The sequence below is a fragment of the Rhodovulum sp. 12E13 genome, from assembly GCF_003340565.1.
Classification (GTDB): Bacteria; Pseudomonadota; Alphaproteobacteria; order Rhodobacterales; family Rhodobacteraceae; genus HLUCCA09.
In genome coordinates, this window is record NZ_QPLK01000003.1 from 112,149 (window position 1) to 167,478 (window position 55,330).

53 protein-coding genes (2 of these 53 only partly in view) are annotated in these 55,330 nt (G+C 71.2%); 19 read left to right on the forward strand and 34 right to left on the reverse strand.

Translation table 11 applies throughout. The features are described from left to right. Window positions 1–2,207, forward strand: partial view of a GcvT family protein gene (locus DLJ49_RS03780; RefSeq protein WP_115392187.1) — the 3' portion only. The gene continues 208 nt to the left of window position 1, outside the view; the window shows 2,207 of its 2,415 coding nt (coding positions 209–2,415); its start codon lies beyond the left edge, outside the window; its stop codon occupies window positions 2,205–2,207. Between the two features lie 365 nt (window positions 2,208–2,572). On the opposite strand, the gene DLJ49_RS03785 is transcribed toward DLJ49_RS03780, so the two are convergent. From DLJ49_RS03785 to DLJ49_RS03800, 3 genes are all read right to left on the reverse strand, one after another. After that, window positions 2,573–5,065: a Hint domain-containing protein gene (locus DLJ49_RS03785; protein ID WP_115392188.1), complete on the reverse strand. Its 2,493-nt coding sequence runs from the start codon at window positions 5,063–5,065 to the stop codon at window positions 2,573–2,575. A 768-nt stretch (window positions 5,066–5,833) separates the two neighbouring features. Then, window positions 5,834–6,571 carry a baeRF12 domain-containing protein gene (locus DLJ49_RS22820; protein ID WP_369932483.1) on the reverse strand — a complete coding sequence of 246 codons (738 nt, stop codon included), beginning with the start codon at window positions 6,569–6,571 and terminating at the stop codon, window positions 5,834–5,836. Between the two features lie 74 nt (window positions 6,572–6,645). Beyond that, window positions 6,646–7,275 carry a ParA family protein gene (locus tag DLJ49_RS03800; RefSeq protein WP_147277258.1) on the reverse strand — a complete coding sequence of 210 codons (630 nt, stop codon included), beginning with the start codon at window positions 7,273–7,275 and terminating at the stop codon, window positions 6,646–6,648. Between the two features lie 278 nt (window positions 7,276–7,553). Between DLJ49_RS03800 and DLJ49_RS03805 the strand changes: the two genes are divergently transcribed. After that, window positions 7,554–9,182, forward strand: coding sequence for a peptide chain release factor 3 (locus DLJ49_RS03805; RefSeq protein ID WP_115392190.1), 1,629 nt, complete (start codon window positions 7,554–7,556; stop codon window positions 9,180–9,182). Window positions 9,183–9,227: 45 nt separating this feature from the next. On the opposite strand, the gene DLJ49_RS03810 is transcribed toward DLJ49_RS03805, so the two are convergent. Beyond that, window positions 9,228–9,449 carry a hypothetical protein gene (locus DLJ49_RS03810; protein ID WP_115392191.1) on the reverse strand — a complete coding sequence of 74 codons (222 nt, stop codon included), beginning with the start codon at window positions 9,447–9,449 and terminating at the stop codon, window positions 9,228–9,230. A 228-nt stretch (window positions 9,450–9,677) separates the two neighbouring features. Between DLJ49_RS03810 and DLJ49_RS03815 the strand changes: the two genes are divergently transcribed. The 5 genes from DLJ49_RS03815 (at window position 9,678) to DLJ49_RS03835 (ending at window position 16,321) form a co-directional block, all read left to right on the forward strand. Beyond that, complete coding sequence (locus DLJ49_RS03815; RefSeq protein WP_115392192.1) at window positions 9,678–12,539, forward strand: molybdopterin oxidoreductase family protein; 2,862 nt, start codon at window positions 9,678–9,680, stop codon at window positions 12,537–12,539. Between the two features lie 49 nt (window positions 12,540–12,588). Next, the gene (locus DLJ49_RS03820) at window positions 12,589–13,335 is read left to right on the forward strand and encodes a 4Fe-4S dicluster domain-containing protein (RefSeq protein WP_115392193.1); all 747 of its coding nucleotides are present in this window, start codon (window positions 12,589–12,591) and stop codon (window positions 13,333–13,335) included. A gap of 4 nt (window positions 13,336–13,339) precedes the next feature. Further along, on the forward strand, window positions 13,340–14,221 hold the full coding sequence (locus DLJ49_RS03825; RefSeq protein WP_115392194.1) for a dimethyl sulfoxide reductase anchor subunit family protein: 882 nt from the start codon (window positions 13,340–13,342) through the stop codon (window positions 14,219–14,221). Between the two features lie 106 nt (window positions 14,222–14,327). Next, window positions 14,328–15,878 (forward strand): hypothetical protein, encoded by a 1,551-nt coding sequence (locus tag DLJ49_RS03830; protein WP_115392195.1) that lies wholly within the window; start codon window positions 14,328–14,330, stop codon window positions 15,876–15,878. Between the two features lie 113 nt (window positions 15,879–15,991). Then, complete coding sequence (locus tag DLJ49_RS03835; protein WP_115392341.1) at window positions 15,992–16,321, forward strand: hypothetical protein; 330 nt, start codon at window positions 15,992–15,994, stop codon at window positions 16,319–16,321. Window positions 16,322–16,375: 54 nt separating this feature from the next. Here DLJ49_RS03835 and DLJ49_RS03840 read toward each other — a convergent pair whose 3' ends face one another. Continuing rightward, entirely contained in the window at window positions 16,376–17,152 is a 777-nt protein-coding gene (locus tag DLJ49_RS03840) for a COG3904 family protein (protein ID WP_233488704.1), read from the reverse strand. A gap of 1 nt (window position 17,153) precedes the next feature. Then, window positions 17,154–18,542, reverse strand: a complete 1,389-nt coding sequence (locus DLJ49_RS03845) for a coiled-coil domain-containing protein (protein ID WP_233488706.1) — start codon at window positions 18,540–18,542, stop codon at window positions 17,154–17,156. Window positions 18,543–19,128: 586 nt separating this feature from the next. On the opposite strand from DLJ49_RS03845, the gene DLJ49_RS03850 reads away from it, so the two are divergent. After that, a complete protein-coding gene (locus DLJ49_RS03850; RefSeq protein WP_233488730.1) occupies window positions 19,129–19,554 on the forward strand; it encodes an MmcB family DNA repair protein in 426 nt (141 codons plus the stop codon). Between the two features lie 164 nt (window positions 19,555–19,718). Continuing rightward, window positions 19,719–20,306: a lipid-binding SYLF domain-containing protein gene (locus DLJ49_RS03855; RefSeq protein ID WP_115392197.1), complete on the forward strand. Its 588-nt coding sequence runs from the start codon at window positions 19,719–19,721 to the stop codon at window positions 20,304–20,306. A gap of 120 nt (window positions 20,307–20,426) precedes the next feature. Here DLJ49_RS03855 and DLJ49_RS03860 read toward each other — a convergent pair whose 3' ends face one another. The 4 genes from DLJ49_RS03860 to DLJ49_RS03875 form a co-directional block, all read right to left on the reverse strand. Then, on the reverse strand, window positions 20,427–21,392 hold the full coding sequence (locus DLJ49_RS03860; protein WP_115392198.1) for a DUF3179 domain-containing protein: 966 nt from the start codon (window positions 21,390–21,392) through the stop codon (window positions 20,427–20,429). A gap of 89 nt (window positions 21,393–21,481) precedes the next feature. Continuing rightward, complete coding sequence (locus tag DLJ49_RS03865) at window positions 21,482–22,213, reverse strand: DUF4336 domain-containing protein (RefSeq protein ID WP_115392199.1); 732 nt, start codon at window positions 22,211–22,213, stop codon at window positions 21,482–21,484. 4 nt (window positions 22,214–22,217) lie between these two features. Next, window positions 22,218–22,868, reverse strand: a complete 651-nt coding sequence (locus DLJ49_RS03870) for a peptidylprolyl isomerase (RefSeq protein WP_115392200.1) — start codon at window positions 22,866–22,868, stop codon at window positions 22,218–22,220. Next, on the reverse strand, window positions 22,861–23,361 hold the full coding sequence (locus DLJ49_RS03875) for a peptidylprolyl isomerase (protein WP_115392201.1): 501 nt from the start codon (window positions 23,359–23,361) through the stop codon (window positions 22,861–22,863). The genes DLJ49_RS03870 and DLJ49_RS03875 overlap by 8 nt, the downstream gene beginning before the upstream one ends. Before the next feature lie 68 nt (window positions 23,362–23,429). Between DLJ49_RS03875 and pgk the strand changes: the two genes are divergently transcribed. The 4 genes from pgk (at window position 23,430) to DLJ49_RS03895 (ending at window position 27,733) form a co-directional block, all read left to right on the forward strand. Next, a complete protein-coding gene (pgk, locus tag DLJ49_RS03880; RefSeq protein ID WP_115392202.1) occupies window positions 23,430–24,611 on the forward strand; it encodes a phosphoglycerate kinase in 1,182 nt (393 codons plus the stop codon). Window positions 24,612–24,727: 116 nt separating this feature from the next. Then, entirely contained in the window at window positions 24,728–26,329 is a 1,602-nt protein-coding gene (locus DLJ49_RS03885) for a hypothetical protein (protein ID WP_115392203.1), read from the forward strand. Between the two features lie 112 nt (window positions 26,330–26,441). Next, window positions 26,442–27,371 (forward strand): class I fructose-bisphosphate aldolase, encoded by a 930-nt coding sequence (locus tag DLJ49_RS03890; protein ID WP_115392204.1) that lies wholly within the window; start codon window positions 26,442–26,444, stop codon window positions 27,369–27,371. 164 nt (window positions 27,372–27,535) lie between these two features. Beyond that, window positions 27,536–27,733, forward strand: a complete 198-nt coding sequence (locus DLJ49_RS03895) for a hypothetical protein (RefSeq protein ID WP_115392205.1) — start codon at window positions 27,536–27,538, stop codon at window positions 27,731–27,733. A gap of 16 nt (window positions 27,734–27,749) precedes the next feature. On the opposite strand, the gene DLJ49_RS03900 is transcribed toward DLJ49_RS03895, so the two are convergent. Next, the gene (locus DLJ49_RS03900; RefSeq protein WP_115392206.1) at window positions 27,750–29,366 is read right to left on the reverse strand and encodes an acyl-CoA dehydrogenase family protein; all 1,617 of its coding nucleotides are present in this window, start codon (window positions 29,364–29,366) and stop codon (window positions 27,750–27,752) included. Window positions 29,367–29,515: 149 nt separating this feature from the next. On the opposite strand from DLJ49_RS03900, the gene DLJ49_RS03905 reads away from it, so the two are divergent. From DLJ49_RS03905 to DLJ49_RS03925, 5 genes are all read left to right on the forward strand, one after another. Next, a complete protein-coding gene (locus DLJ49_RS03905; RefSeq protein ID WP_115392207.1) occupies window positions 29,516–29,818 on the forward strand; it encodes an FtsB family cell division protein in 303 nt (100 codons plus the stop codon). A 259-nt stretch (window positions 29,819–30,077) separates the two neighbouring features. After that, window positions 30,078–31,109, forward strand: a complete 1,032-nt coding sequence (gene pdhA, locus DLJ49_RS03910) for a pyruvate dehydrogenase (acetyl-transferring) E1 component subunit alpha (protein WP_115392208.1) — start codon at window positions 30,078–30,080, stop codon at window positions 31,107–31,109. 48 nt (window positions 31,110–31,157) lie between these two features. Beyond that, complete coding sequence (locus tag DLJ49_RS03915; RefSeq protein WP_115392209.1) at window positions 31,158–32,543, forward strand: pyruvate dehydrogenase complex E1 component subunit beta; 1,386 nt, start codon at window positions 31,158–31,160, stop codon at window positions 32,541–32,543. 8 nt (window positions 32,544–32,551) lie between these two features. Further along, window positions 32,552–33,379, forward strand: a complete 828-nt coding sequence (locus DLJ49_RS03920; RefSeq protein ID WP_115392210.1) for a sulfotransferase family 2 domain-containing protein — start codon at window positions 32,552–32,554, stop codon at window positions 33,377–33,379. Further along, the gene (locus DLJ49_RS03925) at window positions 33,369–34,742 is read left to right on the forward strand and encodes a pyruvate dehydrogenase complex dihydrolipoamide acetyltransferase (RefSeq protein WP_115392211.1); all 1,374 of its coding nucleotides are present in this window, start codon (window positions 33,369–33,371) and stop codon (window positions 34,740–34,742) included. Before DLJ49_RS03920 ends, DLJ49_RS03925 begins: the two co-directional genes overlap by 11 nt. Window positions 34,743–34,841: 99 nt before the next feature. On the opposite strand, the gene cysE is transcribed toward DLJ49_RS03925, so the two are convergent. Next, a complete protein-coding gene (gene cysE, locus DLJ49_RS03930) occupies window positions 34,842–35,663 on the reverse strand; it encodes a serine O-acetyltransferase (RefSeq protein ID WP_115392212.1) in 822 nt (273 codons plus the stop codon). A 78-nt stretch (window positions 35,664–35,741) separates the two neighbouring features. Between cysE and DLJ49_RS03935 the strand changes: the two genes are divergently transcribed. Further along, the gene (locus DLJ49_RS03935; RefSeq protein WP_115392213.1) at window positions 35,742–36,080 is read left to right on the forward strand and encodes a TraR/DksA family transcriptional regulator; all 339 of its coding nucleotides are present in this window, start codon (window positions 35,742–35,744) and stop codon (window positions 36,078–36,080) included. Here DLJ49_RS03935 and DLJ49_RS03940 read toward each other — a convergent pair. The 22 genes from DLJ49_RS03940 to fabG all read right to left on the reverse strand — a co-directional run. Further along, on the reverse strand, window positions 36,077–36,373 hold the full coding sequence (locus DLJ49_RS03940) for a DUF7742 family protein (protein WP_115392214.1): 297 nt from the start codon (window positions 36,371–36,373) through the stop codon (window positions 36,077–36,079). The genes DLJ49_RS03935 and DLJ49_RS03940 overlap by 4 nt on opposite strands. Before the next feature lies 1 nt (window position 36,374). Beyond that, window positions 36,375–37,085, reverse strand: coding sequence for a DUF2793 domain-containing protein (locus DLJ49_RS03945; RefSeq protein WP_115392215.1), 711 nt, complete (start codon window positions 37,083–37,085; stop codon window positions 36,375–36,377). Further along, the gene (locus tag DLJ49_RS03950; RefSeq protein WP_115392216.1) at window positions 37,078–41,082 is read right to left on the reverse strand and encodes a baseplate multidomain protein megatron; all 4,005 of its coding nucleotides are present in this window, start codon (window positions 41,080–41,082) and stop codon (window positions 37,078–37,080) included. Before DLJ49_RS03950 ends, DLJ49_RS03945 begins: the two co-directional genes overlap by 8 nt. A 3-nt stretch (window positions 41,083–41,085) precedes the next feature. Beyond that, window positions 41,086–41,541: an NlpC/P60 family protein gene (locus DLJ49_RS03955; RefSeq protein WP_115392217.1), complete on the reverse strand. Its 456-nt coding sequence runs from the start codon at window positions 41,539–41,541 to the stop codon at window positions 41,086–41,088. Beyond that, window positions 41,538–42,446: a DUF2163 domain-containing protein gene (locus DLJ49_RS03960; protein WP_115392218.1), complete on the reverse strand. Its 909-nt coding sequence runs from the start codon at window positions 42,444–42,446 to the stop codon at window positions 41,538–41,540. The genes DLJ49_RS03955 and DLJ49_RS03960 overlap by 4 nt, the downstream gene beginning before the upstream one ends. After that, entirely contained in the window at window positions 42,443–43,075 is a 633-nt protein-coding gene (locus DLJ49_RS03965) for a DUF2460 domain-containing protein (RefSeq protein WP_115392219.1), read from the reverse strand. Before DLJ49_RS03965 ends, DLJ49_RS03960 begins: the two co-directional genes overlap by 4 nt. A 10-nt stretch (window positions 43,076–43,085) precedes the next feature. After that, complete coding sequence (locus DLJ49_RS03970; protein WP_115392220.1) at window positions 43,086–43,769, reverse strand: phage tail tape measure protein; 684 nt, start codon at window positions 43,767–43,769, stop codon at window positions 43,086–43,088. Continuing rightward, complete coding sequence (locus tag DLJ49_RS03975; RefSeq protein ID WP_115392221.1) at window positions 43,759–43,953, reverse strand: rcc01693 family protein; 195 nt, start codon at window positions 43,951–43,953, stop codon at window positions 43,759–43,761. The genes DLJ49_RS03970 and DLJ49_RS03975 overlap by 11 nt, the downstream gene beginning before the upstream one ends. Before the next feature lie 4 nt (window positions 43,954–43,957). Next, window positions 43,958–44,275 carry a gene transfer agent family protein gene (locus DLJ49_RS03980; RefSeq protein WP_115392222.1) on the reverse strand — a complete coding sequence of 106 codons (318 nt, stop codon included), beginning with the start codon at window positions 44,273–44,275 and terminating at the stop codon, window positions 43,958–43,960. 3 nt (window positions 44,276–44,278) lie between these two features. Then, window positions 44,279–44,692 (reverse strand): phage major tail protein, TP901-1 family, encoded by a 414-nt coding sequence (locus DLJ49_RS03985; RefSeq protein ID WP_115392223.1) that lies wholly within the window; start codon window positions 44,690–44,692, stop codon window positions 44,279–44,281. Window positions 44,693–44,739: 47 nt separating this feature from the next. Further along, window positions 44,740–45,150 carry a DUF3168 domain-containing protein gene (locus DLJ49_RS03990; RefSeq protein WP_115392224.1) on the reverse strand — a complete coding sequence of 137 codons (411 nt, stop codon included), beginning with the start codon at window positions 45,148–45,150 and terminating at the stop codon, window positions 44,740–44,742. Further along, a complete protein-coding gene (locus DLJ49_RS03995) occupies window positions 45,147–45,494 on the reverse strand; it encodes a head-tail adaptor protein (protein ID WP_115392225.1) in 348 nt (115 codons plus the stop codon). The genes DLJ49_RS03990 and DLJ49_RS03995 overlap by 4 nt, the downstream gene beginning before the upstream one ends. Beyond that, entirely contained in the window at window positions 45,491–46,090 is a 600-nt protein-coding gene (locus tag DLJ49_RS04000; protein WP_115392226.1) for a head-tail connector protein, read from the reverse strand. The genes DLJ49_RS03995 and DLJ49_RS04000 overlap by 4 nt, the downstream gene beginning before the upstream one ends. Window positions 46,091–46,154: 64 nt before the next feature. Then, window positions 46,155–47,357, reverse strand: coding sequence for a phage major capsid protein (locus tag DLJ49_RS04005; protein ID WP_115392227.1), 1,203 nt, complete (start codon window positions 47,355–47,357; stop codon window positions 46,155–46,157). A 64-nt stretch (window positions 47,358–47,421) separates the two neighbouring features. Then, the gene (locus DLJ49_RS04010; protein ID WP_115392228.1) at window positions 47,422–47,991 is read right to left on the reverse strand and encodes an HK97 family phage prohead protease; all 570 of its coding nucleotides are present in this window, start codon (window positions 47,989–47,991) and stop codon (window positions 47,422–47,424) included. Beyond that, a complete protein-coding gene (locus tag DLJ49_RS04015) occupies window positions 47,988–49,244 on the reverse strand; it encodes a phage portal protein (RefSeq protein WP_115392229.1) in 1,257 nt (418 codons plus the stop codon). The genes DLJ49_RS04010 and DLJ49_RS04015 overlap by 4 nt, the downstream gene beginning before the upstream one ends. 162 nt (window positions 49,245–49,406) lie before the next feature. Continuing rightward, complete coding sequence (locus DLJ49_RS04020) at window positions 49,407–50,627, reverse strand: DNA-packaging protein (protein WP_369932484.1); 1,221 nt, start codon at window positions 50,625–50,627, stop codon at window positions 49,407–49,409. A gap of 82 nt (window positions 50,628–50,709) precedes the next feature. Next, complete coding sequence (locus DLJ49_RS22310) at window positions 50,710–51,048, reverse strand: hypothetical protein (RefSeq protein ID WP_233488708.1); 339 nt, start codon at window positions 51,046–51,048, stop codon at window positions 50,710–50,712. A 290-nt stretch (window positions 51,049–51,338) separates the two neighbouring features. Then, window positions 51,339–52,502 carry an endolytic transglycosylase MltG gene (gene mltG, locus DLJ49_RS04025; protein WP_115392343.1) on the reverse strand — a complete coding sequence of 388 codons (1,164 nt, stop codon included), beginning with the start codon at window positions 52,500–52,502 and terminating at the stop codon, window positions 51,339–51,341. Then, window positions 52,502–53,764: a beta-ketoacyl-ACP synthase II gene (gene fabF / locus DLJ49_RS04030; protein WP_115392231.1), complete on the reverse strand. Its 1,263-nt coding sequence runs from the start codon at window positions 53,762–53,764 to the stop codon at window positions 52,502–52,504. The genes mltG and fabF overlap by 1 nt, the downstream gene beginning before the upstream one ends. Window positions 53,765–54,124: 360 nt before the next feature. Continuing rightward, window positions 54,125–54,358, reverse strand: a complete 234-nt coding sequence (locus DLJ49_RS04035) for an acyl carrier protein (RefSeq protein WP_115392232.1) — start codon at window positions 54,356–54,358, stop codon at window positions 54,125–54,127. A 238-nt stretch (window positions 54,359–54,596) separates the two neighbouring features. Continuing rightward, window positions 54,597–55,330: the 3' portion of a 3-oxoacyl-[acyl-carrier-protein] reductase gene (gene fabG / locus DLJ49_RS04040; protein WP_115392233.1), read on the reverse strand. Its footprint extends 4 nt past the window's final position; only the last 734 of its 738 coding nucleotides appear in the window; the start codon falls outside the window, past its right edge — the gene reads right to left on this strand; its stop codon occupies window positions 54,597–54,599.

A 55,330-nucleotide genomic window follows, 5' to 3' on the forward strand; every position in this document is an offset into this window, starting at 1 on the left:
TCTACAAGGAGCTGGAGGAGATCACCGGCCTGTCCTGCGGCCTGCACCACGTGGGCGGGCTGACGCTGGCCGACACGCCCGAGCGCTTCGACATGCTCAAGGCCGAGCGCGCCAAGCACCGCTACATGGGCCTCGAGACCGAGATCCTCGGCCCGGCCGAGATCAAGGCGCGGGCCGAGCTGGTCAACACCGACGGCCTGCTCGGCGCCCTCTACGACCCGCTCGACGGCCATCTCGACCCCTCGGGCACCACCCACGCCTACGCGAAGGCCGCGAAGATCGGCGGCGCCGCGATCGAGCTGCACTGCAAGGTCGAGCGGCTGACCCAGCGCCCCGACGGCACGTGGGACGTGGCGACCAGCAAGGGCGACATCCACGCCGAGCACATCGTCAACGCCGCCGGTCTCTGGGCGCGCGAGGTGGGCGCGATGGCGGGCGTCTATCACCCGCTGCTGCCGATGGCGCACCAGTATCTCGTCACCGACGACCTGCCCGAGATCATGGAGCGCGCCACCGAGTTCCCGCACGTGATCGACCCGGGCGGCGAGAGCTACCTGCGCCAGGAGGGGCGCGGCCTGTGCATCGGCTTCTACGAGCAGCCCTGCGAGCCCTGGGCCGTCGACGGCACGCCGTGGGAGTTCGGCCACGAGCTGCTGCCCGACCAGTTCGACAAGATCGAGGAATCGGTCGCCTTCGCCTATGCCCGCTTCCCCGTGCTCGAGCGCGCCGGGATCAAGTCGGTCATCCACGGCCCCTTCACCTTCGCCCCCGACGGCAACCCGCTCGTCGGCCCCGTGCCGGGCCTGCGCAACTACTGGGCCGCCTGCGCGGTCATGGCAGGCTTCAGCCAGGGCGGGGGCGTCGGCCTGACGCTGGCGCAGTGGATGGTCCACGGCCAGCCCGACCAGAATGCCTTCGCCCTCGACGTCGCGCGCTACGGCCACTGGACGACGCCGGGCTACACGGTGCCGAAGGTGATCGAGAACTACCGGACCCGCTTTTCGGTCAGCTACCCCAACGAGGAGCTGCCCGCCGCCCGCCCCTTCCGCACCACGCCGATGTACGACATCTGGGACGGAATGGGCGCGGTCTTCGGCCAGCAATACGGGCTGGAGGTGGTCAACTACTTCGCCCTGCCGGGCGAGCCGCGCTTCGAGACGCCGTCGTTCCGCCGCTCCAACGCGTGGGAGGCGACGGCCCGGGAGGTGCGGGCCGTGCGCGAGGGCGTGGGCATCAACGAGGTGCACAATTTCGGCAAGTTCCGCGTGGCCGGGCCGAACGCGCGGGCCTGGCTCGACCGGATCATGGCGGGCCGCATCCCGCAGCCGGGCCGGCTGTCTCTCACGCCGATGCTCGCGCCGACGGGGCGCCTCATCGGCGACTTCACCGTGTCGTGCCTGTCGGAAGGCGAGTTCCGCCTGACCGCCTCCTACGGGGCGCAGGCCTACCACCAGCGCTGGTTCGAGCGTCACCTCGACGAGGGCGTGACGGTCGAGAACCTCTCCGACCGGCTCACCGGCTTCCAGATCGCGGGGCCTGCGGCGCGCGAGCTGCTGTCGCGCGTGACGCGGGCCGATGTCGGGCCGGAGGCGGTCCGCTTTCTCGACGTGCGCCGGATGACGCTCGGCATGGCCGACTGCATCGTGCAGCGGGTCAGCTTCACCGGCGATCTCGGCTACGAGATCTTCTGCGATCCCATGGCGCAGCGCCATCTCTGGCACGTCCTGTGGGAGGCCGGCGCCGATCTCGGCCTGCGCCCGTTCGGGATGCGCGCGATGATGAGCCTGCGGCTCGACCGCTTCTTCGGGGCGTGGCTGCGCGAATACTCGCCCGACTACACCGCCGCCGAGACCGGGCTCGACCGTTTCATCTCGTGGAAGAAGAACACCGACTTCATCGGCCGCGCCGCCGCCGAATCCGAGCGCGCCGCGCCCCCCGCCCGGCTGCTGCGCCCCTTCCTCGTCGAGGCCGCGGATGCCGACGTGGTGGCCGACGAGCCGATCTGGCTCGACGGGCGGGTGCAGGGCTTCTGCACGTCGGGAGGCTACTCGCACTGGGCCGACCGATCGGTGGCGCTGGGCTTCGTGCCGCGCGAGCGCGCCGCGCCGGGCACCGAGGTCGAGATCGAGATCCTCGGCGAGCGCCGACCCGCCATCGTCGCCGCCGACGCCCTCTTCGACCCCGAAGGCGCCCGCCTGCGCGGCTGAAACCGGCCCCGCCCTGCGCCGCGCTGCCCCGTCCTGCGCCGCGCTGCCCCGCCCTGCCCTGTGCCGGCCCGCGTGCCGGCGCCGACTCGCCAGTGCGTATTTGAAACAGAAAGAAGCAGCGGCGCCCGCGGGACCGGGGCGCGCGATCCTGCCTTCTTCTTGCTGCAAATATCCCCGCCGGAGGCATCCGGCGGTGCCGCGCGCGCGGGCATCGGCCCCGGAGCGCGCCCGAAGACGCGAAAAAAGAAGGGGAGCGGCCTGCGCTCCCCTTCTCCCCCATGTTCGGCCCGGGGCATCGCCCTGAGCGGGGCCGCACGGGGCCTCACGGGGCCCCGCGGCGCCTCCGGGCCGCGCTGCAACCCGGATCAGCCGGTAAGCAGGACCGCCTCGTGCCGCTTGAGCGTGCGGCGGGCGGCCGCGTAGTCCTTCAGGCCCTCTTCGGTGGCGAGCTCGGGGAAGAGCTCGAGGATCTCGGCGCGCAGCCCTGCGTCGATGCCCTGAAGAGAGAAGTCGCCGGGCTGGAAGCTCTCGGTCCAGGCACCGTCCGACAGCACCACCTCGTGGCGTTCGCACATGAAGTGGATGTAGGTCGTCTGCGGCACCGGCTTCTGCACGATGGTCGTGCCGTTGACCAGGTGCTTGGCCGCGACCAGAACCTCGCGCTCGTCGAAGTAGTAGGCCGCCTTTTCCGAGCTGACGAGCACCCGGTGCTGCGGCGAGACCAGCATGTCGCGCTCGGGCAGGCCGCCCCCGAGGGCGCCGGCCCTGATCAGCACCGGCGCGAGATGCGGCCGCGCCTGGAAGTCGGCGGCGTTGAGGCCGGTCTGGCCATACCACGCGATCTCCTGCACGCCGTTGTCGCGCGTCAGCACCGTGTCGCCGGCGGTCAGGTGCTCGACAGGCACCTCGCCGCGCGGGGTGGCGATGCGCGTACCGGGCGTGAAGCAGATGATCTCGATGTTGGTGAACGACAGCCGGCCGGTTTCGCCGCCCTTGCCGTCGAGGAACACGAGGTCCCCGTCGATGCCGGCGAACTGGCCGGTATCGCCGTCGGGGGTGACGTTCTCCAGAGTCCAGTCGGTGCCGAACGTGCCGAGGGTGCTGACGTCGATCTCGTCGACGTCGAAGCCGCCCGCCCCTCCGGCAATCGTGTCGTTGCCGTCGTCGTCGGCGTTCACGATGAAGGTGTCGGCATCGTCGCCACCCGAGAGGACGTCGTCGCCCTGGCCGCCGATGATCGTGTCGTTGCCCGCCCCGCCCTCGATGCTGTCGTCGTCGATGCCGCCGTCGAGGCTGTCGTCACCCGCGCCGCCGAGGATCGTGTCGTCGTCGTCCTCGCCGATGATCACGTCGTCGCCGTCGCCACCGTCGAGGAAGTCGCGGCCGTTGTCGGGCACGAGATCGGGCGCCGGGGCCGGCTCGTCTGCCGAGTCGGGCACGTTGAGGATATCGGCCGGGTTGCCGATGCCGCCGAAGATCGTGTCGTCGCCCGCGCCGCCGGTGACGGTGTCGGAGCCTTCGCCGCCGATCAGGCTGTCGTCGCCGTCGCCGCCGTCGACGAGATCGTCGTCGAAGCCCGCATCGATCGTGTCGTCGCCCGCACCGCCCGAGACGACGTCGTTGTCGTCGCCGGTCGTGATGCTGTCGTCGCCGAGGCCGCCGTCCACCGTGTCGCGGTCGTTGAACGGATCGGCATCGTCAGCGACAGGCGGATAGCCGCGATCTGGGCGGAAGCTAACATTCTCGATCCCGGCGTTGATCGTGTCGTCGCCCTGGCCACCGGTGATGTCGTCGTTGCCCGAGCCGCCGGTGATCGAGTCGTCGTCGATGCCGCCGTCGAGCACGTCGTCGCCCGAGCCGCCCGAGATCACGTCGTCGTCGTCGCCGCCGAAGATCGTGTCGTCGCCGGCGCCGCCAGACAGCGTGTCCTTGTCGTTGTTCGGGTCGGGGTCGGGCGCGGGCGAGGGGAACGCCGCGTCGTCGATGATCTCGTCGGGCCCGGTCTTGGGCCCGCCGCCATGGATCAGGTCGTTGCCGTCGCCGCCGCCGATCGAGTCCGAGCCGTCGCCGCCCTCGATCGTGTCGTCCTGCTCGCCGCCGTCGATCGTGTCGTCGCCCTCCTTGCCGAAGATGCGGTCGTCGTTGGGCTTGTCGCCCGGGATCAGCGCATCGTCGTTGTCGACCTCGTCGCCGTCGACATCGACATAGGTGCCGGCGGTGATCAGGTCGTCGCCCGCGGTGCCGTGCACGATGCCGTCGCGGATCGGGCCGCCATCGACCTCGAAGTGCAGGTCGCTCAGGCCGACGGTGCCGGAGATATGCACGTCGTGACCATTGTCGTGCACGACCTTGAGCGACTTCACGGGGCCGGGGATCGAGACGGTCACGGTGTCGGGAAAGCCGGGCCCCTCCACCTTGGGCGTGTCGTTGCCCTCGCCCTCGACGGTCACGCCGGGCACGCCGTCGTTCTCGCCGGTCACCTCGTGGTTGGCGGTGAGATCAGACAGGTCGATCTGCGTCTCGTTGCCGTCGGCATCGAGGGCTATGATGGTGACCTTGTCGTCCCAGTTGTGGCCCGCGTCGACGTCGTAGAGCTCGAACTGGAGTTGCGTGACCTCGCGCTCGAACTCGACGTTGAGCTCGGTGGGTTTCTTGACGTCGGAGGAGCGGATCGTGTCAGGGTCGCCGATGATCGCGTCGTCGTCCCCGGGCGGAAAGCCGACCGTCCACTCGTCGGGATGCTTGGCGCCGTTGGGCGGCGTCGAGATGCTCACGCCGATCTCCTGCGTCCCGTCGGCGCTCTTCAGCGTGTTCTGCCCGTCGATGTCGACGGCTTCCCAGTCGAGGGTGTACTTCATCGCTCCACTCCTGCTTGCGGACGCCCAGGCAAACCCGGAGCCCCACTCGCTCCCATTCTCCCCACGGCGGCGGGCGCCACCGGGATCGTGTCACACTCGCCGGCGGTCGGGCCCGGTCGGTCACGGGGGGAACGTCGGACAAGGAACGCTGCCCGCCGCGTGCGGCGGGGTGCCCTCGCGATCGCTCCGACGTGACGCGCCTTCTGCGCGTCCCGTGGCCGCCGGCACGCCCGGTGCCCGGCGTTGAGGTCGCCCCCGACCTGTCGTCACCCCCCAGCAAGGTTGCTCGAAGTATAGCGGCCGCGATTCCGGCCAAGAAAGTGAAATTTGTCCGAAAAACGGCTGCTTCCGGGGCGCGCCCCGCCCGGAGCGCGCCGCGCTGCGGCCCTTGCCGAGGCCGGATCACGGCTCATTGGCGACGCTTGCGGAAACAATCGACCGGCCACCGCGGCGGGTCTGGCGCGACTGTCCGCGCTCGGGCGACAATCGCGCCGCGTCGCGGCATGGCGTGGGCGGTCACTTGGGCCGGTCAGTCCGTGATCGAAATCGGGCGGGGTCATTTCCCGGTCGCGGTCAATCCCCGCACTCTCGCGCGGATTGTTCGGCGCAGCAGGGGCACGGGCGCCCCCCGCCCGAATCAAGCGCCCCGCGCGACAGCCTGCGCGCGGGACACGCCGCGGGCGACGCGCGGAGCCGGTGCACCCGACCCGGGGCGCGAGCCGCAAGGGCGGCTTCCGGGCGGCACGGGGGCCGCCCGGGGGAAGCGCGTCAGCCTCGCGTCAGTGCGCCGGCGACGTGGCGCTCGATGGCGTCGACCGGCTCGTGGGTGAGGTTGCGGTCGACCTCGCCCACCACGCGCCCCTTCACCTCCTTGTGCAGCTGGTCGCGCAGCGCGCCCAGCACGCGGGGGGCGGCCACCAGGACGATCCGGTCGAAGGCGCCCTTGTGCGCCAGGTCGTAGAGCCGGTCGGCAAGGTCGTGGGCGAAGCGCTCCTTCGCCAGCCGGTGCCAGTCGGTATCCTCCATGCCCGAGCGCTGCTGCACGCCAGTATCCTGCATCCGCCCCGGCCGGTCGGTGCCCTGCTCGGAGGTGGCGGGGTTTTCCTGTTCCTCCTTCCCGACGACGACGAAGTTGGGGTTTTCCGCGTCGGTCTCGTTGCGCAGAAACAGCGCCTTCTCGCTGTCGGCCACGAGGATCCAGGTGCCGTGCGTCAGCACTGCCGCCTGCGGCACGTCGCTTTCCCAGGGGCCCTGCCGCCCGCGGCGGGGCGGGCGCGGGCCGGTGCCGTGCAGGCCGCCGAGATTGCCTTCGCCCTCTTCGTCTTCCTTCGTCACGCGGGTCGCACCGGGGCGCGAGGCGGTGGCGCGCTTGTGCTCGTCGCGGGTGCCGACCTGCCGCTCGAGATCGCCCTCGGCGCGCCCCTGGTGGCCCGGCGTGGCCGGCTCGCTTTCCAGATATTGCTGCGTCTCCTGCGCTCCATCCCGGGAGCGCTTGCGGTCTGCCATGATCCGTCCTCCTGTCTTCGAGGGAAGAACCCCCACCGTCGGGGGCTGTTCCTGCCGCCTCCCGCCTCGGGCCGTCAGACCACGGCGCGGATCAGCGGCTCCCACTGTGCCCGAAGCGGACGGTACAGGCGTTGCGGCTTGTCAAATACGGCGAGGCCCTGCTCGGCGAGGTCGGCATAGGCGACCCGTTCGGAGAGGCGCGCCACCGGCTCCTGCCCGATCCTGCGGAACACGCCCTCGAAACGCTCCACCACCCGGTCGCGCGGGCGCATCCGGTTGGCGACGAGATGCACATCGACCTTGCCCTTGCGCACCCGCTTGAGCTCGGCCAGGTCCTTCAGGAAGCGCCGCGTGGACTCGACGTCGAACATCGAGGGCAGCACCGGGCAGATCAGCGCCCTGGCATCGGCGACCAGCGCCCTGGCCTCGTCGGTCTCCAGCGCGCCGGGGCTGTCGACCACCAGCCAGTCGAGCGTGGCAGGCGCCTTGTCGAGCGCCTTGGGCGAGGCCCAGTCGACGCTCGCGATCTCCACCGCCCCCCTTGGCCGCCGCTTGAGCCAGCGGACGGTCGAGCGCTGCGGATCGGCATCGGCCAGCCCCACCTTCCAGCCCCCGTCGGCCAGCGCCGCGGCAAGCGTGACCGCCACGGTCGTCTTGCCCACCCCGCCCTTGCGGTTGGCGATCAGCACCGTCTTCACGCGCATGTCCTCCCTGCCCGGAGCGCCCAGCCTAGCCGCCGGGCGCAAGGGCACAAGCACCTGCCGGCCCCGACCGGAGCAACCCCTCCCCCTGATGCCGGGCGGCCGCCGTCAGAAAGTGCGTATTTGGAACAGAAAGAAGCAGCCATGGCGCGGCGGGGGTCCGCGGCGCGGCCCTGTTTCTTTCTGTTCCAAATACGCGAGTCCCGACGGCTACGCTCGGCGCCGCATTGCGCCGATGCGCGTGTTTGCGCCGGTCTCGCGGCGGCTCTATATGCCCGGCCATGCCAGATGCCTCCGCCGCGCCCACGAACCGCCCCGCCCTGCCGCCCGAGATCGCGCGCAGGCGCACCTTCGCCATCATCTCGCACCCCGACGCCGGCAAGACGACGCTGACCGAGAAGTTCCTGCTCTACGGCGGCGCGATCCAGATGGCGGGGCAGGTGCGCGCCAAGGGCGAGGCGCGGCGCACGCGCTCCGACTACATGCAGATGGAGAAGGACCGGGGCATCAGCGTCAGCGCCTCGGCGATGTCGTTCGACTATACCAGCGGCGACCGGGCGTTCCGCTTCAACCTCGTCGACACGCCCGGCCACTCGGATTTCTCCGAGGATACCTATCGCACGCTCACCGCCGTCGACGCGGCCATCATGGTGATCGACGGGGCGAAGGGCGTGGAGAGCCAGACGCGCAAGCTGTTCGAGGTCTGCCGTCTGCGCGACCTGCCGATCCTGACCTTCTGCAACAAGATGGACCGCGAGAGCCGCGACACCTTCGACATCGTCGACGAGATCCAGGAGATGCTGGCGATCGACGTGACGCCGGCCTCCTGGCCCATCGGCAAGGGCTCGGACTTCCTCGGCTGCTACGACATCCTGCGCGACCGGCTGGAGCTGATGGACCGTGCCGACCGCAACCGCGTGGCCGAGTCGATCCGGATCGACGGTCTGGACGACCCGAAGCTGGCCGAGCACGTCCCCGCTCACCTGCTCGACCAGCTCCGCGAAGAGGTCGAGATGGCGCGCGAACTGCTGCCGCCGCTCGATCTGCAAGCGGTCCACGAGGGCACGCTCACGCCGATCTGGTTCGGCTCGGCCATCAACTCGTTCGGCGTGAAGGAGCTGATGGACGGCGTGGCCGCCTACGCGCCCGAGCCGCAGCCGCAATCGGCCACCCCCCGCCAGATCGCCCCCGAAGAGGGCAAGGTGTCGGGCTTCGTCTTCAAGGTGCAGGCCAACATGGACCCCAGGCACCGCGACCGGGTCGCCTTCGTGCGCCTCGCCTCGGGACATTTCACGCGCGGCATGAAGCTGACCCACGTGCGCACGAAGAAGCCGATGACGGTGTCGGCGCCGGTGCTGTTTCTCGCCTCCGACCGGGAGCTTGCGGAAGAGGCCTGGGCCGGCGACATCATGGGCATCCCCAACCACGGGCAGTTGCGCATCGGCGACACCCTGACCGAGGGCGAGGCGCTGAAGGTGACCGGCATCCCCTCGTTCGCGCCCGAGCTGCTGCAGGCCTGCCGACCGGGCGACCCGCTCAAGGCCAAGCACCTCGACAAGGCGCTGACCCAGTTCGCAGAGGAAGGCGCGGCCAAGGTCTTCAAGCCGGTCGTGGGCTCGGGCTTCATCGTCGGCGTCGTCGGCCAGCTGCAGTTCGACGTGCTGGCAAGCCGGATCGAGCTGGAATACGGATTGCCCGTGCGCTTCGAGCCCTCGCAGTTCACCTCGGCGCGCTGGGTGACCGGGCCGAAGGCGGCGGTGGAGAGATTCGCCGCCGCCAACAAGGGCCACATGGCCGAGGACAACGACGGCGATCTCGTCTACCTGACCCGGCTGCAGTGGGACATCGACCGCGTGGAGCGGGATTACCCCGACCTGACGCTCAGCGCGACGAAGGAGATGATGGTCTGAGACCGGCGCACCGCCAAGCCGCCGTCCCTGCGCCCGGGCCGACCGTCAGGCCGCCCGCCGGGTGAAGGGGGTCAGGCCGCGGTGGCGGCCTGTCACGCCGAGGGCCTCTCGCAGGGCCTCGCGCTCGAACTCCGACCAGCGGTCGCGGCCCCACGAGCGGCGCTGGGCCTCCAGCAGCGTGGCCGCCGTCAGCGCCAGGACGGCGAGCACCACCGCCACCATTCCGCCCGTCATCAACAGAATCGTATAGGTCGTCTCGTCGAGCATCGCTCCGCCCTCGCTCTGCGCCTTCGTTCTGATCGGCCTGCCCAACGTGCCTGCCGCTCCGGGCGCCCCGGGGGCGCGCTCCGGGCAATCGCGGGGCATTTCCGCGCAAGAATGGGGCAACCCGGTGCCGGGGGTCCGGCGCGCTCGCGAGGCCAGGCCGGCTGGCGGCGCGCGACGCTCGCAGGGCGGCTCTGGACCCCGCCCCCCATCCCTGTCTAGATGCGCCGCATGGGAGTGGGGAAGCAGCACCCCGGCGCCGCGCGAGGCGGAGAGCCGGGACGGACGGGACAACCGGCGCTTGATCTGTCGCCGCGCGTCTCGGACGAGATCCGCAAGACGACCTGTTACATGTGCGCCTGTCGCTGCGGCATCGACGTGCACATGAAGACGGGGCCGGACGGCGAAAAGCGCGTCGCCTATATCGAGGGAAACCGCGACCACCCGGTCAATCGCGGCGTGCTCTGCGCCAAGGGCTCGGCCGGGATCATGCAGGTCAACGCGCCGTCGCGCCTGCGGGCGCCGCTGCGGCGGGTCGGCCCCCGCGGCTCCGGCGAGTTCGAGGAGATCAGCTGGGAGGAGGCGCTGCAGACGGCCGTGGAGTGGCTCAGGCCCCTGCGCGAGAGCGCGCCGGAAAAGCTCGCCTTCTTCACCGGGCGCGACCAGTCGCAGAGCTTCACGGGCTTGTGGGCACAGATGTTCGGCACTCCGAACTACGCCGCGCATGGCGGCTTCTGCTCGGTCAACATGGCGGCGGGGGGTATCTACACGCTCGGCGGCGCCTTCTGGGAGTTCGGCCAGCCCGACTGGGAGCGGACGGAGCTGTTCGTGCTGTTCGGCGTGGCCGAGGATCACGACTCCAATCCCATCAAGATGGGTCTGGGCGAGTTGAAGGCGCGCGGCGCGAGGGTGATCGGCATCAACCCGATCCGCACCGGCTACAACGCGGTGGCCGACGAATGGGTGGGCGTGACGCCCGGCACCGACGGCCTCTTGATCCTGTCGCTGATCCATACCCTTCTGCAGGCCGGCCGCGTCGACGCCGACTATCTCGCGCGATGGACGAACGCGCCCTGCCTCGTCGGCCCCGACGGGCTGCTGCTGAGGGACGAGGGCGGCAAGCTCCTGGTCGTCGACCGGGCGACCGGCGCCCCGGCCGCCTTCGACGCCCGCGGCGTGCGCCCCGACCTCGGCGGCACGCTGGAGCGCGACGGCGAGACCTGCCGCACCGTCTTTCACCACCTCGCCGCCCGTTATCTCGACCGGCACTATGCGCCCGAGGCCGTGGCCGATCGCGTCGGCGTCTCCGCCGATCGCATCCGCGCGCTGGCCGCGCAGATCGCCCATGCCGCCTTCGACAAGGCGGTCCACGTCGCCCAGCCCTGGACCGACTTTCGCGGCGAGAGCCACGACGGCTTCACCGCGCGCCCGGTCTCGATGCACGCCATGCGGGGCATCTCGGCGCACGCCAACGGCTTCCACACCGCCCGCGCGCTGCACCTGCTTCAGGCGCTGATCGGCTCTGTCGAGGCGCCCGGCGGCTTCCGCTTCAAGCCGCCCTACCCCAAGCCTGCGCACGCCCATCCGCGCCCGCACGCCGACCACAGCCCCGGCACGCCCCTCGCCGGCCCGCATCTGGGTTACCCCCTTGGCCCGGAGGACCTGGCGATCGACGAGGACGGCACGCCGCAGCGGATCGACAAGGCGTTCACCTGGGAGCACCCCCTCGCCGTCCACGGGATGCTGCACTCGGTGATCGCCAACGCCCATGCGGGCGACCCCTACCGGATCGACACGCTGTTTCTCTACATGGCGAACATGGCGTGGAACTCGGCGATGAATACGTCCGAGACGATGGCCAAGCTGACCGATACCGACGAGAACGGCGACTACGTCATCCCCCGGATCATCTACTCCGACGCCTACTCGTCGGAGATGGTGGCCTATGCCGATCTCGTCCTGCCCGACACGACCTATCTGGAGCGGCACGACTGCATCTCGCTGCTCGACCGGCCGATCTGCGAGGCCGACATGGCCGCCGACGCGATTCGCTGGCCGGTGGTGGCGCCCGATCGTGACGTGCGCCCCTTCCAGAGCGTGCTGATCGACCTCGCCGGCCGCCTGAAGCTGCCGAGCTTCGTCGACGAGGCGGGCGAACCGCTCTACGCCGACTACGCCGACTACATGGTCAACCACCAGCGCCGCCCCGGCGTGGGCCCCCTGATGGGCTGGCGCGGCAACGGCGACGAGACGGGCCGCGGCGCCCCGAACCCCGCCCAGATCGACCGCTACATCGAGGCGGGCGGCTTCTGCACCGCCGAGATCCCCGACGAGGCGCGCTTCATGAAGCCGTGGAACGCCGCCTACCAGGACTGGGCCGTGCAGCTTGGCCTCTACGATGCCCCCCAGCCCTACCTGCTGGAGCTTTGGTCCGAGCCGCTGCGCCGCTTCCAGCGCGCCGCCGAGGGCCAGGGGCCGCGCCAGCCGCCCGAGCACCTGCGCGAGCGCGTGCGCCGCGCGATGGATCCGCTGCCCCACTGGGAGGCGACCGCCGAGCCGCATGCCGAGGGCGACTTCCCCCTCCACGCCCTCACCCAGCGGCCGATGGCGATGTATCACTCCTGGGGCTCGCAGAACGCCTGGCTACGCCAGATCCACGGGATGAACCCGCTCTTCGTGCCCACCGAGATCTGGCAGCGCGAGGGCTTCGAGGAGGGCGACTGGGCGAAGCTCACCTCGCCCCATGCCGAGATCGTCGTGCCCGTCGCCCACATGGCCGCGCTCAACCCCCGTACCGTCTGGACATGGAACGCCATCGGCAAGCGCAAGGGCGCCTGGGCCCTGGAGAAGGATGCCGAAGAAACCGAAAAGGGATTTCTTCTCAATCACCTGATCGGCGATCTTCTGCCACCGCGCGAAGACGGCATGCGCTGGTCGAACTCCGACCCCGTCACCGGGCAGGCGGCGTGGTTCGACCTGCGCGTGCGGATCGAAAAGGTCGCGCCCCCCGCGCGCACCCTGCCCGAGACGGGCGTACAGCGCTCCCCCGTGGGCACCGGCCCGAGCGCCCTCGCCTGGAAGGTGGGGGCGTGAGCGCGCACCGGCCCGACGTGACGCAGACCGAGACGAGACGGATGCCCCGATGACCGACCTTCCTGCCGAAACCCAGCGCAAGATGGGCCTCGTGATCGACCTCGACACCTGTGTCGGCTGCCACGCCTGCGTGGTCGCCTGCAAGGGCTGGAACACCGAGGGTTACGGCGCGCCACTGTCCGATCAGAACCCCTACGGATCAGACCCCTCGGGGACGTTCCTCAACCGCGTGCACAGCTACGAGGTGCAACCCGAGCGCGGCCCGGCCCAGCTCGTGCATTTCCCCAAGAGCTGCCTGCACTGCGAGGATGCCCCCTGCGTCACCGTCTGCCCCACCGGCGCCAGCTACAAGCGCGAGGACGACGGGATCGTGCTGGTCAACGAATCCAGCTGCATCGGCTGCGGCCTGTGCGCCTGGGCCTGCCCCTACGGCGCCCGCGAGATGGACATCGCGGCCGGCGTGATGAAGAAGTGCACGCTCTGCGTCGACCGGATCTACAACGAGCACATCCCCGAGGAAGACCGCGTGCCCGCCTGCGTGCGCACCTGCCCCGCCGGAGCGCGCCATTTCGGCGACCTTGGCGACCCGGACTCGGAGGTGTCGCGGCTCGTCGCCGAGCGCGACGGGATCGACCTGATGCCCGAGATGGGCACGAGGCCCGTCAACAAGTATCTCCCGCCGCGTCCGCGCGACGAGGAGCCGGTGATGGACGTGCTCGGCCCCCTGCTCGAGCCGGTGGCCGATACGCCCGACGGCCTGCTCGGCTGGCTCGACCGACAGCTGTCGAAGCTCTGAGCCCATGCATCCCGCTCCCTCCGTCATCGTCTTCACGACGCTCTCGGGGCTCGGCTTCGGCCTGCTCACCTTCCTCGCGCTCGGCCTGCCGGCGCTCAGCGGCTGGGCGGCCTTCTGGGGCTACGGCGCCGGCTTTGCCCTGGCGATCGGCGGGCTGATCTCGTCGACCTTCCACCTCGGTCACCCCGAGCGGGCGCTTCTCGCCTTCACCCAGTGGCGCACATCGTGGCTCTCGCGCGAGGCGTGGGCCTCGGTCGCGGCGCTGACGGTCACCGGCCTGCACGCGATCGGCCCCGTCTTTCTGGGCACGCGATTCGCCCTGCTCGGCGGGCTCGGCGCGGGCCTCTGCGTGATCACCGTCTTTACCACCTCGATGATCTACGCCTCGATCCGGGCGGTGCCGCGCTGGCACCAGCCCGCCACGCCGCCGCTCTATCTGTTGCTGTCGCTCGCCGGGGGCGCCCTGCTGGCCGGGCAGGCGCCGGCCGCCGCGGTGCTGCTGGCGGCCGCGGGTGCAGTGCAGCTCTGGGCCTGGCGCGCGGGCGACGCGGCCTTTGCGCGGGCGGGCACGACGATCGGCACCGCCACCGGGCTGGGCGGCCGCGGCGCGGTGCGCGCCTTCGAGCCGCCGCATACGGGCGACAATTACCTCCTGCGCGAGATGGTTTTCGTCGTCGGCCGCCGCCATGCACGCAAACTGCGCGTCGTCGCCTTCACGGCGATGATCGGCCTGCCGCTCGTGCTCCTGGCCGTGTCGGGGGGCGCGCTCTGGGCCTCGTGGCTCGGCGCGGCGCTCCATGCCGGGGGCGTGGCCGTGCAGCGCTGGCTGTTCTTCGCCGAGGCCGAACACGTCGTGGGCCTGTATTACGGCCGCCGCGTCGCCTGAACCGCGTCAAGGTTAACCCGCCGATAAGGCCGCTGCCCGATGGTGCAGGGGCGCAGGAGGCGATTCTGTCCTTGCGGTTCGTGGCACGGGGGCACGGGAGACAGGCATGAGCGACGGCGACACGCGGGGCGGCGCTGGGGGCGGCTCTCGGGGCGGCATGGGCGACAGCGCGCGCCGGCCCGACGGTACCGATCACGAGGATCACCTCGCCGTCATGGCCCGCGCGGGGCTGATGAGCCATGTGGCCGAGCTCGCGCCCCCCGTGACGGCCGAGGCGATGGCGCGATTCCGCGCCGATGCCGCACGGCAGGCGAGCAACGTCATGGCGCTCGCCTCGGGCCGCTTCGCCCTTTGTCTGCCACCGGGGCGGCGCGAGGTGACGAGCGTGATCGCCCACCGCCTGCTGCCGATCGGCGCCGCGAAGGACGCAGCCGGCAGCGCCGAGGCCGCACCGGCCGCGCACGGCACGCCCCGCCGAATCCTGCCGCCCAGCCTGCGCGGGCAGACCGCCCCCGCGCCCGCCACCGGCGCGGGCGAAAGGCCGCCCCCTGGGCCCGCCGCGGCCGACCAGCGCGGCGACGCCGCCCACGCCGCGGCCCTCCCAGGGGCCGGCGCATCGCAGATGGGGCAACACGACGACAGGCCGGGCGCGCCGGCAGGCGGCGGCCCGGCTGCCGGCTTGCCGGCGGCAGCCGAACGGGGGGCGACACCGACCGGGGCCGCACCTCGGCCCGCACCGGAAGAGGCGGCGCCGGATCCGGCAACGCTCGCCCGCGGGCAGGCCGCGCTCGCCGAGGGCCTGAGCCGACTGGCGCAGGTCGTCGAGGCGGCGGAGCGCCGGGCAAGCGAGACGGCGGCGGCGCAGGAGCGCGCGCTGACCGAACTCGCCGAGCGCATCGAGGCTGCCACCGAACGCTCCGCAGAAGCGTCGCCGAGCGCCCATGCCACCCCGGCAACGGCCAATCCGGTCTCTGCCGGGCCGGCCACGGCAGAAGACGCCCCGCGCAGCGCACAGGCGCAAGGGCCCGCCGAGGGGCCAGCCCTCGCCGCGCCGCAAATCCCCGCATCCGTGGATCGCCCCAAGCCCGGAGCGGAAGTCGGGACGCAGGCCGGGGCGGTCGGCGGGGCGGTCGGCGGGGCGCTCGCCGGGGCCGAGGCACGCATCACGGGCGCGCTCGTCGAGGCGCTCGGCGGCGTCGAGGCCCGCCTTTCGGAAGGGATGGAGGCGAGCCATGGCGCACAGGTCGAAGCGATGGCCGAGATGCGCCGGGCCATCGAGGCGGTGAGCGCGGCCCAGGCCGACGATTCCGCCCGGCTGTCGGAGGCGCTCGCCACCCTGCGGCTGGGCCTGCGCGCGGTGAACGACCGTCTCGCCGCGCTCGAGGCCCCCGGCGGCATCGAAAACGCCCCGACGGCCGATCGGCCCTCCGCTGCAGGGGGGGCGGCCCTGCCCCGCAGCGGCGCGATGATGGAGGCTGGCGCGGCGCTCCGGCCGGCGCCGGGCGCCGGGTTCGGCCGGGGCGAGCTGCACGGCGCAGTGCAGGCGCTGCTCGGGCGTCTCGACTGGCTGGAGGCGGGCGCCGCCGCCGCCGCCGAGCGGCGCGACGCGCCGGTCTGGCGCCGGTCGGCCCACGCCCTGCGCGACGAGGCAGGCTAGCGCACGCCGCAATCGGCGCGCGACGCGCCCCGCCGACGGGGGTTTCCGTGGCGGCCATGGCGCCCTAGATCTGGAGAAGCGCACAACCGGAAGGAGCGACCATGAGCGAGCGACTGCCGCGCCTCGTCCGCCTCTACATCGTCCAGTCCGCGATCGGCTTTGCCATGGCGGCGGTGTTCGTCGGCCTCCTGCTGGGGCTGAACGTGGCCAATCTCTGGCACCTCGTGACCCATACCTCGGCCGGGCCGCTCGCGGTGTTCCTGCTGTGGCTCTTCAACGGGATCGTCTTTTCCGGCGTGCAGTTCGGCATCGCGGTGATGCGGATGGCCAGCCCCGAAGGGTCCGGCGGCGGCGGCCGGCTGCGCCCCGCCCCCCTGCGGGCGCCGGGCCGCGCGACATCGCCTGTCGCCGTGCCGGTCGAGGCCGACCGCCCCTCGCGCTGACGGTCGCACCGTCGCGCCGGCCGGCCGCATGCCGTATGGCGCGGGTCGCCCGTCTCAGGTGCCGTCTGGCGTGACGAGGCCGTGGCGCACGAGCTCTTCCGGCATCAGCACGTAGATCTCGGCGGGCGGGGTCGAGAGCGCCGGGATCATCACGCGCGGGTCCACGCCCATGTCGGACAGGTGCGCCATCACTTCGGCCTGCCCGCGCTGGATGTCCTCGACGGCGAGGAAGGCAGGCAGGTAACTGTTCTCGCCGTGGTAATGCTGGTGCACGCCCACGGCTGCGCCCTCTCCCACCCGCCGCGCCACGCCGCCCGCAAGGATATAGGGACAGGCCGACAGACACAGGCGCTCGGCCGCCACCTCGGTCGCCAGCCCCGCCGCGCGCACGGCGCGGCCGATCTCCAGCGCGTCCGACACCGAGCCGCCCGTCGAGTGGAGGGCGAGCGTGGCGGGCGGCTCTTCCCGGCCCGCCAGCCATTCGGCGAAGCGCGCCCCGTCGCCCGGCGCGATCGCGCCGGTGGCGCGGGCAAGATCGCCCTCCTGCTCGAACAGAAGCCGCGAAGGCATGTCGCCCGCCGCGGGCAGATCGGGCAGGTCGGAGGGAGCGAAGCGGCGGCGCTGGTCGCCCGGCGCCACCGGCGCCTCGAGCCCCGGCGGCCGCGTTCCGGGCAGCGCGAAGGGCAGGCCGCCGGGCGGCAGCGCACGCCCGATCTCGGCCGCGGCGAGAGCAAGGGCGAGGCCGACCTGCAACAGCAGCATCCCGCGCAGCGCGCGCCGCGTGCCGCGCATCGGGTCGGGTGGCGCGGGGGGCCGTGCCTCGGCGGTCATTTCAGCCGCCCCGTCCGGGCGCGAGGGGGCGGACCTGGGCCCCCTCCGCAGGCGGGTCCGCCGCATCGGTCGGCACGGTTTCGGCCAGCGGTGCGGCGGGCTGCGGTGCGGCGGGCTGGGCGGCGGGCGGCGCCTGCGGGCGGGTCTCGTGCATCTCGCGCGCCTCTTCGGCGCGGGTCATGGCGCCCTCGACCTCGCGCAGGCCGGCCAGGGCGGCGCGCAACTCGCCCAGCGTCAGCGCGTCCTCGGTGGCGGCGGGCTCGCGGCCCGCACGGATCGCGGCCTCGACGATCATGGCGACGAGCACCAGCACCGCCGGCAACAGGTCGATCGCGATGGCACCGGCCCAGGAGGGCACGAAACTGCCGGCGTAGAGGATCACCGCATCGGCCGCCGAGATCGGCACGTAGGCGACCTCGGCCGCGGGAGGCATCGCCATGACCTGTTCGGCCGCCTGCTCGAGCGTGGCTGCCCGCTGTCCGAGCACCGACAGGACCGAGCCGATGGTCGCCGCCTGCCCCTCGCGCGCGGCCTCGGTGCCGCCGTCGAGCTCCGGAAGGACGACCGACGCCTCGAGATCGCGCGCCGCGCGGGCGACCAGCGGCGCGACCGAGAGCTGGCGCAGCTGCGTGATGATGCCGGCGAGGCGCACCGCCTCTTCGCTGAACGTCACCGACCGCGGCTCGACCGGCCCGCGCTCGACCGTCAGCGCGCGCATCCGGCTGAGGATGGCGTTGCCCTCGGCGAAGGCCCGGTCGATCAGGTCGCCCTGCCCGGCGATCTGCGCCTCGAGCGCGGCGAGTTCGTCCGACTTCTGGCGCAGGACGCGGAAGACGGCGCCCTGCCCGGCGAGGCCCGACAACTCGCCCGCCGCCTCGCGCTCGGACAGGTCCTCGAAGGTCTGGCGGGTGCGCGCGACATCCTGCTGCAGGGCCTGGGCCGAGACGGCGATCTCGTGGGCGCGCTCGAGGCTGCCCTGGTAGTCCTGCACCGTCTCGGCGAGGTGCTGCTCGACCGCAGCGGCGCCGGCGAGCGCGGCGGCGTTGAGCCACGACGACATCGCGACGATGGCGAGCGAGCCGAGCGCCATCGACATCAGCAGGCCGATGCGGGCCGAGGCGGTGCGGACGGCCGGCAACAGCCGCATCATCCACGACCAGAAGACGAAGATACCCACCGAGACGGCGACGGAATAGGCGAGCGCGGCGAAGAACGACAGCGCGCCGGTATCGTCGAGCAGCGAGGAGACGCCGAGATAGGTGTAGATGCCCGAGGCCGTGGCCAGCACGCCGAGCGCGGTGGGCGTGATCGCCCCGAGCGCCCCCATGTGGCTGTCGAGCTCGCGGGCATGGCGCAGGCCCTGCGCCTCGGCACGGCTGAGGTTGTCCATCGCTGCCTCCCCTCGGTCGTGGGCACCATAGGGCGGCAGCGCCTGCGGCGGAAGGGAACGGTGGCGTGAGGGGATGGGCCCTGCCGGCGCACGCCCCCGCCGGTCGGGCCGGCGGGGGCGGTTGCGTGGCGTGGCGTGGCGGGGACCGTAGCGACCGTCGGGGCGTGCAATTCCCGAGGACCTGTGAATACAGGTGGGCGCCAGGTAGCCGGGCCAGGACCCGGGCAGAGCCAGCTCCCTCGGTGTTGCTTAAGGCCACCGGAATAGGGCCCCTGACGAGAAGAACAGACCCGCCACGAGGCAAGGTAAGCCGGGGGCGGGGGCGCGGCAAGGGGCGGGGGCGGGGCTGACCTTGCGTCTTGCGAGTACGCCGTTCCGACGGGCCGGGTTGCCCATTGTTCACATTTCGTTCACGCTCCGAGCCATGAGCGACGACTTCCTCGATCCCGACGCACCGCGCCCGGACGCCCGCGCGCCGTGTTCCGACGACGCGACGCGCGGCGGGGCGCGTCCCGGTGGCGCGTATCCCGGTCGCGCGCGCGCCGGTGGTCTCGAGGTCGCCACCGCCCTTGCGCCGGGACAGCTCATCGCGCGGGGCGTCTGCCGGGCGCTGTCGGCCGAGCACGATTTCGCCTGCGCCGAGGAGGTGACGCTGGCCACCGGCCTGCGCGTCGACGTGATGGCACTGGGGCCGAAGGGCGAGATCTGGGTGGTCGAGTGCAAGTCGTGCCGTGCCGATTTCGTCTCGGACGGCAAGTGGCAGGGCTATCTCGACTGGGCCGACCGCTTCTTCTGGGCGGTGGGGCCCGACTTTCCGACCGAGCTGCTGCCCGAGCGAACGGGGCTGATCCTGGCCGACGCCTGGGGCGCCGAGATCGTTCGGATGGGGCCCGAGACGAGGCTTGCCGGCGCAAGGCGCAAGGCGCTGACGCTCCGCCTTGCGCGGCTCGCGGCGCGGCGGGTGCAGGCCGCGCGCGACCCCGACGCCGCCGCCCGGCGCGGGCTTGCCTGAACCGAGCGGGGCGGCCTGCCTGAGCGGAGGCCCGCGCGCGGCCGATGCGCCGCAGCCACCGGGCGTGACAGGACGCCGCGCCTGCGGTATGCATCGAGCCAACGGCCGACGACAGGCCGACGAGGCACGCAGGTACCAACCAGGCAAGAACATCGAGGCGGATCATGGCCATCTTACCCAATGCAGGCTGCCGGCCGACCCGGCGGGCCTTCCTCGCGTCGGCCGGCGCGGGCGCGGCGACGCTCGCACTCGCGGGCTGCAACAACGGCATCGGCTCGAACGGGGCCGCCCGGATCGACGCGCGGGTCGACGAGACGCGGCGCTTCCTCTTCCAGACCTATCCCGCCACCGAGCGGCTCGAGTCGGATTCCGCCGGCCAGCTCTACATGCCGCTGGTCACCGAGGCGGGCCTCGGCATCGGCGGCAGCTACGGCACCGGGGCGCTGCGGATCAACGGCGCGACCGTGGACTACTACGCGGCCTTCACCGCCACCCTGGGCCTGCAGGCGGGCGCGCAGCAATACGCGCACGCGCTGTTCTTCATGACGCCCGAGGCGCTGCGGCGCTTCCGCACGTCTTCGGGCTGGTCGGCCGGCGCGGAAGCGGAATATGCCACCCTCGACCGAGGGGGGAACATCTCGGCGGACACGCTGACCGCGATCGACCCGGTGATCGCGCTCGTCTTCGCCCAGACGGGGCTGATCGCGGGGGCCAACCTGCAGGGCACGAAGTACCAGCGCATCATCCCCTGAGCCGCCGGAGCGCGGGGGGCGCTGCCCCCCGCCGGCCTGCGGCCGTCTCCGCCCGGAGTATTTGGGCCAAGATGATGGGGGCGCGCGGCGCCGGAGCCCGTTCCGTGCTCGGCTCCCCGCCTATTCGGCCAGCATCCACGTGCCTTGCGGGAAGAAGGCATGGAAGGCGAAGGCGAACATGACGTCGTGGGGCAGGTCGGCGCCCGCGGCGTCGCGCACGCGGATCGTGCCCACCTCGCGGCCCTGCCCCAGATCTGCCGCGTCGAGCGCGCTGGCCTGCCCCTCGGCCCATGCAAGGGTGACGCCCGCCTCGGTCACCTCTCCCTCGACGCGCAGGCGCTCGACGGGCCAGGCGCGCTCGCCCACGCGCACGACGCGGGCGAGCGCGGGGATGTCGTGGGGCGGCAGGTCGCCCGAGTAGAGAAACGGGCGGGTGGAGCTGTCGTATCCGACATAAGGGTTGCGGCCGTAGGAGCGGGGGTAGTCGGGCTCGTCCATCACCAGGCCCTGCGGATTGCGGGTGCGGAACTCGTCCCAGCTCTCCATCCAGGTGGGCAGCGGATCGAGGCGGGTGCCGGTATGCTCACCCACGATCCCCTCGCCCACGGCCTGCTGCCACCAGCTCTCGGTCTGGCGGTCGTACATGATCATGTCGGAGTGGCGCAGCTTGCCCGACACGCCGAATTCGAGCACCTCGCCCTCCACCCGCCGGTCGAAGGTGGGAAAGGAATTGCACAGCGGGCAGAAGGTGACGGCGATGGGCACCCCGCCCACCTCGTCGTTCACGATCTCGTGCCAGGTAAGGTAGCGGATCGGGTAGGCGCGCGGCGTGGCGCCCTCGATCTCGACCGTGACGACGGGCTCGCGGCCGGCCAGCCTGTCCTCCTCGGCCACCTCGACGAATTTCGGGCCCGTGATCGCGGGGATACCGTCCTTCGGCGGGCCGCCCGAGACGATCTCCGACCAGTCCTCGACCGAGGTCTGCGAGAAGTCGGTGGCGGGCCACTCGTTGCGCCAGATCGACGGGTCGGCGGCGACAGGGGCGGCGAGGGCGACTGTCAGTGCAATGACCAGGGGGCGAAGCATGGGATGCATCCTTGGCAGCGGGGGCACGCTCCACCCTGACAGGCGTCGGCGGCGCTGCCTAGCCGGGCTCGCGCGAACGTGCGCCCGCGTCAGCGCAACACGAAGGCGAAGGCACGGCGCAGCTCGGCCATCGCGTTCCGCTCGAAGAGGCGACCGTGGGAGAGCACGATCCGCTCCGGCGCCCAGCCGAGCAACGTCTCGACCGAGGCGCGCAAGGCGGCGCGGTCGCGGAACGTGGCGCGCATGTCCGGCGGCATCCGCCCCTTCGGCGCCGCGATCCCGGCCAGCCGGACGAGCGGGCGCATCCAGATCGGCAGGCGCGCGGGTTCGAAATTCTCGATCAGGTCGGTCAGGATCAGGGTGCGGCTCGGCCTGTGGAAGAACACCGCCTCGCGGTGCACCGCGTTGCCCGCCACGACGATCTGCTCGATCGTGCCGTGCCAGTCGGGGGGCGCCGCGTCGGTCAGGTCGCGGTCGACTCGCAGGCGCTTGCCGCGCGCCTCTGCCCTGGCGGCGACGCCCGGAGCGGCCCAGAGAAGCGCCTCGGGAAAGGCGGCCTGCCACTCCGGAAGATATGCGTAGTGGATCCAGTTGGGCGCGATCAGGTGGCCAACGGTGCCGAGGGCGGCGAGGTCTGACGCCAGCCCCTCGGTCAGCCGGGTGGGCGAGTGCACCCACAGCGCGCCCGCGGGAAGACGAATGACGGTCGCCCGCGTCGTGAAGGGCAGGCCCGCGAAGCGGATCGCGGGGCCGTCGATCAGCCACAGGTCTCGGGCGAAGGCTTTCGGCGTGTCGATGGGGGTGTAGAGGCGCACCCCCATCGTCTCAGCCCTCGGGGCCGCCGTTGACGGTGACGCGCTCCATAACGTCGGGCTGGCCGATCACCGCGCCGTTCTGCCCCGCGCCGCGCTTGATCGCGTCGACCACCTCCATCCCCTCGATGACGCGCCCGACGACCGTGTACTGGCCATCGAGGAACGGGCCGGGCTCGAACATGATGAAGAACTGCGAATTGGCGCTGTCGGGGCTCTGCGCGCGGGCCATGCCGACCACGCCGCGCTCGAAGGGGATGTCGGAGAACTCGGCGGGCAGGTCGGGCAGGTCGGAGCCGCCGCGTCCGGCCATCGACATGTCGCCCCCCAGCCGGCCGAACTCGACATCGCCGGTCTGCGCCATGAACTCGTCGATCACGCGGTGGAACACCACGCCGTCATAGGCGCCTTCCCCGGCGAGCGCGGTGATGCGCTCGACGTGCCGGGGGGCGACGTCTTCCAGCAGGTCGATGACGACGGTGCCCTCCGCCTCGCCCGCGACCTCGATGCGCAGAACGGAATCTCGGGGATCGACCGGGGCAGGCTGAGATCGCTCCGTTGTAACGGAGGGTGGTGGCTGCACTTCGCCCGGTCGCAACAGAAGGAACGCCGCGATCACTACAGCGGCAAGAATGACCGCCCCTGCCACGGCGGCATTACGCATCGGCGGCCACCTTCACGCTGACCATGTGGTCGGGATTGGCGGGAGGCTCGCCGCGGGTGATCGCGTCGACATGGGCCATGCCGTCGATCACGCGACCGTAGACGGTGTACTGGCCGTTGAGGAAGTGGTTGTCGGAAAAGTTGATGAAGAATTGCGAGTTGGCGCTGTCGGGGCTCGCGGCGCGGGCCGCGCCGATCGTGCCCCGGTCGTGCGGGATCTTCGAGAACTCGGCCTTGAGGTTGGGCAGGTCCGAGCCGCCCGTGCCCGCGCGGCGCAGGTCGCCCCCCTTGGCGCCGTGCTTCACGTCGCCGGTCTGCGCCATGAAACCGTCGATCACCCGGTGGAACACCACGCCGTCATAGGCCCCGGCGCGGGCGAGCTCCTTCATCCGGGCGCAATGCTCCGGCGCGATGTCGGGCAACAGCTCGACCGTCACCGTGCCGCCCTCCAGCTCGATGAGGATGGTGTTCTCGGGGTCCTTGATCTCGGCCATGCGCCTCTCCTTGCGTCGCTGTCGGCGCGACCCTAAACGGGGGGCGCACGGATCGGAAGGGGGCGCGCATGGGCTGGCAGACGCTCGACGACATGGAGCTTTCGGGGCGCACGGCGCTGGTGCGGGTGGATGTCAACGTACCGGTCGAGGACGGGCGCGTGACCGACGCGACGCGGATCGAGCGCATCGTGCCGACGGTGCGCGACCTGATGGACAAGGGCGCCCTGCCCGTCCTGATCGCGCATTTCGGCCGGCCCAAGGGCAAGGTCGTGCCGGAGATGTCGCTGTCGGTCACGGTGCCGGCTCTCGAGGCGGCGCTGGGCGTGCCGGTCAGGCTGGTGACCTTCGAGGAAGCGCCCGAGGCCGTGGGCGCGCAGAAACCGGGCGAGGTGCTGCTGCTCGAGAACATCCGCTTCCAGCCGGGCGAGGAGAAGAACGACCCGGTGCTCGCCGCGCAACTCGCGGCGCTGGGCGATGTCTATGTCAACGACGCGTTCTCGGCCGCGCACCGGGCGCATGCCTCGACCGAGGCGCTGGCGCATCTGCTGCCGGCCTGCGCGGGGCGGCTGATGGAGGCGGAGCTCAAGGCGCTCGAGGCGGCGCTATCGGCCCCCGAGCGGCCGCTCTGCGCGGTGGTGGGGGGCGCCAAGGTCTCGACCAAGATCGACCTTCTGAAGAACCTCGTGGCGCGGGTCGATCACCTCGTGATCGGGGGCGGGATGGCCAACACCTTCCTCGCCGCGCAGGGGCTGGAGATCGGCACCTCGCTGGCCGAGCGCGACATGGGCGAGACGGCGCGCGAGATCATGGCCCGCGCCGAGGAGACGGGATGCCGCGTGCACCTGCCCGTCGACGTGGTGGTGGCCGAGAGGTTCGAGGCGGGGGCGCCGTCGCAGACGGTGGCGGCCGAGGCCTGCCCGGCCGACCGGATGATCCTCGATGCCGGCCCCGAGACGGTGGAGCGGCTTAAGGAACTGTTCGGCACCTGCCGCACGCTCATCTGGAACGGCCCGCTCGGCGCCTTCGAGATCGCGCCGTTCGACGCGGCCACGGTGGCCGCGGCGCGCGCGGCGGCCGAGGCGACCGGGGCGGATGCGCTTGTCAGCGTGGCGGGGGGCGGCGACACGGTGTCGGCGCTGCACCACGCAGGCGTGGCCGACGATTTCAGCTATGTCAGCACGGCGGGCGGCGCTTTCCTCGAATGGATGGAGGGCAAGGAGTTGCCGGGGGTCGCCGCGCTCCACCGCTGAGGGGCGCCCGAGGAGGGCGTTGGCCCGCGACGGCTGTGCCGCGCCTCTTGGGCCTTGCGTAGCGTAAAGCACTGGGGCCTTCTGGGCAGGACCTGTCGCTGCCCGAGGTGCCTGCCATGACCATCCCCGCCCGCCGCACTGCCCGCCGTCGCAGGCCGGTCCCCCTTGCGCTCGCTGCCGCCATCGCGGTGTCCGCCCTGCCCGGAACGGGGCATGGCCAGGGCTGGGCCGATGTGTTCTCGCCCGACCGCGTGGCCGAGAGCGTGCTGCAATCGCTGCTGATGACGGCACGGACGCAGGCCGACATCGTGTATGGCGCAATGAGCGTCGATGTGCTCGGCGCCCGCGCCACGCTCACCGACCTTCGGGTCTGGCCCTTCCTCGACTGGGACGAGGCGGGCGATTGCGCGATCGAGGTCGCCCGTGTCGCGGTGCAGGGCAGCCCGCTGACCGTGACCGATCGGGCGAAGATGCGGCTCGCGGCGCACGGCGTCTCCGTTCCGGCCGCCTGTCTGCCCCCGGATGGGCGCGCGGCGCTGGCTGCGGTCGGTCGGTCCGAGGTGGCGCTGTCTTACGTGGCGGCGACGCTCGACTACGACGTGCCGAGCGCGGGGGCGCAGATGACGCTGCGCGCCACCGCGCCGGGCTTTGCCGCCGCCGATCTCGCGGCCCGGTTCGACTACCTCTGGTTCGAGGCCGACGACGAGATGGAGGAACCGCAGCCGGTGGCCTTTCTCGAAGAGGCGTCGCTGGGCCTCGAGGATCTCGGGGGCTGGCCATCCGTCGCGCCGCTCCTGCCGCCGCAACTGCTCGACGCAGGCTCGGCGGCCTTCCTCGTCGAGGGGTTTCTCGGCTCGGCGGTGATCGGCATGGGGGGCGGCGCCGAGGCGGGCGCGACCCTGAGCGAGGAACAGCGCCGCTTCGTCGACAGCGCGGTCGAGGCGTGGACGGCGTTCCTCGCCGAGCCGGGGCGGCTCGAGCTCGCCACGCAGATTCCGGCGGGAGCGCCTGTCTATCTCGACCCGGCATGGAACGACGCGCCGGCCGAAGCCTTCGCCGCCCTCGCCCCGGTGATCGCCCACGGCACGGGCGCAGCGGCCGGGCCGGTGCCGCGGGCGGCCCTGCGCGCCGCGCTGGAAGCCGTGCAGGGCGGCACGGAGAGCGGGATCGCCCCCGACGCCCGCCTCGACGTCGGCCGGGCGCTCGTCACCGGGATCGGCGCGCCGCGCGATGTCGCAGCGGGCGTGGCGCTGCTCGAGGGGCTGGCCGGGACGGGCGATGCCGATGCGGCGGCGTTGCTCGCCGAGGCGCTCGAGACCCGCGACCCCGAGGCCGCCTACGGCTGGGCGCTGCGGGCGGCCGCGGCAGGCGCGCCAGGCGCAGCGGCCCGGCTCGACCGGCTGGAGCGGCAGGTGCCGCCGGTCGCCGCCCTCGCCGCGCAGGACACGCTTGCCGGCCCGCTCGACGCCGTGGCGGGCGCCGGTCGCGCCGTGCTGTCGGATCTCGCGCAGGCCCGCCTGACGGGGCAAGGGGCAGTGCGCAGCTACCGCCACGCCGCCACGCTCGCCCGGCTGATCGGCGCGAGCGGCGACCCCGAAGGCCGCGCCCTTCTGGAAGAGATCGACGCGCGCATGGCCGGTGGCGGCTCGGCATGGAGCGCGGTCGAGGACGAGGCAGCGGCGGCGGCGCTCGCGCTCTGGCTCGGACAGGCGCAGTGAGGGCCGCGCCAGCCGCTTTGCGGCCACCGCCGCCGCAATCGTGCTTGCACGACGGCCTGTCGGCCCTTACCCCGCGCCCGAGGGCAGAGGCCACCAGGAAGGATCAAGCACCATGAAGGCGACCCGCACCGTTCAGCGCATCCTCGCGAATTACGAGGGCGAGACCCCCGGCGTGAAGGGCAAGCTCTGCCAGATGCTGATGGCGGGCAAGCTCGGCGGCACCGGCAAGATGATCATCCTGCCCGTCGACCAGGGCTTCGAGCACGGGCCGGCGCGCTCGTTCGGGCCGAACCCAGACGCCTACGACCCGCATTATCATTACCGCATGGCGATCGATGCGGGGCTCAACGCCTATGCCGCGCCGCTGGGGCCGCTCGAGGCGGGCGCCGACACCTTCGCCGGCCAGATCCCGACGATCCTGAAGGTGAACAGCGCCAACTCGCTGATGGGCCCGGGCGCCGGCAAGAACCAGGCGGTGACGGCGAGCGTCGACGACGCGCTGCGGCTCGGCTGCGCGGCCATCGGCTTTACCATCTATCCCGGCTCGGACATGGCGCTCGACATGTTCGAGGAGATCGTCGAGATGCGGCGCGAGGCGGCGGCCTGCGGCCTCGCGACGGTGATCTGGTCCTATCCCCGCGGCGAGGCGCTGTCGAAGGAGGGCGAGACGGCAGCCGACGTCACCGCCTATGCCGCCCATATCGCGGCGCTTCTGGGGGCGCACATCATCAAGGTGAAGCTGTCGACCGACCACCTTGAGCAGCCCGAGGCAAAAAAGGTCTACGAGAGCGAGGGCATCGACATCTCGACTCAGGCCGCGCGGGTGGCCGACTGCGTGCGCTCGGCCTTCGACGGGCGGCGGCTGATCGTCTTCTCTGGCGGGGCCAAGAAGGGGGTCGACGGGGTCTACGACGACGCCCGCGCGATCCGCGACGGCGGCGGCAACGGCTCGATCATCGGGCGCAACAGCTTCCAGCGCGACCGGGGCGAGGCGCTGGAAATGCTGAACAAGCTCGTCGACATCTACAAGGGCCGCGCCTGACGGCTGTCGGGCCGCGCCCCGCGCGGCCCCGGGGGAGAGACGTGCCCGATGGCGAACGTGCTGGCGCCCGAACGGGCGGAAACCCGCCCAATGCGGCACGGCACGCTTCAAGCCGGCGCGCGCAAGGTCTATCCGGAGGTTACGAAATCTCCGGGAGAAAGCGCATGCAGGTCGGAACGGTCGCGGTAGTCATCGGGGCGGCGCTTCTGTGGATCGACGCCCAATACCTCGCCGGCATCGGCGCGAGCGGCACGCCCGAGGCGAGCCTGGCCGCACCGGCGGGTTTCGTCTTGCTCTTCCTCGGCACGGTGGTCGGCATCGGCGACGGGATGCGCCGGCTTTTGCGCCGCATGGCCGCCTGATCTTTCGGCCGCACGTTCAGCCCCAGCCCATCGCCCCGAGGATCGGCCCGGCACCGAGCCGGGCGGTGCCCGGGGTCAGGCCTCGCCCCCCCTGCCCCAGTCGCGTGGCCGCGTAGCCCTCGGCAACCGCGGGCGGCCCCGACCGAAGCAGCACGGCCGCGGTGAGCAGCGCGCCCGTCCGCTCGGCAAAGGCCCGGGCCTCGGCCTCGTCCGGCAGCGACGGCCACCGGTCGCGGCTCGCGCAGAGCGCCGTATCGTAGGCGGCATTCAGGCCGCGCGCAGCGTCGAGCTCGACCGCCAGCGCCTCGGCCGCCTCGGGCTCGCGCGCGAGCGTGCGCAGCGCGTCGAGGCAGATCACGTTGCCCGACCCTTCCCAGATTCCGTTGAGCGGCGCTTCCCTGTAGAGCATCGGCAACGGCGTGTCCTCGACGTAGCCCATGCCGCCCAATGCCTCCATCGCCTCGGCCACCACGGTCGGGCAGCGCTTGTTGGAGAGGTATTTGGCCAGCGCCACCGCGACGCGGGCGAAGGGTGCCTCGCCCGCGTCGAAGGCCCGCGCGACCCGCAACCCCAGCGCCAGCGCGCCCACGGTGTCGAGCGCGAGGTCGGCGAGGACGGCGCGCATCAGCGGCTGGTCGATCAGCCGTTTCTGGAACGCCGTTCGCCCCGCACACCATCGCAGCGCCTCGTCGAGCGCAGCGCGCATCAGGCCAGCCGGCGCCATGGCGGTATCGAGGCGGGTGTGATGCACCATGCGGACGATGGTGCGCACGCCGTCGCCCTCCGCGCCCAGCCGGTGCGCAAGCGCGCCGTGATACTCGATCTCGGCCGAGGCATTGGCGGTGTTGCCCAGCTTGTCCTTCAGCCGCATCAGGTGGATGGCATTGCGCCCCTCGGCCAGCCAGCGGGGCACGAGGAAGCAGGTCAACCCGCCCGACGCCTGCGCGAGCGTCAGGAACCCGTCGGACATCGGCGCCGAACAGAACCACTTGTGCCCGGTCAGCCGGTAGGCGTGGCCTTCGCGCTCGGCACGGGTGGAATTGGCGCGCACGTCGGAGCCGCCCTGCTTCTCGGTCATTGCCATGCCGAGCGTCGCGGCGCGCTTTGTCGCGACGGGAGCGATGGCCGGGTCGTAGGCCGCGGCAGTGAGACGGGGTCGCCAGAGAGCGTCGAGCTCGGGGGCGGCGACGAGCGCCGGCAGTGCGGCGTAGGTCATCGTCATGGGGCAGCAGACGCCCGGCTCGACCTGGCTGAACAGGTAGACCATCGCGGCATGGGTGGCATGGCGCCCGCCCGTCCAGGGGCCGGCGGCATAGCCCGCCTCGAGGCCGAGGCGCATCAGGTCGTGGTAAGCGGGGTGAAAGCGCACCTCGTCGAGCCGCCGCCCCGCCCGGTCGAACGTCACCAGTTCGGGCTTCTGGCGCTGCGCGGCGCGGGCGGCCTCGCGCGTCGCCTCGCGCCCCAGTTCGTCGGCAAGCGGGCGAAGCGCGGCCATGTCCGCGCCGAAGGCGGGCGCGAGTGCAGCGAGGGCCCGGTCGGACGCCAGGACATCGCGATCGCCGCCCATCTCCGGCTGGTTCGTCACCTCGTGGGTGGCGAACTCTGCGGCAGGGGGCGGAGAGATGCCGTGCATTGGTGCAGTCTAGCGAGCCGTGGCCAATCTGCCAAAGCGGACGTGGCGTTGCTGCGGCGCATCTCTCGGGGGATTTCAATGGACGGATCGGTGTGTAATCACTGCTGCCACGGTCCGCCAGAGGCCGCCGAGGCAGGAAAGACGGGTGCATGAAACAGCCCAGCCAGACCCGTGGATTGACCGATGCGATCGTCTTCGTGATCTGCCTGTCGCTCGCCGGGTATTTCACCTTCGCCGCAGTGCAGGGCGATTACGGCCTGTTCCGCCGAATCGCCATCGAGGCCGAGATCAAGTCGCTCGAGGCGGAGCGCGCCGCGCTCGAGGTCGAGGTGGCGCGGATGGAGAACCTCACGCGCCGCTTGTCGGACGACTTCCTCGATCTCGACCTGCTCGACGAGCGCGCGCGCGACGTGCTGGGCCTGCTGCGCCCCGAGGAAATCGTCATTCGCTAGGCCGGGCTGTCGAGCGGCCCCGCCAACGCCTTTCGACAGTGTCGCGCTTCCACGCGCGGTGGATGGCAGGCGAACCGGGCGCCCGCGATGCGCGGCCCTGCCGAGGCGCTCCCGGCGTCGCGGGGCGCCCCCCTCCCCCGCGCCAATGCGCCGCCCGTGGGCCGGGGCGGTTGCGGCATTTTTCGGGGTGAAGACCGGGCGCGCCTCTGCTAGGGAGTCGTTCAAGGTTGAACCATTTCTGGCGAGGGAGGGCCGGGGCATGGCAGCACGGCGCACCACCACCAAGAAGGCGGACGCGAAGCCGAGCGCCTCGAAGGAGGAGTTGCTTCACTACTACCGCGAGATGCTGATGATCCGCCGCTTCGAGGAAAAGGCGGGCCAGCTCTACGGGATGGGGCTGATCGGCGGCTTCTGCCACCTCTACATCGGGCAGGAGGCGGTCGTCGTCGGGCTCGAGGCCGCCGCCGAGGAGGGCGACAAGCGTATTACCACCTACCGCGACCACGGCCACATGCTGGCCTGCGGGATGGACCCCAAGGGCGTCATGGCCGAGCTCACCGGCCGCGAGGGCGGCTATTCCAAGGGCAAGGGCGGCTCGATGCACATGTTCTCGAAGGAGAAGGACTTCTACGGCGGGCATGGTATCGTCGGTGCCAACGTGCCGATCGGGGCCGGCCTCGCGTTTTCGCAGAAGTATCTCGGCACCGACCGCGTCACCTTCACCTATTTCGGCGATGGCGCGGCCAACCAGGGCCAGGTGGCCGAGACCTACAACATGGCGCAGCTCTGGTCGCTGCCCTGCATCTTCGTGATCGAGAACAACCAGTACGCGATGGGCACGAGCGTGAAGCGCGCCACCACCTCGCCCGACTTCTGGGAACGGGGAGCGGCCTACGGCATCCCCGGCGAGGCCGTCGACGGGATGGACGTGCTGGCGGTGAAGGCCGCCGGCGAGAAGGCCGTCAGGCACGCCCGCGCCGGGAAGGGGCCCTACATCCTCGAGATCATGACCTACCGCTACCGCGGCCACTCCATGTCGGACCCGGCCAAGTATCGCACCCGAGACGAAGTGCAGAAGATCCGCGAGGAGCGTGACGCGATCGAACACGTCCGCAAGCTGCTGATCGACGCCGGCCACGCCACCGAGGACGAGCTGAAAGCCGTCGACAAGGAGGTGAAGGAGATCATCAACGAGGCGGCCGAGTTCGCAAAGGAGAGCCCCGAGCCCGACCCGTCGGAACTGTGGACCGACATCTACGCCACCGAGACGCCGCAGGGGGTTGCGATCTGATGACCGGGGGATGCGTGGATAAGCGGCTGGAACTGAGGGACACGACCGATGGCAACTGAAGTGCTCATGCCCGCGCTGTCGCCGACCATGGAGGAAGGCACGCTGGCCAGGTGGCTGGTCAAGGAGGGCGACACTGTCAGCTCGGGCGACATCCTCGCCGAGATCGAGACCGACAAGGCGACGATGGAGTTCGAGGCGGTCGACGAGGGCGTCGTCGGCAAGATCCTGATCCCCGAGGGCACCGAGGCAGTGAAGGTCAACACGCCGATCGCGCTGCTGGTGGACGAGGGCGAGAGCGCCGAGGATGTCGAGATCGAGCGTGGCACCGCGCCGGTGCCGAAGGACAAGGCACAGAACTCTGAGGATCAGGCGGCGGCGGGGATGCAGCACCCTGCCCCGGTCCAGCCGAAACCCGCAGAGGCCACCGAGCCGGAGGTGCCCGAAGGCACCGAGTTCCGCACCCAGACGGTGCGCGAGGCCCTGCGCGACGCCATCGCCGAAGAGATGCGGCGCGACGAGACCGTCTTCATCATGGGCGAGGAGGTGGCCGAGTATCAGGGTGCCTACAAGATCACGCAGGGCATCCTCGACGAGTTCGGCGCGCGCCGGGTGATCGACACGCCGATCACCGAGCACGGCTTTGCCGGCCTCGGCGTCGGCGCGGCCTTCGGCGGGCTCAGGCCCATCGTCGAGTTCATGACGTTCAACTTCGCCATGCAGGCGATCGACCAGATCGTGAACTCGGCCGCCAAGACGCTCTACATGTCGGGCGGGCAGATGGGCTGCCCGATGGTCTTCCGCGGGCCCAACGGCGCGGCGGCCCGCGTCGCCGCCCAGCACAGCCAGGATTACGCGGCCTGGTATGCCTCGATCCCCGGGCTGAAGGTGGCGATGCCCTACACCGCGGCCGACTACAAGGGCCTGTTCAAGTCGGCGGTGCGCGACCCCAACCCGGTGATATTCCTCGAGAACGAGATCCTTTACGGCCGCTCCTTCGAGGTGCCGGTGCTGGAGGATTTCACCGTGCCTTTCGGCAAGGCGCGCATTCACCGCGAGGGGTCCGACCTGACGATCGTGAGCTGGGGCATCGGGATGAGCCATGCCACGCAGGCGGCCGAGGAGCTGGCCAAGGACGGGATCGAGGCCGAGATCGTCGACCTGCGCACCCTGCGCCCCATCGACTACGACACCGTGATCGCGAGCGTGCAGAAAACCAACCGCTGCATCACCGTCGAGGAAGGGTTTCCGGTCGCCTCGATGTCGAACCACATGGCGTCCTACATCATGACGCACGCCTTCGACTGGCTCGACGCGCCGGTGCTGACCTGCACGGGCAAGGATGTGCCGATGCCCTACGCCGCCAACCTCGAGAAGCTGGCGCTGGTGACGGTGGAGGAGATCGTCGAGGCGGCCAAGTCGGTCTGTTACCGATAGTCTCGGCCATGCTGATCTGCGATCCGCACCGCTTTGCCTTTGTCCACATCCCAAAATGTGCGGGAACCACCGTCCGCGCCCGGATCCGTCGCTTCGACAGTTGCGACGGCTTCTTCGAGCGTCCAAAGGAGCACCCGGGGCTCGGACGCGTCGATTTCGCGCACATCCCGCTGCGGATGCTGGCCAGGGCCTTTCCTGAGGTGCTGCAGAAACTGCGCGACTACAACAGCTTCGCCGTCATCCGCGATCCTCTGGACCGCTTCGGCTCGTCGCTCCGCCAGACTCTCCACTTCTACGAGCATGTCTACCCCACTGAGATGTCGCGAACCGAACTGCATGACGCCGTGCGGCGCATGATCGATCGGCTGGAAGGCGCGCCCGACTGGGCCCGTCACGATCTGGCCTTCTTCCAGCGGCAGGTGGATTTCGTTGATCTCGACGGCGAGCGGATCGTCGATCGGCTCTTCCCAATGACCCGCGTGGGCCAGATGCTCGAGGACATCGGACACCTCGCCGGGGTGCCGCTCGAGGGAGAGGAGAAGCGCAACCGCGATCTCTCCTTCCGGTCGCGGGCGCTCGTCCGCCCTGCCTATGCGATCAACGCCTTCTTGTGGCGCCATGCGCCGGCGGGGCTGCACGCCTCACTGAAGCGCTTCGCCCTGCCGCTCATCACCCACCGCGACAGCGCCACGAAGCGCCTCGGCATCACCGACCTCGCCGAGGTGCACGACTTCGTCAACCGCTACTACTCCGAGGACGCTGCGCTCCACGCGTCGCTCGTCGCCTGGTCGGCCCAGCCGACCGCAAGCCCAAGGGAACAGCCACGTGCCGACTGAAATCCTCATGCCCGCGCTCTCTCCCACCATGGAAGAGGGGACCCTCGCCAAGTGGCTGGTCAAGGAGGGCGACACCGTCTCGTCCGGCGATCTGCTGGCCGAGATCGAGACCGACAAGGCGACGATGGAGTTCGAGGCCGTCGACGAGGGTACGATCGGCAAGCTGCTCGTGGCCGAGGGCACCGAGGGGGTGAAGGTCAACAGCCCCATCGCGGTGCTGCTTGGCGAGGGCGAGAGCGCCGACGAGATCGCCGCGAGTTCCGACGCCCCGAAGGAGGCCCCCGCCTCGTCGCAGACGGCACCGGCCGAGCCCTCGGGCCAGACGGAACCCGTGCAGGGCTATGGCCGCGGCTCTGGCCCAGCGCCCGCGCCGACCGCAGAGGTCGCGCCCGCGCCCGCTGCGGCCCGCGCATCAGATGGCAGTCGCATCTTCGCCTCGCCTCTCGCCCGTCGCATCGCCGCCGAGCGGGGCCTCGATCTTACGGAGATCAAGGGGTCCGGCCCGAAGGGCCGGATCGTGAAGGCGGATGTCGAGGGTGCCCAGGCCCCGCGGGCGACGTCGGCGGCCGCACCGGTCGCCAGTCGTGACGCAGGCGTGGCGCCCATCGCCGCACCAGCGCCAGCAGCTGCCGGCCCGACCGCCGAAGCCGTGGCGCAGATGTACCAGGGCCGCCCCTACGAAGAGGTCAAGCTCGACGGCATGCGCAAGACGATCGCCGCACGCCTGGCCGAGGCCAAGCAGACGATCCCGCATTTCTACCTGCGCCGCGAGATCCGTCTGGATTCGCTGCTCGGCTTCCGGTCGGAGCTGAACGGCAAGCTCGAGTCGCGGGGCGTGAAGCTGTCGGTGAACGACTTCATCATCAAGGCCTGCGCAATGGCGCTACAGCAGGTGCCCGCGGCCAACGCCGTCTGGGCCGGCGACCGGCTGCTGCGCCTGCAGCCCTCCGACGTGGCGGTCGCCGTGGCGATCGAGGGCGGCCTCTTCACGCCGGTCCTGAAGGATGCCGACACCAAGTCGCTCTCCGCGCTCTCCTCCGAGATGAAGGATCTCGCGGCGCGCGCCCGCGAGCGCAAGCTCGCTCCGCACGAATACCAGGGCGGCACCTTCGCGGTGTCGAACCTCGGCATGTTCGGCATCGACAACTTCGACGCGGTCATCAACCCGCCGCACGGCGCGATCCTCGCGGTGGGCGCCGGGGTGAAGAAACCGGTTGTCGGAGAGGACGGGGAGTTGACGATCGCGACCGTGATGTCGGTCACGCTGTCGGTGGATCACCGTGTGATCGACGGGGCCCTGGGGGCCGAGCTTCTGCAGGCCATCGTCGACAATCTGGAGAACCCGATCGCCATGCTGGCCTGAAACGTGTCGCTGGCGCGGGAGAACGGCCTTGCAAGGCCGTTCCGACGCGCTTTCGAAAGCGCGTGGACAAGGCGCTTGCAAGCGCCTTGCAGTCGGAGCCTAGTCGCTGCCCGCGGGAAACAGGTGATCCATCGAAAGCGACGGCGTGGGACAGCCGCTCTCCCCCACCACGCGTGCGGGGATGCCGGCGACCGTCTTGCGCGGCTCCACGTCCTGCAGCACGACGGAGCCTGCCGCGATGCGCGAACACTGCCCGACCTGGATGTTGCCGAGCACCTTGGCCCCCGCCCCGATCAGTACGCCATCGCCGATCTTGGGGTGCCGGTCGCCGTCTTCCTTGCCGGTGCCGCCGAGCGTCACCGAATGCAGCATCGAGACATTGTCGCCAACGCGAGCGGTCTCGCCGATCACGATGGAATGGGCGTGGTCGATCATGATGCCACGCCCCATGACCGCGGCGGGATGGATGTCGACGCCGAACACCTCCGAAACGCGGGCCTGGAGAAATTGCGCCATGTCGCGCCGCCCCTCCGCCCAGAGCCAGTGGGCGACGCGGTGCGCCTGCAGCGCCTGGAACCCCTTGAAGTAGAGCAATGGCTCGAGGAAGCGCTCGCAGGCTGGGTCTCGCTCCTGCGTCGCCACGAGGTCGGCGCGGGCGGCCTGGCCGATCGCGGGATCTGCCGTGATCGCCTCGTCGGCGATCTCGCGCAGGATCTGCTCCGACATCTCGCCCGAGACGAGCTTGACGGAGATCCGGTACGAGAGCGCTCGCTCGAGCGTATCGTGGTGCAGAACGGAGAGCTGCATCATGCCACCGAGGAGGGGTTCATCCTCGATGGCGGCCTGCGCCTCGTCCCGGATGCGACTCCACGCCGGATCGATTGCAGTCAGTTCCGCCCGGCGTTCTCTCGGCGTCGGCATCGCGCATCTCCTCTCCCGCCTTGACACCTATCGAAGTTAGGTCTGCGTTGTCAGCCGGCAAAGGGGAAGCGAGGCAACATGACGCCTGAACGGCAGGCCGCGTTCCGGATGCAACTCGAGCAAATGCTCGCCGAGCTGGAAAGAGCGGAGGAGATGGGGAAGGACGGGCAGAAGCCGGTCGAGCTCGATCAGCAGTCGGTCGGCCGGCTCGCCCGGATGGACGCGCTGCAGAACCAGGCGATGGCGCAGGCTGGCGGGCGCCGGCGCGCCGCAGCGGCTCGCCGGATCGCCGCCGCCCTAGCGCGCGTCGACGACGGGTCGTTCGGCGAGTGCAGCGACTGCGGCGAGGACATTCCCGAAAAGCGACTCGAGATAGACCCTACCACGCCCCTCTGCGTGTCATGCGCATCCGGCTAGCGCCCCGCGCACCGCACCCGGTGACGGATCAGCGCCTCGAGCGTCAACACCCAGCACCGGCAATACTCGTCGTCGCCGAAGCCCGGATCGGCCGCCTTCGGCATCCCGCTCGCAGCGGCCATGAGACTGCCGGTTCCCCAACGCGGATGCGCGCGGCCCACGGTCTGCCGGTGCGCGTCCGCCGCCTCGGCCGCCGCGATCAGGCGGGCGAGGCGAAGCGGACGGGCCGAGGGCGGCAGAGCGAGCAGGACGCGGGCGACCGCCGCGATGTCGCCCGGAAGCGGACGGCGCATCTCACGCTCCCGGCAGGTCGAAGGCGAGATAATGGAGCGCAAGGCGGATCTGCCCGCCGGCAAGATCCCCGCCCTCTCCCGTCACGACAAGCGGCGTCGGCGCATAATAGGCCTGCGGCTGCCCCAGCAGCCCGTCTGCATAGCTCCCGGCCGCGCGGCCGAGCCCCGAGCCGAAGCGGTTCGTCGCACCCGCCTCGCCCAGCCTCCACGTCGTGGCCGTGCCGGTGACCTCGCTCACCACCCGCGCCGAGGCGGCAAAGAGCGTCACCTGCGCAGGGATGGCGAGGGCCGTCAGGTTGTCGCCCCCCGGCACCACGTCGTGCAGCGCCTCCACCGTGATGAAGCGCGCCGCCGCGCCCGAAGGTGTGCGCGACACACCCTCCGGCACCCAGCCTCCGCCCACGCGGAGCAGCGCCTGCCCCCCGCCCGCATCCCACGCGCGCCAGCCGGGAAGCGGGTCAAGGAACGACCAGCCGCCATTGTCGGCTACGGCCACCCTGCCCTGCTGTCCGGACCACGCCCCCGTGGCAGCCGGCCCCACGCCATAGCAGGCGCCGTCAGGCGCGGATGCCGGCGGGTCGGCGCGCGCGGCCTCCTCGAGCACCAGTTGCGCCGCAGCGTCGAGCCGCAGGAGCGCCTCGTTGACCGTCACATGCTTCTGCGCCTGGCCGGGCATCACCAGCGGCAGGCCGAGATTCGGCGTCTCATCCATCGAGTTCGATCCTTCTGTAGGGGCCGGCACCGTAAGCCTGGCTGACCTGCGCCACCGCGAGCGCCGTGGCGCCCGTATCCGCCGCGCGTGCTGCGGCACTCCACGTCCAAGCCGGAGCTGTCACATCGACCTCGCGCAGGATCGCGTCTGCCGGGCCGAGCACCCGGACGCGGTAGCGCTCCGCTTCCTCGCCCAGCGGCACGTCCTCTCCGACCCAACTGTCGCCGTCGATCCGCGTCCGGCGGACCCAAGTGAGGTCGAGCCCGTCATTCCCGCGGTCCGCGACCCGCAGATGCACCGGCGCGTAAGGCCTCAGCCCCACGCCCTGAAAGGCGGCGACGAGGTGCAAAATCGCGGGGTCGTCGAGCGGCAGCCCCGCCGGCCCGATCCGGAAGTGCCGCTCTAGCCCGCGGGCCGAAGCCGCCAGGCCGACCTGCACGAGCGTCGGATCGATGACGACGACGTGCGAGCCCGCCGGCCACTCCGGTGCCATGTCGGCCTCAGTTCCGAGCTGGCCGCGCAATCGCAGCGAGAGCGCCCATGTGTCGTCGCCAACAAGGTCCGCGTGCGCCGCCTGGAACAGCTCCCACCCCGACGGCTTGCCGGAACCGATGGCGAAGAGGTTTGCACCGGACAGAAGGGGCGCAACATCGACCGAGGCGAGCACGCCTCCGGTCGCCATCCGCACCCGCACCGGCGCGCCCCTGTCCCACCGGCCCGATCGCGCAGCGGGCATCGCATCGAGCGTCCGCCCCAGCGTGGCCGAGGTGCGCACCAGCCGGTCAAGCTCGTAGCCCGCGTCCGACGCCGCGCTCAGCACTGCAACAGGGCCGGGCCACGGCTCGGCCGCGACGGCGAGATGCGGCGCGTGCGGCACCTCCGCACCGGTCATCAACGGCAGGTCGAGGAACAAGGGTGCCACCGGCACCGGCGCCACGAAGGGCCGAGCGGGCGCGGGGGCCTCCTCGGCCGGCGCCGTCTCGTAAGAGCCCGGCTCGACCCGCATGGCCTCGACGAGCTGGCCCTCGCCCATCTCCACGCGGTCGATCCGCCAGTTCGCACCCTCGAGAGTCACGACGTCGCCCGCGCCGAGACCGAGCGCCGAGGGCGGCAGCGCAAAGCGCGCCGCGTCTCGTGCCACCCGCCCCTCGGCCAGCCAGCGCTCGGCCATGCCCTGCGCCTCTGCCTCGCCCAGTACCAGCGGCACCTCGCTTGCTGCAGGCGTCTTGGCTTCCTCGCCCGGAAACGCCGCCTCGGTCGCCGCCGTCTCGAAATCGCCCCCTGCGCGCACGAAGGCCAGCCGCACTCGCCCCGGGCTCTCTGCTACCGGCGCGCGCGACATCTCGAGATCGCCGTCGATCTCGGGGCGCACGGCCAGAACGCCCGTCGAGAGCGCCGTCGTGCTCCGCCCCGTTCGCATCGCATAGCGCAGGTTGCCCTCGCGCTCGGCCGCGTTGACACCATAGGCAAGCAGAAGCGGCTGCAGCGCACCCCGAGCGCCCCCGCCCATGTCCGCCTCGTAGCCGCGCACGAGACCGTGGACGTGGGCGACGTCGACCCCCGTCAAGCCCGAGCGGTGGCAAATGTCATAGATGACGGCGGCCAGCGACTCGTGCGAGGTCCGCCCGTTCAGCCAGTGTCCGCGGGCATAATTCTCGCCGTCCGACCACAGGTCGAGCCGGTTGGGAAACTGGGGAAAGGGCCGCGTGTCCCACGCCCAGACATGCGCGCGCGCCATGTCGAGCATCGGCCCGCCATAGACCGGGCTGACCGGGTTGTTCGAAGGGTCCTCCCAGTAGGAGATCACGGCACGGAGGTACTGCTGTTGGATAAGCTCGTCCCGCTGACCCGTCGAGTACCAGGGCAGCCGCGATTCCGACGACTTGGGGTCGATGAACTTGTTGGGCTGGTTCGTCGCCTTGTCGACCGCTGCGCAGCCGAACTCGGTAAACCAGATCGGCTTCGACATCGGCACCCATTCGGTCGGCTCGGCCTGCCGCACGCCGCCCCGCCGCTCGTGATGGGCATTCTGCCACCAACTGCGCAGATCCTTGTAGCGGTAGATCCAGGGCTCTCCATGGGCACCGTCCTCGATCGGCAGCCGGTTCTGTGCATCGCGCGCCGCCTTGTCGGGGTAGTACCAGTCGAACCCCTCTCCGCCTGCGACGCCGCGCCTGAGATAGGCGATGTCGTAGATGGCCGACGTGCCGTCCTGCGCGTCCAGATGCTCCAGCCCTTCACGCCAGTCGGAGAGCGGCATGTAGTTGTCGATGCCGACAAAATCGACCGCGGGGTCGCCCCAGAGCGGATCGAGGTGGAAATAGACGTCGCCCGACCCGTCGGCCGGCTGGTAGCCGAAATACTCAGACCAGTCGGCGGCGTAGCCGATCCTGCAGTCGGGTCCGAGGATGTCGCGCACCTCCTGCGCCAGCGTCCGCATCGCGGCCACGGCGGGAAAGCTGTCGCTCGATCCGCGAATCTGCGTGAGCGCGCGCATTTCCGAGCCGATGCAAAAGGCGTCGACGCCGCCCGCCGCCTTGCAGATATGGGCATAGTGCAGGATGAACCGCCGGTAACCCCAGTCCTCCGGCCCCGTATAGGCCACGGCCGGCCGCGGAGGCGGCGGCGAGGCGGACGTCATGAGGCTCATCGTGTCTTGCCCCTCGCCCTCGTTGCTCTCGGGCACGGGCGGCGCGACCTCGACCTCCTCGAAATCGTTCGGCTGCGCAGTTCCGAAGAAGTCCGCCACCTCCGCCTCGGCCGTCGCCGTCCGGTCCGGCGTCCCCGGCACGCCCGGGGCAAGCGACGTCGTGATCCGCCCGCGCCACGGCAGGTTCGGCTGACCGATCTCGCCGCTCCACGGATCGGGCAACGTGTTGCCCGCCATCTGGTCCATCAGGATGAACGGGTAGAAGATCACGTGCTTGCCGGCTGCCCGCATCTCCGCGATGGCGGCGATCACCGATTGGTCCGTGGGCGTGCCGCCATAGATTGGCCGGCCATCGACGAGCGGCACGACCTGTGCGTCCTCGCGCGCCACGCCGCTCACGAACCACGGCAGGTTGTCGGCATCGATCTCGGTCTGCTCGACCTTGGGGCGCAGCCTGCACTCTCCGCAGCGCAGGTCGTCGCCGAACCAGCAGACGACCATCGTTACCGATTCTGCGAGCGGCAACTCCTCCTCGAGCTGGCGCATCGCCACACGGAAATCGGCCTCCAGCCCAGGCGCATTGTGGTTGAGCGCCTCCGTCCTGCCCGGCTCGGGCGTGCGCGTGACCCGACCGGGCTCGAGCACGTATTCGCCCGAGCCGGGCACCAGCGCCACCCCGCGGATCATGCTGGACAGGCTCCGCATGTCTTCCGGCACCACCTGCTCGTCGGTCGGGCGGACCACCTCGAACGACAGCTGCGGCACCCGGTTGCCGAACGGCCCGAGCTCCAGCCCCTCGATCACCACATAGGCCGTGCCGCGATGGGCGGGCGCATTGCCTGCCCCTTCCACTGCTTCGATCAGCGGATCGGGAAGCTGATCCTCGTCACCGGGGTAAACCCGCATGTCGAGCTCGTCGCGCCCGATCTCGATCCCGTCGGCCCAGACACGGCCCACCCGCAGGATCGGGCCCTCGCCCAGCGCGACAGCGAGACTGACAGAGTAGGAATAGGTCTTGGTCGTGGCGCCACCGCCGCCCTTGCCACCGACGTCCTCCTTGCGAACCCGCTCCTTGAACCGTGTCGACCAGATCACCTGCCCGCCCACGCGCGTGCGGGCATACGTGCGGGCCATCGCCGTGCCCTCGCTCGCTCCCGTCACCCGATAGCGCGACAGCTTGCCGATCTCGACGACGTCGCTGCCCGCCCCCATCAGCCGCTGGTCGATGACCCGGCCGACCGTCGCACCAATGGCTCGCCCGATCACGACCGAGGAAAGGCCAAGCACAGAGCCGCCCACAGCCCCGCCGATCGCGGCGCCAGCCGCCGAAAGAAGGATCGTCGCCATGCCTCAGCCTCGCGTGTCCGTGTCAGTATCGGGAAAGACGAACCGCGCCACGACGCGCCGCGCCCAGGGGGCGGAGAGCGCGCTCTCAACAACCCCGCGCCCGCTCATGGCGTGGATGAAGGTCGGGCCGGCAGCCCCCTCCGCCGCGATGCCGAGGTGCTTGGCCACCCCGCGCGCCCGCATGCGGAACAACAGCAGGTCGCCCGCCGCGCCCGGCTCGTCCGCTCTCCGCATTCGCAGATGGCGCCGTGCCGCCTCCCACAGCACCTCGCGGCCCTGCGGCTCACCCCAGTCCGGGCTGTAGGGCGGGATGGCTTGCGGCTCGCATCCGTAGAGCGCGCGCCAGACGCCCCGCACGAGTCCGAGGCAATCGCACCCTGCGCCGCGTCGCGAGGCCTGGTGCCGGTAGGGAGTGCCCAGCCAGCATCGCGCGGCGGCGACCACCCGGGCCCCGCTCATGTCAGGTCCCGCGTTCGGGGCCGGTAGCTGCCGCCATCGTTCAGCCCCGAACGCTGAGGATAGGTCGTCACCCAGTCGTCGCCGGGGATGTAGGGAAAGCCGCGAAAGTTCACGACATTGCCAAACTTGCTGCGGCACGTCTCCAGTGCCTTGTCGCAGCCGGCCTCTACGCGCACCATATCGCCCACGGAGACCGGCGCGCGCAAATCCTGCCAGAGTTCGAGCGTCCGGTCGGAGGCTCCGAGCCAATCGTCGCGCACCTGACCGACGAGACCCGCCGCCGCTCCTGTCAGGACGCGCAGCCGCCCGCGGGCGAACCATCCGTCCGCGAAGCCCTGCAGCGAAGTGAAACGGAACTTGCGGCTGCCATCGACATCCTCGACGGCCACCTCGGCCGAAAAGGCGGGATCGCCGAGGTCGACGCCGCAGCCCCTGTCGCCCAGAACCGCGCCACAAATCCGCTGATAGACATTCCCGCGGGGCTGATTCAGCTCTTCGGTGAGCCCGCGCAGGTCCGCGCGAAAGGCGCCGGTGCCCCATGTCACCTCGCCCAGCGTGCCGCGAAAGAGCACCATACGCCGCGCGACGTCGGTCCAGTCGACCAGCCAGCAGGTCACAGCGGCCCCGTCGTATCGTCCCGCCGCGATGTCGTCCTCCGCGATCGCCGAAGAAGACAGCGCACCCGCAGCTTCCACGTTGTCGATCGCGAGACCCGTTGTCTGCGTCAACGCACCTGCGCTCATGCCGGTCTCGGCACGGAACTCCCAGCCGTCGAACGCCAGATCCCGGTCGTGGTCGGTGAAACCCAGCCGCGCACCGTCTTTCCGCTCAAGGGCCCAGGCACGGCAGGTCAGCGTCGCGCCGGTGCCCAGCTCGGCCAGCAGTGCCTCGCGCCCCCCGCTCATGTCCGGATCTCCACGACAGGCACGGTCGGCACCTCGCCGGCGACAAAGCCGGCATACGAGATATCGAGCCGATCCGTGTCGAACCGAACCGGAACGTCGAACTCGAAACCGGCGGTCACCCCCGTTCCCGGGCCCGGCGGCACGACGAAGGCCACGACACCCGTCGCGGCATCCAGCGTCCAGTCGATGCCCTCTACCTGGTCCACCCCGTCGATCGCCACGCGCACGGTGCCCGAAACGGGCTTGGCGATCCGGCGCGTCCAGCTTTCCGGTCCCGAGACATAGGTCTTGAGCAGCTCGAAGGACTGTCGCATCCCGTCGCCCGCGCCGATCCACTGATCCGTCGCGGCAACCTCGGCAGACGGCGCGCAGGATCGCCAGTCGCCCCAGTCCTTCCAGCGAAAGCCGTGCAGCGGCCCCCGCCGCGCCTCGAAGAAGGCGATGAGCGCGTCGATGTCATCCATCGAGCGCATGCCAAGGCCGGCATCGAAGCGCCGCCGCGAGGCCTCCCACGGCGTGTTACGCTCCTCGAAGCCGTTGCTCAGCGTGACGATCTCGGTTCGCCGCTCCGGTCCGCCGCTCGAACCGAAGCTCAGCGATGCCGGGAACCGTACCTCGTGAAAGGCCATGCTGCCCCCCTCACCTGTTCCGCTGGCCGCGGGCGAGCGCGCGGCCCACCTGCGCGGCGATCTGCCCGCTCGAGCGACGGAAGCCCTCGACGTCGGGCGTGCTCACGTTCATCACCACCTGCACGGGCCGCGCACCGCCGCCGGCCTGCACGCCGAGCCGCCCGTCGGGCCCCCGCTCGAGCGGCAGGATTGCCTCGGGCCCCGCCTCGCCCATCAGCCCGGTGCCCCCCCGCATCGGGAAGGTGGTCGGACCAGAGACGACACCGCCGCGTGCGAAGGCGCGCACGCGTGCCCCGCCCCCCGGTATCGCACGACCTCCGGCGAAAACGCCGCCATCGGCGAAGCCCACGGCACCGATCTGCGCCAGCCCCTGCCCGACCAGCCCGCCGAGCTGCTTCGTGATCGGGCGCAGCGCCGCCGAATAGGTCGCGTTCGCGATCGACACAGAGACCGTGCGCAGCGCGTCCGCAGCCGACTTGCCGTCGAAAACGAGCCCGTCGAAGGCCCGCCTGAGACCGCGGCTGATCGAGTTCGACAGCGTGCTCGCACTCGCCTGGGCCCGGCTCATGCTCCACGTCATCCGCGCGAGTTCGGCGTCGAAGCGCTCGACCATTGCGCCCGCGCCACCCAGCCGATCCTCCAACCGCTCGAGTTCCGTCTCGAGCGCGTCGCCGCGCTCTGCCTCATCGGCCATGTCGTCCTCCTGTCTCGTCGGGATAGCGGGCCGCGAGCGCGTCGAGATGCGCCCGCGCCATCGGCGCCGTGCCCCCGTCGCGCCTCGCCAGAATCAAGAGCTCCGCGGGCGTCAAGGCCCAGAAGGCGGCCGGGGCCAGCCGCAGCTCGCCCAGCCCCAGCCGCATAAGCCCCGGCCAGTCCATGCCGTCACTGCTCCGGCAGGGCGAAGGCGCGCACCAGCAGCTCCGCCGCCACCGCGCCCGCCGAGAGCGGCCCCCCCTCGATGTCGGACGAGATCAGCTGTGCCGCCGTCACGTCCCAGCCGCCGCCGCGCAGTCCCGCCACGAGCACCGCCTGCACGTCGCGTGCGCTGTGGCGGCCCTGCTCGAAACGGTCGATCACCTCGACGAGGCTCCCGCAGGCGAGCTCCGCCTCGAGCTCGGCCAGCGCTCCCAGCGTCAGCTTCGCCACCCGCCGCTCGCCGTCGACGACGACCGCAACTTCCCCTGCCCAAGGATTGGCCATGGTTCAGGCCGCGGTGAAGCTGATCGCGCCGGCCGAGGCCATGCTCACCTCGTAGGTGGCCTCGCCGTCGTAATCGCCGGCATACTCGATGGCAGCGATCTGGAACGGCCCCTCGATCGTCCCGAAGTCCGGCACGATCACCTGGAAGACCGGCGCCTGCTGCCCGAAGAAGACCTCCCGCGCACGCGTGTCGCTTGCCGCGTCCTTGAACACACCCGACCCCGAGAGCGAGGCGCTCCGCACGCCCGCGCCGACGAGCAGTTCGCGCCATCCGCCCGGGCTGTCGAGCGTGGTCACGTCGACCGTCTGCGCGTTGAGGCTGAGCCGTGTCGCGCGCAGGCCTGCCAGGGTCTCGAAGGCGCCGCCGCCCGAGGCCTCGATCTTGATCAACAGATCCTTGCCGGATTGAGCTCCCATGGCCCACCTCCTTCCTGTTCGTGTTTCGGGAAACGTGCGCCCGAGGCTCAGTCCTCGGCCACCAGCGCGGCGAAGCGCATGTCGATGCGTCGCCGCGCTGCCCGCCCCACCCGGCGGGCCGCCGCCCGCACGAAGTCCATCCGCACCACCCGGCCGCGCGAGAGGGCCGGGCGTGCATCCACCAGCACGTCCGAGATCGCTGCCGCGATCTCCTTGGCGCGGTGGAAGCCGCCCGTGTCGGCCACCACGCTCACGGTGAAGTCGTGACGCGCCGCGTGGCCGGTGAAGTCGCCCCGGTCGCGGGCATCTTCCGGCCCGAGCATGACGTAGAGATCGGGCACTGCGCCCACAGGCGCGGCATCGTAGATCCGCCCACCCGCAAGCGCTTGCACAACCGGGTCCGCCACCAGAGTCTGGTAGATTGCCGCCTGAAGCGCGGCCGCCGCTCCATAGCTCATGGGCTGACCTCCTCCTCCCGCGCCGCGCACACCAGAAAGTTCGCCCCCTGATCGGCCTCGGTCACCGCCTCGATCCGCCACATGCGCGTTCCCTCGCGGAAACGCTGGTCAGCCTGCGGGCGGCCGGGCCTGCCAGCAGCCATCGCGCGCACCACGATATCGACAGGGATGACCGCCTTCGGCAGCGCATCGCTCGCCAGCGCCCGGCCCCGCCGCGGTTTCACCTCGGCCCAGTGGACGCCGAGAGCCTCCCAGGTCTCGACATGGCCGCCCGCGCCATCCGGCTGGCGCCGCCGCGCCTCAAGCACGAGGCGGCGGTTCAGCACGGGCTGCAGCGCGCTCATCGCGCCACCCCCCGGCCGAGCCGTACCACGCGCCACGACGAGATCAGCCGCGACACGCCGTAGGGAATGCGCTCGGCTCCGATCCGCGCCTCGTGGCGATACTCGTAGTAGTAGGCCGCAAGCATCAGCACCGCGTGGGCGAGATCCTGCGGCACCAGGCCCCAGTCGGCGCCGAACCCTGCGGTGAAGGCCAGGCGCGCCCGCCCGCCGAAGGGGATCGTCGGCAGGCAGCCCGCCGCGCCCCTGAGTTCCGGCACATGCGTGTCCTCGACCAGCCTGTAGCGTGCCGGGTCGACCGTCTCCGGCGCCCCGTCAGCCGCCACCAGAACGACCGAACCGACCGCGCTCACGGGCGCCACCGGAAAGGTCTGCGCCTCCGGGCCCGTCCAGTCCTGCACCTCCAGCGCGAAGTCCCGCGCCAGCAGCGCCTTGCCGGTCCACGCCTCGACGGCCGCGATGGCCGCGCGCAGATACGTCTCGAGGAGCGCATCCTCGAACCCGTCATCGGCAAATCCCGTGCCCAGTCGCAGATGGTCACGGAACTGCAATACCGGCAGCACCTGCGTGGGCACCGCCGTCACTTCGGTCAGCATCATCCCATCTCTCCGCTCGCATCGTCGTCGGGCGCGGAGGCGAAACTGCCCCCGCGCCCCGGAGAGATCAGGTCGCCGAGAAGCGCAGCACCTTGATCGCGGCAAAGTCCGTCACGTCCCCGCCCACGCGCTTGGTCGCGTAGAACAGCACGTTCGGCTTCGCCGAGAACGGGTCGCGCAGCACCCGGATGTCGGGGCGCTCGGCCACCGTGTAGCCCGCGTGGAAATCGCCGAAGGCGATTGCCGGCGCGTTCGTCGCGATCTCGGGCATGTCCTCGGCGATCAGAACGGGGTAGCCGAGCAGGCGCGCGGGCTCGCCCGCGCCGAGCCCGTCGGCCCACAGGAACCGGCCGTCATTGTCCTTCAGCCGGCGCACCGCACCGGCCGTCTTGGAGTTCATCACGAAGGCCGCATTGGCGCGGTAGGTGGCGCCGAGCGCATACACCAGGTCGATGAGCGCGTCGGCAGAGCCGAAATCGCCGTCTGCCCCCGAGGGGACGTAGCCGATCTCGCCCCAGGCCCAGGTCGCGTTGTCGGCGATGGTGTGGTCGAGGAAGCCGCGCGGCCGCCCCGAGCCGTTGCCGCCGATGAAGGCCGCCGCCTCGGCGCGGGCGAACTTCTCGGCAATGCGCGTGGCAAGCCAGGCGTCGATGTCGAAGGCGCTGTCGTCGAGCAGCCGCTGGCTGGCCTTGGGCATCGCCGAGAGTTCGTGCAGCGGGATCGAGATGCGCTCGATCGTCGGCGTGCCCGTCTCGGTCTGCGCCGCCGTCTCGTCAGCCCACCCGGTCTCGAGGGTGCCACGGTCGACCAGCACGTCATAGGCGCCCGCCTCGACGTTGACCACGTTGGCGATGGCGCGGATCGAGGCGGTGCTGTCAAGCACCGAGCGGATCGTCTCGGAGGTCACCGGGTCGACGAGGTAGCCGCCGTCGCCGGCCACCGCCGTCGACATGGCCTTCGCCTCGTAGTCGAGCCCACGCAGCGCATCGTCATCTCCCGAGCGCAGGTAGGCCTCGAAAGCCTTCACGTGCGGCGCGGCGAGGTCGTCGTGCTCGGGCGCGGCGAGGGCGGGGCGCCCCAGCGGCGCGGTCTTTCGGTCCAGCATGGTCAGTCGCTCTTCCTGTGTGTCGATCTTCTTCAGCGTTTCGGCCCGGAACGACCTGAAGTCGCTCAGAAAGCCTGTCAGCGCCGCGCGCAGGTCGGGGGCGCCGGCCCCCTTGGTCTCGGGCGCACCGGGCCCGCGCCCGTCCGGTCTGTCGGTCGTGCTCATCGGTTCCTCGATTGTCGTGGTTGTCCGGTTCGTTGCTGTCCGGTCGGCGGATGCCCTGGCCGCGTCAGCCCGCGCCCATCTCCTGGCGGACGGCCTCGATGGCCGCGACCAGTTCGTGCAGCGGGTCGCCGCAAGGCTCTTCGTCCTTGCGCCCGACCCGTGCCTCGGCAAGCATCGGAAAGGTCACGAGAGAGACCTCCCAGAGCTCTATCTCGTGCAAGAGGCGCCGCCCTTCGCGGTCCCGCTCCGCCCGCTTCGTGCGGTAGCCGATCGACAGCCCGTCGATCGCGCCCGCCTCGACCAGCGCAGCCGCCTCGCGGCCCCGCGCCACATCGCGCAGGAGCCGTCCGCGCACGAACAGGCCGCGCCGGTCCTCCCGCACCTCGTCCCAGACGCCGATGGGCTGGGCCGGGTCGTGCTGCCAGAGCATCTTCACCTTCCGCCCCTCGCCCTTGAGCTGCGCAAGCGAGGCGGCATAGGCGCCGGGCTGGACGACGTCGCCGCTCCGGTCGGGATGACCGAAGAGCGAGGCGTAGCCTTCCACCTTCATGCCGTCGACGAGCGACAGTCCTGCCTTCGTCTGGCAGTATTTCACCTCCAGCCCGGTCTCGCCCGGGCCATTCGCGGTCGTCATGATGCGTCCCCTTCCATCTGAGCCGGCAGCCCCAACAGCGCCCGCTTCTCCGCGTCCGTCAGAAAGTCGGCCTCGCCGATCCGCCGCCACATCGCCTCGCGTTCCGAACCGAGCGCGGGCACCAGGTCGAGGTCCGGCTTGAGCTCCACCGCCTGGTCGGGAACGAAACGCCCAAGCCAGGCCGAAAGAGCCGCCATCGCGCGAGACGCCAGCGGCAGAACGGTCAGGCGATAGAAGGCGCGATTGGCCTCCTGATAGTTGGCGTAAGTCGCGTCGCCGGGAATGCCGAGCAGCATCGGCGGCACGCCGAAGGCGGTGGCGATCTCCCGCGCCGCCGCCTCCTTGGTCTTCTGAAACTCCATGTCCGACGGCGAGAAGCCCATCGGCTTCCAGTCGAGCCCGCCCTCCAGCAGCATCGGCCGCCCGGCATTGCGCGCGCCCTGATGGTGCTGCTCCATCTCTGCGAGAAGCCGGTCGTATTGCTCGGGCGTCAGCGTGCCCGCCCCGTCCTCGCCGCTGTAGACGATCGCACCCGAGGGCCGGGCGGCGTTGTCGAGCAGCGCCTTCGACCAGCGCGAGGCGGCGTTGTGAACGTCGACCGCCTGCGCCGCGGCGCGCAGGGGCGAGAGCCCGTAATGGTCGTCCTGCGGGTGAAAGCTGCGCAGGTGGCAGATCGGCGGCACCTCGCCCGTCATGGCAAAACGGTGAGTCCTTGCGCCTACGGTGTAATCGTAGGCCACGGGCCAGCCATCGGCCCCCGGCACCACGGTCATCCGGTCCGAGCGCAGGACATGCAGCTCGACCGGCAGCCCTGCGCCGCCGACGGCCTCGACATAGCCGTCGCCGGTCAGGAGGAGCTGAGCGAACAGGGCCTCGAGCAGTTCCGCGCGCCCCTGCCCGGCATTGGGCCGCCGGATCAGGTCGAGCACCGGGTGCGTCTCGTAGCGCGCCGTCCTGTCCTGGCAGACGAGCGGCAGCGCCGCCGCCGCCTCGGCCACCAGCTTCACCGCGCGAAAGCCCACAGGATTGCCAACGAAGCCGGCGCGCGTCAGCGTCGCCACGTCGCGCGCCGACCAGACCGGCCGCCCCGCACCCGCTGCCGCCGCCGCGACCGCCCCCGTCGCCGAGGCCTTGCGGCCACGGTAGGGCACCGCCCGCACCGGCACCGGCGGCGCCGCGCCGGCCTCCGGGGCACCCGGCTGCTTCTTGTCCCCGTGCGGCGCCGCGCGGCGCCAAGGCAAGCTCCATCCCATCCGCTCTCTCCTTCGTCGCCGGCCTTCCGGCCGCGGTCCCCGCGAGGCGCACGCCACCCGGCCCCCTGCCGGGCTCGGCAGGGGGCGGGCCGGAAGGGGCGGAGGCGTGCCCTCGGGCCGCGCTCCGCTCTGCCTTCGCCTCGAGTGTCGGTCAGTCGCCGTTCACCGCTCGAGCGACCGGATGCCGGGATCGCGCATCCGCCGCACGGGCAGGATCATCAGTTCCGTCAGCGCCCAGACGAGCGCGTCCAGCCGGTCGGGGCTGCCTGTGCCCTCGTAGCCCTGCAGGGTCATCCGGCACATCTGGTCCTCCAGCTCGCCCAGCCCCGGCAGGTGCTTCACCCGCCCCTGCTCGTAGAGCGCAGCGACCGGCTCGGCCCGCATCGCCTTCGACCGCGTGGCGTGAACCGCGCGGTAGGGCAGCGTCGGATCGAACTGGTCGAGCACCTGCTTGACCATGTCGCCCCCCTGATTGACCTCCGCCACCAGCCGGTCGGCGCCCCAGCGATCCATCGCCGCCACGGCACGATGCGCCCAGGCCGAGGGCGACGCGCCGGCGAGGCTCAGATCCTCCAGCACCCAGCCCACCCAGTCGCGCGGCGGTCCCTCCATCTTCACGCCCGCCACGACGATGCCGCACAGGTCCGACGCCGTCCTGCCGGTCGCCGGGGGATCGACGGCGACCACGATCCGGTCGAGCTCGGGCGCTTCGCGCACCGAGGCTGCCTCGAGCGTGGCGAGCGACCACAGCGCCCCCTCGGCCTCGTCGAGCAATTCTCCGTCGAGCTCCTGCCGGCCGAGCCGCGTGCCGCCGTAGCGCGCCCGAACCTCCTCGAGGAACGACTCTGCCAGATGCGCCCGGTTCGCCTCGGTCGGGGCATGGGTCACCGCCGTCGAGGGCAGGTGCACCAGCCGTTTCAGCGCCGCCACGTTGCGCGGCGTCGTCGTCACGCAGGCCCGCGGGTCCGTGCCGAGGCGCAACGCGAACTGCAGCATGTCCCATGCTGCTTCCGGCCGCGGCCACTTGGCCAGCTCGTCGGCCCAGGCAGCGTCGAACTGCGGGCCGCGCAGGCTTTCGGCGTCGCGCGCCGAAAAGATCTGCGCCTGCGCGCCGTTGGGCCATTCCAGCCGTCGCCGCGTCGCATGCCAGCGCGGGCGCCGATCCGGCGGCGTGCAGGCGACGATTCCGCTCTCGCCGAACACCATCACGTCGCGCGCCTGGTCGAGCGTCTCGCCCACCAGCGCCACCCGGCGCGCCGCACCCGGCGCCTCGGGCGTGCCGCCCTCGACCATCCGGCGCACCCATTCGGCGCCCGCGCGGGTCTTGCCGGCGCCGCGCCCCCCCAGCACCACCCAGGTGCGCCAGTCACCGGCGGGAGGCAACTGGTGCGGCAGGGCCCAGACCTCGAAGAGCCAGGGGAGCGCCGTTACCGCGGCGTCGCCCAGCCCCTCGAGAAAGGCACGCTCACGCTCCGGCGGTCCGGAGGCGAGCCAGACGGCGGCACACCTCGCTTCGCGCGGCGTCGAGATCGAGCGACAGCCCCGAACGCTCGTCGCCCGCTCCGGTTCCGTCCCGCCCGCCTCTGGCGCCATGCAGCTTCCCCTCGTCCTCGGCCATGCGTGCCACCGCCCGGGCGAGCTCGGTCACGACGGGCTTGAGCCGCTTGGCCTGCGCCGTCCTGCCCGCCCGCACCTCCGCGAGCAGCGTTGCCAGCTCGTCGCGAAAGGTCTCGAACACGTCTCGCGCCGCGGCCAGCTCGGCCTCTACGCGCTGCGCTGCCTGGTCGCGTTCGCTATCCGACATCCAGCCTCCGCCATCTCCGCCGCGTCGCCAGGCACCTCAGTCCCGCTCAGCCGCGCAATTCGAAGGATCGTTATTGCACGGCGCCACGGGCACGCTGCCCCCGGAGAGCCATGCGCGCGTCCGGACACCACCGACGCGCCGGGAACGAAAAAGGCGGCTCACCCCGAAGGTGGCCGCCTGCCTACTTTTCCCATCTTGCCCTTTTTCTACCGAAGAGCGTTCGCGGAGTCAAGCGCTAAATCCAGGGTTGTGCAGAGCCCCCCGTACGCGCCGCTTACCGATCGCCAACATTACTCTCCGGCGGCCTCGCGACGCTCCGCCTCGATGACCCGCCAGCGCGCCACGTTCTCGTTGTGCTCCGCCAGCGTCACCGCGAACGCATGCCCCCCTGTGCCGTCCGCCACGAAGAAGATGTAGTCGCTCTCCACCGGGTTGAGCGTGGCGGCAATGCTCTCCCGCCCAGGGTTGGCAATCGGCGTCGGCGGCAGCCCCTCGATGACGTAGGTATTCCACGGCGTCGCCGCGCGCAATTCGCTCTGCCGAAGGCCACGCCCCAGCGTGCCCCGCCCTTCCGTCACGCCGTAGATCACCGTCGGGTCGGTCTGCAGCCGCATCCCGTCGCGCAGCCGGTTGACGAAGACGCTCGCCACCAGCGGCCGCTCCTCGGGCTGGGCCGTCTCCTTCTCCACGATCGAGGCAAGGATCAGCGCCTCTTCCGGGCTCTCGAGCGGCAGCCCGTCCTGCCGGGCCGCCCACAGGTCCGACAGGATACGCTCCTGCCGCGCCTGCATCTCGGCGATCAGCGCCGCCTTGTCGTCGCCCGGGCGCACCTCGTAGCTGTCGGGCGCCAGGCTGCCCTCGGCAGGAATCTCCTCGACACCACCGCTCAGCAGGTCGAGCGCCCGCAGGCTCTCCACCACCTGCCAGCTCGTCACCCCCTCGGCCAGCGTCACCCGGAACCGCGTGCCGGGCTGCTCCAGTTCGGCGAGGTAGGCCGCTGGCGGCTCCTCATCGGCGGGCGTGAACCGAACGACCTCCTCGAAGGTCTGCGTCGCGGGGTCGAGTTCGCGCACCAGCACCTCGGCCGTCGTCACCCCGATGCGAAAGTTCACCTCCGTCCCGCAGGTGCTTCGCCCGCTCTCGGTAATGGCGGCGACGATCTCCTCCATCGAGGCGCCCGGCTCGACCATGAAACTGCCCGCCTTCAGCAGGCCCGACCGCTCGGTATAGTCGGCCCCCAGCCGGAACAGGGTCGGGTTCGAGATCGCGCCCTGCTCGGCCAGCTGCCGCGAGACCTGCGACATCGTCGAGCCCGGCGCCACCTCCACGCAGATCGCCTGCGCCAGCGGCCCCGGGCCACGATACTGCGCCTGCCCCCAGGCAAGGATCCCGGCGAGTGCCAGCAGCAGCGGGATCAGCAAGGTCAGCGCGTTCGAGGCGAGCGCCCGCGCCATCAGCCGGCCCACCGACCCAGGACAAGGCTCGCATTCGTGCCCCCGAAGCCGAAGCTGTTCGACAGCGCCACGTCGATCCTGCGCTCTCGCGCCGCGTTGGGCGCAAGGTCGATCGGGGTCTCCACCGCCGGGTCGTCGAGGTTGATCGTGGGCGGCGCCACCTGGTCGCGCAGGGCGAGGATGCAGAAGATCGCCTCGACCGAGCCGGCCGCGCCCAGCAGGTGCCCGATCGAGCTCTTGGTCGAGCTCATCGTCGCCTTGCCCGCCGCGTCGCCGAGCATCCGCTCCACCGCCGACAGCTCGATCACGTCGGCCATCGTGCTCGTCCCGTGCGCGTTGATGTAGTCGATGTCTGCCGGCGCCTTGCCGGCGCGCTTCAGCGCCGCCCGCATCGACCGCTCGCCGCCTTCGCCATCTTCCGAGGGCGCGGTGATGTGATAGGCGTCGCCCGACAGGCCGTAGCCCAGCACCTCGGCATAGATCCGCGCGCCGCGCGCCCTGGCGTGCTCGAGCTCCTCCAGCACCACGATGCCCGCGCCCTCGCCCATGACAAAGCCGTCACGGTCGGCATCATAGGGCCGGCTCGCTGTCTCCGGCGCGTTGCCGCGCTTGGTCGACAGCGCCTTGCACGCGTTGAACCCGGCGATCCCGATCTCGCTGATCGCGCTCTCGGCACCACCCGCCACCATCACGTCGGCATCGTCCGACATGATCAGCCGCGCCGCGTCGCCGATGGCGTGCGCCCCCGTCGAGCAGGCGGTCACCACGGCATGGTTCGGCCCCTTGAAGCCATATCGGATGCTCACCTGTCCGGAGGCGAGATTGATGAGCGATCCGGGAATGAAGAAGGGCGAGACGCGCCGCGCGCCCTTGTCCCGGATCAGCAGCGCCGTCTCGGCGATGGAATTGAGCCCGCCGATGCCCGAGCCGATCATCACGCCGGTGCGCTCGCGGCTTTCGTCGTCCTCGGGGGTCCACTCGGCGTCGCGCACCGCCTGCTCGGCCGCGGCGATCGCGTAGAGGATGAAATCGTCGACCTTCCGCCGCTCCTTGGGCGCCATCCAGTCGTCGGGGTTGAAGCTGCCGTCGCTGCCGTCGCCATGGATGACTTCGCAGGCATACGTGGTGGACAGATGCGCAGCGTCGAACTTCGAGATCGTCCGCCCCGCCGAATGCCCGGCAAGCAGCCGCTCCCACGTCGCGGCCACGCCCGTCGCAAGCGGTGAAACCAATCCGAGTCCCGTCACGACAACGCGCCGCATGCCTGCCCCCGAGCGTTCTTTCCGATTTGCGCGCCTGATAGCCCGGCCGCCGGGGTGGGGCAATCCCTCGGCGCCTTCAGGCGGCGGCTCGCCCATCGACGACCGACCACCCCGCGACGCCGGTACGGGCCATGAGCCACGGCACGGCGGGCGCCGTGGGGCGCGCGCCGCCAAGCTGCCGTCGCCGACCTCGGTCTCCCGCTGCACGCGATTCGACACCGCTGCGGGGCGCGCGCAGTGACCGCCCTGCCCCTGCGGCCCGGCCAGCCGCAACCGACGGCCCTGAATCAGGACGGCGCCCCGAAGGAGCGCCGTCGATCCTTGGCCTGCCCCGGCTGCCGAGGCCGCCGGGCGCGCGTGTTACTGGCGTTCCTGGATGAACTTCACCGCGTCGCCGAAGGTCTGGATCGTCTCCGCCGCGTCGTCGGGGATCTCGATGCCGAATTCCTCCTCGAAGGCCATGACCAGCTCCACCGTGTCGAGGCTGTCGGCGCCCAGATCGTCGATGAACGAGGCACTCTCGGTCACCTTGTCCTCGTCGACGCTCAGATGCTCGACCACGATCTTCTTCACGCGCTCCGCGATGTCGCTCATTTCCGTTCCTCACTTGCCGGGGCGCGTCTCCGCCCCTCTTTTCTCTGTCCCGTGCCCCCCGGGGGCGGCTGTCGCCTGCCGGGCGTGCCTCGATCCTCCGGGCATGCGGTCGGCCGCGTCCATACGCCCGGCCTGCCGGACAGCCACGCCCCCCTGCCGAAAGCTGCGCCCCATTAGCATCTTCGCCGGGGAAAGCAAACGCTTTCGCCCGGGCCGGGGCGCGGCGCGAAACGCCCCCTCAGATCATCGCCAGACCGCCGTTCACGTGCAGCACCGCGCCGGTGACATAGGCCGCCTCCGGGCTGGCAAGGTAAAGCGCCGCCGCGCCGATCTCATGCGGCTCGCCCATCCGGCCCGCGGGCACCTGCGCGAGGATCTTTTCCTTCTGCTCGTCGGTCAGCTTGTCCGTCATGGCGGTCGCGACGAAGCCCGGCGCGATCACGTTCACCGTCACGCCGCGGCCCGCCACCTCGTAGGCGAGCGACTTCGACATGCCGACCAGCCCGGCCTTCGCGGCGGCATAGTTCCCCTGCCCGGGGTTGCCCGTGGCGCCCACCACCGAGCCCACGTTGACGATGCGCCCCCAGCGCGCCTTCATCATTCCGCGCAGCACGCCCCGCGACAGGCGGAAGGCCGAGGTGAGGTTGACGTTCAGCACCTCGTCCCACTCGGCGTCCGACATGCGCATGAACAGGTTGTCCCGCGTGATGCCGGCATTGTTCACCAGGATGTCGAGGGCCCCCATCGTCTCGGCGGCCCGCCTGGGCAACGCGTCGACCGCCTCCGCCTCGGCGAGGTTGCAGGGCAGGACATGCGCCCGCTCGCCCAGCGCGCCCGCCAGCTCCTCCAGCGGTCCCTCCCGCGTGCCCGAGAGCGCCACCGTCGCGCCGGCGCCGTGCAGCGCCCGTGCCACCGCGCCGCCGATGCCGCCGGAGGCGCCGGTCACCAGCGCCGCCTTGCCCGTCAGATCGA

Excerpts from the sequence above, each read along its gene's own strand:
- DLJ49_RS03785 (WP_115392188.1), bottom strand. The coding sequence starts at position 5,065 with ATGAAGTACACCCTCGACTGGGAAGCCGTCGACATCGACGGGCAGAAC.
- DLJ49_RS22820 (WP_369932483.1), bottom strand. The coding sequence starts at position 6,571 with ATGGCAGACCGCAAGCGCTCCCGGGATGGAGCGCAGGAGACGCAGCAA.
- DLJ49_RS03800 (WP_147277258.1), bottom strand. The coding sequence starts at position 7,275 with ATGCGCGTGAAGACGGTGCTGATCGCCAACCGCAAGGGCGGGGTGGGC.
- DLJ49_RS03805 (WP_115392190.1), top strand. The coding sequence starts at position 7,554 with ATGCCAGATGCCTCCGCCGCGCCCACGAACCGCCCCGCCCTGCCGCCC.
- DLJ49_RS03810 (WP_115392191.1), bottom strand. The coding sequence starts at position 9,449 with ATGCTCGACGAGACGACCTATACGATTCTGTTGATGACGGGCGGAATG.
- DLJ49_RS03815 (WP_115392192.1), top strand. The coding sequence starts at position 9,678 with ATGGGAGTGGGGAAGCAGCACCCCGGCGCCGCGCGAGGCGGAGAGCCG.
- DLJ49_RS03820 (WP_115392193.1), top strand. The coding sequence starts at position 12,589 with ATGACCGACCTTCCTGCCGAAACCCAGCGCAAGATGGGCCTCGTGATC.
- DLJ49_RS03825 (WP_115392194.1), top strand. The coding sequence starts at position 13,340 with ATGCATCCCGCTCCCTCCGTCATCGTCTTCACGACGCTCTCGGGGCTC.
- DLJ49_RS03830 (WP_115392195.1), top strand. The coding sequence starts at position 14,328 with ATGAGCGACGGCGACACGCGGGGCGGCGCTGGGGGCGGCTCTCGGGGC.
- DLJ49_RS03840 (WP_233488704.1), bottom strand. The coding sequence starts at position 17,152 with ATGACCGCCGAGGCACGGCCCCCCGCGCCACCCGACCCGATGCGCGGC.
- DLJ49_RS03845 (WP_233488706.1), bottom strand. The coding sequence starts at position 18,542 with ATGGACAACCTCAGCCGTGCCGAGGCGCAGGGCCTGCGCCATGCCCGC.
- DLJ49_RS03855 (WP_115392197.1), top strand. The coding sequence starts at position 19,719 with ATGGCCATCTTACCCAATGCAGGCTGCCGGCCGACCCGGCGGGCCTTC.
- DLJ49_RS03860 (WP_115392198.1), bottom strand. The coding sequence starts at position 21,392 with ATGCTTCGCCCCCTGGTCATTGCACTGACAGTCGCCCTCGCCGCCCCT.
- DLJ49_RS03865 (WP_115392199.1), bottom strand. The coding sequence starts at position 22,213 with ATGGGGGTGCGCCTCTACACCCCCATCGACACGCCGAAAGCCTTCGCC.
- DLJ49_RS03870 (WP_115392200.1), bottom strand. The coding sequence starts at position 22,868 with ATGCGTAATGCCGCCGTGGCAGGGGCGGTCATTCTTGCCGCTGTAGTG.
- DLJ49_RS03875 (WP_115392201.1), bottom strand. The coding sequence starts at position 23,361 with ATGGCCGAGATCAAGGACCCCGAGAACACCATCCTCATCGAGCTGGAG.
- pgk (WP_115392202.1), top strand. The coding sequence starts at position 23,430 with ATGGGCTGGCAGACGCTCGACGACATGGAGCTTTCGGGGCGCACGGCG.
- DLJ49_RS03885 (WP_115392203.1), top strand. The coding sequence starts at position 24,728 with ATGACCATCCCCGCCCGCCGCACTGCCCGCCGTCGCAGGCCGGTCCCC.
- DLJ49_RS03890 (WP_115392204.1), top strand. The coding sequence starts at position 26,442 with ATGAAGGCGACCCGCACCGTTCAGCGCATCCTCGCGAATTACGAGGGC.
- DLJ49_RS03895 (WP_115392205.1), top strand. The coding sequence starts at position 27,536 with ATGCAGGTCGGAACGGTCGCGGTAGTCATCGGGGCGGCGCTTCTGTGG.
- DLJ49_RS03900 (WP_115392206.1), bottom strand. The coding sequence starts at position 29,366 with ATGCACGGCATCTCTCCGCCCCCTGCCGCAGAGTTCGCCACCCACGAG.
- DLJ49_RS03905 (WP_115392207.1), top strand. The coding sequence starts at position 29,516 with ATGAAACAGCCCAGCCAGACCCGTGGATTGACCGATGCGATCGTCTTC.
- pdhA (WP_115392208.1), top strand. The coding sequence starts at position 30,078 with ATGGCAGCACGGCGCACCACCACCAAGAAGGCGGACGCGAAGCCGAGC.
- DLJ49_RS03915 (WP_115392209.1), top strand. The coding sequence starts at position 31,158 with ATGGCAACTGAAGTGCTCATGCCCGCGCTGTCGCCGACCATGGAGGAA.
- DLJ49_RS03920 (WP_115392210.1), top strand. The coding sequence starts at position 32,552 with ATGCTGATCTGCGATCCGCACCGCTTTGCCTTTGTCCACATCCCAAAA.
- cysE (WP_115392212.1), bottom strand. The coding sequence starts at position 35,663 with ATGCCGACGCCGAGAGAACGCCGGGCGGAACTGACTGCAATCGATCCG.
- DLJ49_RS03935 (WP_115392213.1), top strand. The coding sequence starts at position 35,742 with ATGACGCCTGAACGGCAGGCCGCGTTCCGGATGCAACTCGAGCAAATG.
- DLJ49_RS03940 (WP_115392214.1), bottom strand. The coding sequence starts at position 36,373 with ATGCGCCGTCCGCTTCCGGGCGACATCGCGGCGGTCGCCCGCGTCCTG.
- DLJ49_RS03945 (WP_115392215.1), bottom strand. The coding sequence starts at position 37,085 with ATGGATGAGACGCCGAATCTCGGCCTGCCGCTGGTGATGCCCGGCCAG.
- DLJ49_RS03950 (WP_115392216.1), bottom strand. The coding sequence starts at position 41,082 with ATGGCGACGATCCTTCTTTCGGCGGCTGGCGCCGCGATCGGCGGGGCT.
- DLJ49_RS03955 (WP_115392217.1), bottom strand. The coding sequence starts at position 41,541 with ATGAGCGGGGCCCGGGTGGTCGCCGCCGCGCGATGCTGGCTGGGCACT.
- DLJ49_RS03960 (WP_115392218.1), bottom strand. The coding sequence starts at position 42,446 with ATGAGCGGGGGGCGCGAGGCACTGCTGGCCGAGCTGGGCACCGGCGCG.
- DLJ49_RS03965 (WP_115392219.1), bottom strand. The coding sequence starts at position 43,075 with ATGGCCTTTCACGAGGTACGGTTCCCGGCATCGCTGAGCTTCGGTTCG.
- DLJ49_RS03970 (WP_115392220.1), bottom strand. The coding sequence starts at position 43,769 with ATGGCCGATGAGGCAGAGCGCGGCGACGCGCTCGAGACGGAACTCGAG.
- DLJ49_RS03975 (WP_115392221.1), bottom strand. The coding sequence starts at position 43,953 with ATGGACTGGCCGGGGCTTATGCGGCTGGGGCTGGGCGAGCTGCGGCTG.
- DLJ49_RS03980 (WP_115392222.1), bottom strand. The coding sequence starts at position 44,275 with ATGGCCAATCCTTGGGCAGGGGAAGTTGCGGTCGTCGTCGACGGCGAG.
- DLJ49_RS03985 (WP_115392223.1), bottom strand. The coding sequence starts at position 44,692 with ATGGGAGCTCAATCCGGCAAGGATCTGTTGATCAAGATCGAGGCCTCG.
- DLJ49_RS03990 (WP_115392224.1), bottom strand. The coding sequence starts at position 45,150 with ATGAGCTATGGAGCGGCGGCCGCGCTTCAGGCGGCAATCTACCAGACT.
- DLJ49_RS03995 (WP_115392225.1), bottom strand. The coding sequence starts at position 45,494 with ATGAGCGCGCTGCAGCCCGTGCTGAACCGCCGCCTCGTGCTTGAGGCG.
- DLJ49_RS04000 (WP_115392226.1), bottom strand. The coding sequence starts at position 46,090 with ATGATGCTGACCGAAGTGACGGCGGTGCCCACGCAGGTGCTGCCGGTA.
- DLJ49_RS04005 (WP_115392227.1), bottom strand. The coding sequence starts at position 47,357 with ATGAGCACGACCGACAGACCGGACGGGCGCGGGCCCGGTGCGCCCGAG.
- DLJ49_RS04010 (WP_115392228.1), bottom strand. The coding sequence starts at position 47,991 with ATGACGACCGCGAATGGCCCGGGCGAGACCGGGCTGGAGGTGAAATAC.
- DLJ49_RS04015 (WP_115392229.1), bottom strand. The coding sequence starts at position 49,244 with ATGGGATGGAGCTTGCCTTGGCGCCGCGCGGCGCCGCACGGGGACAAG.
- DLJ49_RS22310 (WP_233488708.1), bottom strand. The coding sequence starts at position 51,048 with ATGTCGGATAGCGAACGCGACCAGGCAGCGCAGCGCGTAGAGGCCGAG.
- mltG (WP_115392343.1), bottom strand. The coding sequence starts at position 52,502 with ATGGCGCGGGCGCTCGCCTCGAACGCGCTGACCTTGCTGATCCCGCTG.
- fabF (WP_115392231.1), bottom strand. The coding sequence starts at position 53,764 with ATGCGGCGCGTTGTCGTGACGGGACTCGGATTGGTTTCACCGCTTGCG.
- DLJ49_RS04035 (WP_115392232.1), bottom strand. The coding sequence starts at position 54,358 with ATGAGCGACATCGCGGAGCGCGTGAAGAAGATCGTGGTCGAGCATCTG.